General features: G+C 69.1%; 39 protein-coding genes. 22 read left to right on the top strand and 17 right to left on the bottom strand.

Going from position 1 to position 47,518, the window contains the following annotated elements:
• Positions 1-271 precede the first annotated feature (271 nt).
• The 3 genes from J7E88_RS33720 to thyX form a co-directional block, all read right to left on the bottom strand.
• A complete protein-coding gene (locus tag J7E88_RS33720; protein WP_215187283.1) occupies positions 272-1,957 on the bottom strand; it encodes a ribonuclease J in 1,686 nt (561 codons plus the stop codon).
• Between the two features lie 182 nt (positions 1,958-2,139).
• Positions 2,140-3,039 carry a 4-hydroxy-tetrahydrodipicolinate synthase gene (gene dapA / locus J7E88_RS33715; protein WP_215187282.1) on the bottom strand — a complete coding sequence of 300 codons (900 nt, stop codon included), beginning with the start codon at positions 3,037-3,039 and terminating at the stop codon, positions 2,140-2,142.
• 202 nt (positions 3,040-3,241) lie between these two features.
• Positions 3,242-3,982: an FAD-dependent thymidylate synthase gene (thyX, locus tag J7E88_RS33710; protein ID WP_215187281.1), complete on the bottom strand. Its 741-nt coding sequence runs from the start codon at positions 3,980-3,982 to the stop codon at positions 3,242-3,244.
• Between the two features lie 215 nt (positions 3,983-4,197).
• Between thyX and J7E88_RS33705 the strand changes: the two genes are divergently transcribed.
• Positions 4,198-4,464: a hypothetical protein gene (locus J7E88_RS33705; protein ID WP_215187279.1), complete on the top strand. Its 267-nt coding sequence runs from the start codon at positions 4,198-4,200 to the stop codon at positions 4,462-4,464.
• A 125-nt stretch (positions 4,465-4,589) separates the two neighbouring features.
• Positions 4,590-5,138, top strand: coding sequence for a hypothetical protein (locus J7E88_RS33700; protein ID WP_215187278.1), 549 nt, complete (start codon positions 4,590-4,592; stop codon positions 5,136-5,138).
• Between the two features lie 57 nt (positions 5,139-5,195).
• Here J7E88_RS33700 and J7E88_RS33695 read toward each other — a convergent pair whose 3' ends face one another.
• The 6 genes from J7E88_RS33695 to eccD form a co-directional block, all read right to left on the bottom strand.
• Positions 5,196-5,648 (bottom strand): tetratricopeptide repeat protein, encoded by a 453-nt coding sequence (locus tag J7E88_RS33695; protein WP_215187277.1) that lies wholly within the window; start codon positions 5,646-5,648, stop codon positions 5,196-5,198.
• A 12-nt stretch (positions 5,649-5,660) separates the two neighbouring features.
• The gene (gene dapB / locus J7E88_RS33690) at positions 5,661-6,413 is read right to left on the bottom strand and encodes a 4-hydroxy-tetrahydrodipicolinate reductase (RefSeq protein WP_215187276.1); all 753 of its coding nucleotides are present in this window, start codon (positions 6,411-6,413) and stop codon (positions 5,661-5,663) included.
• Between the two features lie 37 nt (positions 6,414-6,450).
• Positions 6,451-7,830: a pitrilysin family protein gene (locus J7E88_RS33685; RefSeq protein ID WP_215187275.1), complete on the bottom strand. Its 1,380-nt coding sequence runs from the start codon at positions 7,828-7,830 to the stop codon at positions 6,451-6,453.
• Positions 7,827-10,043, bottom strand: coding sequence for a polyribonucleotide nucleotidyltransferase (locus J7E88_RS33680; RefSeq protein WP_215187274.1), 2,217 nt, complete (start codon positions 10,041-10,043; stop codon positions 7,827-7,829). Before J7E88_RS33680 ends, J7E88_RS33685 begins: the two co-directional genes overlap by 4 nt.
• A gap of 298 nt (positions 10,044-10,341) precedes the next feature.
• A complete protein-coding gene (gene rpsO, locus J7E88_RS33675; RefSeq protein WP_030583699.1) occupies positions 10,342-10,629 on the bottom strand; it encodes a 30S ribosomal protein S15 in 288 nt (95 codons plus the stop codon).
• 164 nt (positions 10,630-10,793) lie between these two features.
• Entirely contained in the window at positions 10,794-12,293 is a 1,500-nt protein-coding gene (eccD, locus tag J7E88_RS33670; protein ID WP_215187273.1) for a type VII secretion integral membrane protein EccD, read from the bottom strand.
• 224 nt (positions 12,294-12,517) lie between these two features.
• On the opposite strand from eccD, the gene eccCa reads away from it, so the two are divergent.
• The 11 genes from eccCa (at position 12,518) to J7E88_RS33615 (ending at position 26,819) form a co-directional block, all read left to right on the top strand.
• On the top strand, positions 12,518-16,489 hold the full coding sequence (gene eccCa / locus J7E88_RS33665; RefSeq protein ID WP_215187272.1) for a type VII secretion protein EccCa: 3,972 nt from the start codon (positions 12,518-12,520) through the stop codon (positions 16,487-16,489).
• A gap of 35 nt (positions 16,490-16,524) precedes the next feature.
• Positions 16,525-16,854 carry a hypothetical protein gene (locus J7E88_RS33660; RefSeq protein ID WP_215187271.1) on the top strand — a complete coding sequence of 110 codons (330 nt, stop codon included), beginning with the start codon at positions 16,525-16,527 and terminating at the stop codon, positions 16,852-16,854.
• 346 nt (positions 16,855-17,200) lie between these two features.
• Positions 17,201-17,674 (top strand): hypothetical protein, encoded by a 474-nt coding sequence (locus tag J7E88_RS33655; RefSeq protein WP_215187270.1) that lies wholly within the window; start codon positions 17,201-17,203, stop codon positions 17,672-17,674.
• Positions 17,675-17,686: 12 nt separating this feature from the next.
• Complete coding sequence (locus J7E88_RS33650; RefSeq protein ID WP_215187269.1) at positions 17,687-18,742, top strand: hypothetical protein; 1,056 nt, start codon at positions 17,687-17,689, stop codon at positions 18,740-18,742.
• Positions 18,714-19,250 (top strand): hypothetical protein, encoded by a 537-nt coding sequence (locus tag J7E88_RS33645; protein ID WP_215187268.1) that lies wholly within the window; start codon positions 18,714-18,716, stop codon positions 19,248-19,250. The genes J7E88_RS33650 and J7E88_RS33645 overlap by 29 nt, the downstream gene beginning before the upstream one ends.
• 129 nt (positions 19,251-19,379) lie before the next feature.
• A complete protein-coding gene (locus tag J7E88_RS36600) occupies positions 19,380-20,003 on the top strand; it encodes a hypothetical protein (protein ID WP_251023600.1) in 624 nt (207 codons plus the stop codon).
• Between the two features lie 544 nt (positions 20,004-20,547).
• Positions 20,548-20,802, top strand: a complete 255-nt coding sequence (locus J7E88_RS33635) for a hypothetical protein (RefSeq protein WP_215187267.1) — start codon at positions 20,548-20,550, stop codon at positions 20,800-20,802.
• A gap of 97 nt (positions 20,803-20,899) precedes the next feature.
• Positions 20,900-21,409 carry a hypothetical protein gene (locus J7E88_RS33630; protein ID WP_215187266.1) on the top strand — a complete coding sequence of 170 codons (510 nt, stop codon included), beginning with the start codon at positions 20,900-20,902 and terminating at the stop codon, positions 21,407-21,409.
• 153 nt (positions 21,410-21,562) lie between these two features.
• Positions 21,563-22,486, top strand: a complete 924-nt coding sequence (locus J7E88_RS33625; protein WP_215187265.1) for a serine/threonine protein kinase — start codon at positions 21,563-21,565, stop codon at positions 22,484-22,486.
• A 5-nt stretch (positions 22,487-22,491) separates the two neighbouring features.
• Entirely contained in the window at positions 22,492-24,702 is a 2,211-nt protein-coding gene (locus tag J7E88_RS33620) for a protein kinase (protein WP_215187264.1), read from the top strand.
• 29 nt (positions 24,703-24,731) lie between these two features.
• A complete protein-coding gene (locus tag J7E88_RS33615) occupies positions 24,732-26,819 on the top strand; it encodes a serine/threonine-protein kinase (RefSeq protein ID WP_215187263.1) in 2,088 nt (695 codons plus the stop codon).
• A 375-nt stretch (positions 26,820-27,194) separates the two neighbouring features.
• Here J7E88_RS33615 and J7E88_RS36595 read toward each other — a convergent pair whose 3' ends face one another.
• The 8 genes from J7E88_RS36595 to eccB all read right to left on the bottom strand — a co-directional run bounded on the left by J7E88_RS36595 (position 27,195) and on the right by eccB (position 35,335).
• Positions 27,195-27,341 carry a hypothetical protein gene (locus tag J7E88_RS36595; RefSeq protein WP_251023599.1) on the bottom strand — a complete coding sequence of 49 codons (147 nt, stop codon included), beginning with the start codon at positions 27,339-27,341 and terminating at the stop codon, positions 27,195-27,197.
• 708 nt (positions 27,342-28,049) lie between these two features.
• Positions 28,050-28,349, bottom strand: coding sequence for a WXG100 family type VII secretion target (locus J7E88_RS33600; protein WP_215187262.1), 300 nt, complete (start codon positions 28,347-28,349; stop codon positions 28,050-28,052).
• A 68-nt stretch (positions 28,350-28,417) separates the two neighbouring features.
• Positions 28,418-28,765 (bottom strand): WXG100 family type VII secretion target, encoded by a 348-nt coding sequence (locus tag J7E88_RS33595; protein WP_215187261.1) that lies wholly within the window; start codon positions 28,763-28,765, stop codon positions 28,418-28,420.
• Between the two features lie 118 nt (positions 28,766-28,883).
• Positions 28,884-30,155: a S8 family serine peptidase gene (locus J7E88_RS33590; protein WP_215187260.1), complete on the bottom strand. Its 1,272-nt coding sequence runs from the start codon at positions 30,153-30,155 to the stop codon at positions 28,884-28,886.
• A gap of 25 nt (positions 30,156-30,180) precedes the next feature.
• A complete protein-coding gene (locus tag J7E88_RS33585; RefSeq protein ID WP_215187259.1) occupies positions 30,181-31,878 on the bottom strand; it encodes a hypothetical protein in 1,698 nt (565 codons plus the stop codon).
• Entirely contained in the window at positions 31,875-32,351 is a 477-nt protein-coding gene (locus J7E88_RS33580) for a hypothetical protein (RefSeq protein ID WP_215187258.1), read from the bottom strand. The genes J7E88_RS33585 and J7E88_RS33580 overlap by 4 nt, the downstream gene beginning before the upstream one ends.
• A 198-nt stretch (positions 32,352-32,549) precedes the next feature.
• The gene (gene mycP, locus J7E88_RS33575; RefSeq protein WP_215187257.1) at positions 32,550-33,794 is read right to left on the bottom strand and encodes a type VII secretion-associated serine protease mycosin; all 1,245 of its coding nucleotides are present in this window, start codon (positions 33,792-33,794) and stop codon (positions 32,550-32,552) included.
• 14 nt (positions 33,795-33,808) lie between these two features.
• Positions 33,809-35,335, bottom strand: coding sequence for a type VII secretion protein EccB (gene eccB, locus J7E88_RS33570; RefSeq protein WP_215187256.1), 1,527 nt, complete (start codon positions 35,333-35,335; stop codon positions 33,809-33,811).
• 179 nt (positions 35,336-35,514) lie between these two features.
• On the opposite strand from eccB, the gene eccE reads away from it, so the two are divergent.
• The 9 genes from eccE to J7E88_RS33525 all read left to right on the top strand — a co-directional run.
• A complete protein-coding gene (gene eccE, locus J7E88_RS33565; protein WP_215187255.1) occupies positions 35,515-36,849 on the top strand; it encodes a type VII secretion protein EccE in 1,335 nt (444 codons plus the stop codon).
• Complete coding sequence (locus tag J7E88_RS33560; protein WP_215187254.1) at positions 36,849-37,565, top strand: hypothetical protein; 717 nt, start codon at positions 36,849-36,851, stop codon at positions 37,563-37,565. The genes eccE and J7E88_RS33560 overlap by 1 nt, the downstream gene beginning before the upstream one ends.
• Before the next feature lie 245 nt (positions 37,566-37,810).
• Positions 37,811-38,044 (top strand): DUF397 domain-containing protein, encoded by a 234-nt coding sequence (locus J7E88_RS33555; RefSeq protein ID WP_215187253.1) that lies wholly within the window; start codon positions 37,811-37,813, stop codon positions 38,042-38,044.
• Between the two features lie 435 nt (positions 38,045-38,479).
• A complete protein-coding gene (locus J7E88_RS33550) occupies positions 38,480-41,428 on the top strand; it encodes an SCO5717 family growth-regulating ATPase (protein ID WP_215187252.1) in 2,949 nt (982 codons plus the stop codon).
• Positions 41,429-41,628: 200 nt separating this feature from the next.
• A complete protein-coding gene (locus J7E88_RS33545; RefSeq protein ID WP_215187251.1) occupies positions 41,629-43,521 on the top strand; it encodes an ABC transporter substrate-binding protein in 1,893 nt (630 codons plus the stop codon).
• Positions 43,522-43,524: 3 nt separating this feature from the next.
• The gene (locus J7E88_RS33540; protein ID WP_215187250.1) at positions 43,525-44,574 is read left to right on the top strand and encodes an ABC transporter permease; all 1,050 of its coding nucleotides are present in this window, start codon (positions 43,525-43,527) and stop codon (positions 44,572-44,574) included.
• Entirely contained in the window at positions 44,571-45,491 is a 921-nt protein-coding gene (locus J7E88_RS33535; protein WP_215187249.1) for an ABC transporter permease, read from the top strand. Before J7E88_RS33540 ends, J7E88_RS33535 begins: the two co-directional genes overlap by 4 nt.
• On the top strand, positions 45,488-46,465 hold the full coding sequence (locus tag J7E88_RS33530; RefSeq protein WP_251023598.1) for an ABC transporter ATP-binding protein: 978 nt from the start codon (positions 45,488-45,490) through the stop codon (positions 46,463-46,465). Before J7E88_RS33535 ends, J7E88_RS33530 begins: the two co-directional genes overlap by 4 nt.
• 82 nt (positions 46,466-46,547) lie before the next feature.
• Positions 46,548-47,518 (top strand): ABC transporter ATP-binding protein (locus J7E88_RS33525; RefSeq protein ID WP_215187247.1); only part of this gene is annotated, 971 nt, incomplete at its 3' end.

Genomic DNA, 47,518 nt, shown 5'->3' with positions numbered 1-47,518 from the left:
GGCGCTTCCCTTCGGTCTTGCTTTTCCGACTCTATCAGATCTTTCCGATCCGATTTCCTCGGTGCTTTCCAGTTCTTCGCTTTCGCGCTTCCCTTTCCAGCGGCTCCGACTTTATCAGAGGTTCTGAGTCGGAATTCCCGACCCGTTCGGGCACCGGTTCGCGCACATGACTGTGCGGGGTTCCCGTTCAGGCGGAGACGTAAACGTACTGGAGCGGGGCGCCCCGATGCAAATCGGGGGCCCCGCTCCGGTGTGACGATGTGTCGGGGCGTCAGACCTCGACGACGACGGGCAGGATCATCGGCCGTCGGCGGTAGGTGTCGGAGACCCACTTGCCCACCGTGCGCCGCACGAGCTGCTGCAGTTGGTGCGGCTCGGCGACACCGTCGGCAGCAGCCTTGGCGATCGCGTCCTCGATCTTCGGCATGACGGCCGCGAACGTCGAGTCCTCGATACCGGAACCCCTGGCATGGATGTTGGGCCCGCCGAGGACCTTGCCTGTCGTGCTGTCGACGACGAGGAAGACGGAGATGATGCCCTCTTCACCGAGGATGCGGCGGTCCTTCAGGGCCGGCTCCGTGACGTCGCCGACCGAGAGACCGTCCACGTAGACGTAACCGGCCTGGACCTTGCCGACGATCTTGGCCTTGCCGTCGACCAGGTCGACGACCACACCGTCCTCGGCGATGACGATGTGGTCCTTCGGGACACCGGTCAGGGCGCCCAGCTCGGCGTTGGCACGCAGGTGGCGCCATTCGCCGTGGACGGGCATCAGGTTCTTCGGCTTGCAGATGTTGTAGAAGTACAGCAGCTCGCCGGCCGAGGCGTGGCCCGAGACGTGGACCTTGGCGTTGCCCTTGTGGACCACGTTCGCGCCCCAGCGCGTCAGTCCGTTGATCACGCGGTAGACCGCGTTCTCGTTGCCCGGGATGAGCGACGAGGCCAGGATCACCGTGTCGCCCTGGACGATGCGGATCTGATGGTCGCGGTTGGCCATCCGGGACAGTGCGGCCATCGGCTCGCCCTGCGATCCCGTACAGACGAGGACCACCTCGTGGTCGGGCAGGTCGTCGAGGGTCTTGACGTCCACGACGAGTCCCGCGGGAACCCGGAGGTAGCCCAGGTCGCGGGCGATGCCCATGTTGCGGACCATCGAGCGGCCGACGAAGGCGACCCGGCGGCCGTACTCGTGCGCGGCATCGAGGATCTGCTGGATCCGGTGGACGTGGCTCGCGAAGCTGGCGACGATGATCCGCTTCTGGGCGTTCGCGAAGACAGTGCGCAGCACGTTCGAGATGTCGCGCTCCGGCGGGACGAAGCCGGGGACCTCGGCGTTCGTCGAGTCCGACAGGAGGAGGTCGATGCCCTCCTCGCTGAGGCGCGCGAAGGCGTGCAGGTCGGTGAGACGCCGGTCGAGCGGGAGCTGGTCCATCTTGAAGTCGCCGGTGTGCACCGCCATGCCTGCGGGGGTGCGGATGGCGACGGCCAGGGCGTCGGGGATGGAGTGGTTGACGGCGATGAATTCGCAGTCGAAGGGGCCGATGCGCTCTCGGTTGCCCTCGGCGACCTCCAGCGTGTACGGACGGATGCGGTGCTCCTGCAGCTTGGCCTCGATGAGCGCGAGGGTCAGCTTGGAGCCGATCAGCGGGATGTCCGGCTTCAGGCGGAGCAGATACGGGACACCGCCGATGTGGTCCTCGTGGCCGTGCGTGAGCACGATGCCGTCGACATCGTCGAGACGGTCCCGGATGGTGGTGAAGTCCGGAAGGATCAGGTCGATCCCGGGCTGCTCCTCCTCGGGGAAGAGGACCCCGCAGTCGACGATGAGCAGCCGGCCGTCGTACTCGAAGACCGTCATGTTGCGGCCGATCTCGCCGAGACCGCCGAGGGGCGTGACGCGCAGTCCGCCCTTGGGCAGCTTCGGGGGCGCGCCGAGTTCAGGATGCGGATGACTCAAAAGACTCTCCTCACCATGCACGCCACGCGCCGCTAGGCACGTGGCGTACATGACATTCATGCCACTTGCTGGTGTGTGTGGTTCCGGCCGGTCCGATCGGGGTCGCGGCTCACCGATTCCGCGGGTGTGCGACCTCTTCGATCACGTCGGCCGGTTCTGCTATTCAGTTGTGAAGTCTGTGTTCAGAGCTGTACCCCGCCGGCCGCCAGGTCGATCTTGAGCTGTGCGGTTTCCTCGGGGGAGAGCTCCACCAGCGGCAGGCGCAGCGGCCCGGCGGGCAGTCCCTGGAGGGCCAGTGCCGCCTTGGTGGTGATCACGCCCTGGGTCCGGAACATACCGGTGAAGACCGGGAGCAGCTTCTGGTGGATCTCGGTCGCCTTCTGGACGTCGCCGCCGCGGTGGGCGTCGAGGAGGGCGCGCAGTTCCGGGGTGACGACGTGGCCGACCACGGAGACGAACCCGACCGCGCCGACGGACAGCAGCGGCAGGTTGAGCATGTCGTCGCCGGAGTACCAGGCGAGGCCGCTGCGGGCGATGGCCCAGCTGGCGCGGCCGAGGTCACCCTTTGCGTCCTTGTTGGCGACGATCCGGGGGTGCGCGGCGAGGCGGACGATCGTCTCCGTGTCGATCGGGACGCCGCTGCGGCCGGGGATGTCGTAGAGCATGACGGGCAGCTCCGTCGCGTCGGCGATCGCCGAGAAGTGACGGAACAGGCCCTCCTGAGGGGGCTTGTTGTAGTACGGCGTGACCGCGAGCAGGCCGTGTGCGCCGGCACGTTCGGCGGCGCGGGCGAGCTCGATGCTGTGGTGGGTGTCGTTGGTGCCGATGCCGGCGACGACGTGGGCACGGTCTCCGACCGCCTCCAGGACGGCCCGTACGAGCTGGTCTTTCTCCGCGTCGCTGGTGGTGGGCGACTCGCCGGTGGTGCCGTTGACGACCAGGCCGTCGTTGCCTGCGTCCACCAGGTGGGCGGCCAGTCGCTGGGCGCCTGCGATGTCGAGTGCGCCGTCCGCCGTGAGGGGCGTGACCATGGCGGTGAGGACTCGCCCGAAGGGAGTCTGCGGAGTGGAGATCGGAGCCATGGGTAACACGCTACTCGCTGCTCAGGACCCTGGGTCCCTCCGGGGGACGTGACGTACGACGTGGCATGTGGAACCCGGCACTGCCTGCTCGGGGGTTCAAGCAGTGCCGGGTCCGTTTGATCAGCCTAGATGAACTTCACGAAACGCCGCAATACGGACACTTCGCCAGGCTGACCGCACATCTGTGCCCCGCGGCTGCGAATCAGGGGGCGACGCGCCCATTGGCATTGAAGGCCGCGTACGTGAGCGGCATCAGCTTGGCCCAGTGCTGCTCCATCTTCTCGCCGACCATTTCGATCTCACGCTGCGGGAAGGACGGGACCGTCGCGTCCTCGTGCTGGGTGCGCAGTCCGAGGAAGTGCATCAGCGAGCGGGCGTTGCAGGTGGCGTACATCGAGGAGTAGAGGCCGACCGGGAGGACGGCGCGGGCCACCTCGCGTGCGACACCGGCTTCGAGCATCTCGTGGTACGCCTCGTACGCGTGGAGGTACGCGTCCTCCATGACCCGGCCGGTGAGCTCCTGCTGCGCCCGGGTGCCCTCGACGAAGACGTACTTCCCGGGGCGGCCCTCCTGGACGAGCTTGCGCTCCTCGTCCGGGATGTAGAAGACGGGCTCCAGGCGGCGATAGCGGCCCGACTCCTCGTTGTACGACCAGCCGACGCGGTGGCGCATGAACTCGCGGAAGACGAAGATCGGTGCGCTGATGAAGAAGGTCATCGAGTTGTGCTCGAAGGGGCTGCCGTGGCGGTCCCTCATCAGGTAGTTGATCAGGCCCTTGGAGCGCTCGGGGTCCTTCGAGAGCTCGTCGAGGGACTGCTCTCCCGCGGTGGAGACCCGGGCGGCCCACAGCACATCGGAGTCACCGGCGGTGTGCTTCACCAGCTCGACCGTGACATCGCTGCGGAAGCTGGGCTTGACGTTCTCTGCGGGGGTGTCGCTCACCGGCGGGTCCTTCCAGTTGCATCGCTCGGGCGGCGCCCACTCTACGGCGCACCTGCGACAGCGGCGGAAACGGTGGCGGTGGGGGGCCTTCTTTGGTCAATTCGTGGAAATCCGGCACCGAATGACCGCGTTGCACGTCTGTATGAACAGCAGCTGTGTGAGCAGCGACTGCACGAACAGTGCAGCACATCACGAGTGTCGAGGAGAGTCCCAAGATGTCCCTCCCCCAGCTACCGCTGGGCGGTGCCTCCAGGCGAGAGGCCGTTCCGTTCTCGTTCGTCGCGGAGGCTGACGCCTTCCGCAGTAACGTCACTCCCCCGCCCCGGGAGCGGCCGAGCAGGTCGCAGCTGCTGGGGCGGGTGATGATCGGGCTGACCATCGCCGGCGGTCTGGTCGGTTCCCTGCTGCTCGGGATGCCCGCCCTGGAGTCGGGCCAGGCTCCCAGCCACTCCCAGAAGTCCGAGGCATCGCAGGGGCGCTGACCTCCCGGTGCCCGGCCGGCGTGGCGGCCACCCCCATGGCCCCCCGGGGGTGGTCGTCCCCCGGGCGCCTCGGTAGCCTCACCGGGCACAGCCCAATCGAGTGTGCTGGTGAGTGAGGATCAGTCGTGCCCCTGCCCTTCCTGACGGCCGACCGTGCTTTTGACACGCAAGCGGACGACGTCGCGCTGCCCTTCGACGACCACGACCGCTGGCGGCGTCCCTACCGTCCGGGTCCGTGGCGGGTCGGTGCCGCGGCACTGCTGCTGCTGTTCGCCTCGTTCGTGCTCATCGCCGGGATGATCACCGCGTTCGCGGGCGCGCTGTCCGGGGCCGCTGGGTGCATGGGCCTCGGCGCCGTCGTGATCGTCTCCGCGATGCGGCTGCTGCGCATGGGCACCTGGGTGAGCCGCCACGGCGTGCGCCGAGTGGCGTTCTTCTCGACCACCACGGTCCCGTGGCACCGCACGACCTCACTGCGGACCGTGCAGCAGCCGGTGCGCTGGCTCGTGATGCCCCGGACGGTGCAGGGCCAGGCGCTGCTCCTCGTACTGCAGGGTGGTGAGCAACTGCCGCTCCTCACCGACCACGACGGAGACTTCCTGTCCCGGCTCGAGGCGTTCGACCGGGCCACGGACAGCATCGAGGCGTGGGGCGCGGAGTACCGCGCCGGCTGACCGGCGACAGCGGACGGCCCGGGCCGCGCGCCCGGGCTGTCACTCGGTCATGGGCTGTCAGTCGGTCACGGGCTTGCCGTCGTGCAGGGCGATCGCTCGCTGCATCGCCTTGCGGGCACGTGGGGTGTCGCGCGCGTCGTGGTAGGCGACGGCGAGCCGGAACCAGCAGCGCCAGTCGTGAGGCGAGTCCTCCGTCTCGGCGCGGCGCCTGGCGAACACCGCGTCGGCGGAGTCGCGGTCGATACGGCCGCCGGGCGTACGGACCAGCTCGTCGACCGGCAGGCCGCCCTCGGCGTCCAACTCGGCCGCGAGCCGGTTGGCCCTGCTGACGAACTGGGTGTTCTTCCACAGGAACCACAGGCCGATCACCGGCAGGATCAGCACCGCCACTCCGAAGGTGACGGTGAGCGCGGTGCCGTGCCGTAGCAGCATCAGGCCACGGCTGCCGACCAGGACGAAGTAGACGACCAGGACGGCTGCCGTGACGAAGTACGTGATCTTTGCGCGCATGCGAGCCCCCGGTCAGCCCAGGTCGAGGAAGTTTTCCAGCCCGAAGGTGAGGCCGGGAGCGGACACGACACGGCGGACTCCGAGCAGGATGCCGGGCATGAAGCTGCTGTGGTGCAGGGAGTCGTGCCGGATGGTCAGCGTCTCGCCCTCGCTGCCGAGCAGGACCTCCTGGTGGGCGAGGAGGCCGCGCAGGCGGACCGCGTGCACCGGCACGCCGTCGACGTCGGCGCCGCGGGCGCCGTCGAGGGCGGTGACGGTGGCGTCGGGCTGCGGCGCACAGCCGGCCTCGGCGCGGGCGGCGGCGATGAGCTGGGCGGTGCGGGTGGCGGTGCCGGAGGGGGCGTCGGCCTTGTTCGGGTGGTGGAGCTCGACGACCTCGACGGACTCGAAGTACCGCGCCGCCTGCTGGGCGAACTTCATGGTGAGCACCGCGCCGATGGAGAAGTTCGGTGCGATGAGCACGCCGGTCTCCGGGGAGGCGGCGAGCGAGGTGTTCAGCTGCGCGAGGCGTTCGTCGGTCCAGCCGGTGGTGCCGACGACCGCGTGCATGCCGTGGCGTACACAGAAGTCGAGGTTGCCCATCACCGATGCCGGCGTCGTCAGCTCGACCACGACCTGTGTGCCGGCTTCCACGAGGTTGTCCAGCTTGTCGCCGCGGCCGAGGGCCGCGACCAGCTCCATGTCGTCGGCGGCCTCGACGGCTCGTACGGCCTCGGAGCCGATTCGGCCCTTGGCACCGAGAACAGCCACGCGCAGCTTGCTCATTGCACTCTTCCTTCAGGGGGTTACGAGACCCAGGGGGTTACGAGACCGCTTCGTGCAGGCGGTCCGCCTGCTTGTCCTTGAGCGGGCCGATGACCGACAGCGACGGGCGCTGCCCGAGGATGTCACCGGCCACCGCCCGCACCTCGTCGGGGGTGACGGCAGATATCCGGGCGAGCATCTCGTCGACCGACATCTGGGAACCCCAGCACAGCTCGCCCTTGCCGATGCGGTTCATCAGGGCGCCCGTGTCCTCCAGGCCGAGGACCGTGGAGCCGGCGAGCTGCCCGATCGCGCGGCCGATCTCCTCGTCGGACAGGCCCTCCTTCGCAACCCGGTCGAGCTCGTCCCGGCAGATACCCAGGACGTCATGAACCTGGCTGGGCCGACAGCCCGCGTAGACGCCGAAGAGGCCCGTGTCGGCAAAGCCCGAGGTGTACGAGTACACGCTGTAGGCCAGGCCCCGCTTCTCGCGGACCTCTTGGAAGAGGCGGGAGGACATGCCGCCGCCGAGCGCCGTGTTCAGCACGCCGAGGGCCCAGCGCCGGTCGTCGGTGCGGGCGAGGCCCGGCATGCCGAGAACGATGTGCGCCTGCTCGGTCCTGCGGTTCAGGTGCTCGACCCTGCCCGCGGTCCGCAGGACGCGGCTCCCGTCGCGAGGCGGTGTGGGGACCGCGTCCGTACGCGTGAGGGCGCCGGCCTTCTCGAAGGCGCTGCGGACCTGGCGTACGACGGTGGCGTGGTCGATGTTGCCCGCCGCGGCGACGATCAGGTGGGTGGGGTCGTAGTGCTTCTTGTAGAAGCGGCGGATGCGGTCCGCCGTGAGCGCGTTGACGGTGTCGACGGTGCCGAGGACCGGCCGGCCCAGCGGGGAGTCACCGAACATGGTGTGCGCGAACAGATCGTGCACGCAGTCGCCCGGGTCGTCCTCCGTCATCGCAATCTCTTCGAGGATCACGCCGCGCTCGGCGTCGACGTCCTCCTGGAGGATCAGCGAGTCCGTGAGCATGTCGCACACGACGTCGATGGCGAGCGGCAGGTCGGTGTCGAGCACCCGCGCGTAGTAGCAGGTGTACTCCTTGGCCGTGAAGGCGTTCATCTCCCCGCCGACCGCGTCGAGCGCGGAGGAGATGTCGAGGGCGGAGCGCCGGCTCGTGCCCTTGAACAGGAGGTGCTCGAGGTAGTGGGTGGCGCCGCCGAGCGACGGCGTCTCGTCACGGGAGCCGACGTTCACCCAGATCCCGAAGGTCGCGGAGCGGACGGACGGCAGCGTCTCGGTGACCACGCGGAGCCCGCCGGGCAGGGTGGTGCGCCGGACGGTGCCGATGCCGTCCTTGCCCTTGAGCAGTGTTTGGGTACGGGCGACGGCCCGCGCCTTTGAGGAGGCACGGGCCGTCGCCGAGGAACCACGGGACGTCACTTGTCGGTGTCGTCCTTGTTCTCATCGCTCTCTTCGCCCTCGACAACGGGGATGAGGGAGAGCTTGCCGCGCGAGTCGATCTCGGCGATCTCGACCTGGACCTTGGAGCCCACGGCGAGGACGTCCTCGACGTTCTCCACGCGCTTGCCACCGGCGAGCTTGCGGATCTGGGAGATGTGCAGCAGGCCGTCCTTGCCCGGGAGCAGGGACACGAACGCACCGAAGGTGGTCGTCTTCACGACCGTGCCCAGGTAGCGCTCGCCGACCTCCGGCATGGTCGGGTTGGCGATGCCGTTGATCGTGGCGCGGGCGGCCTCGGCGGCCGGTCCGTCGGCGGCACCGATGTAGATGGTGCCGTCGTCCTCGATCGTGATCTCGGCGCCGGTGTCCTCCTGGATCTGGTTGATCATCTTGCCCTTGGGGCCGATGACCTCGCCGATCTTGTCCACGGGGATCTTGACGGTGATGATCCGCGGGGCGTTCGGGGACATCTCGTCCGGCGTGTCGATCGCTTCGATCATCACGTCGAGGATGTGGAGGCGGGCGTCGCGGGCCTGCTTGAGGGCCGCGGCCAGAACGGAGGCCGGGATGCCGTCCAGCTTGGTGTCGAGCTGGAGGGCGGTGACGAACTCCTTGGTGCCGGCGACCTTGAAGTCCATGTCACCGAAGGCGTCCTCCGCACCGAGGATGTCGGTGAGGGTGACGTAGTGCGTCTCGCCGTCGATCTCCTGGGAGATCAGGCCCATGGCGATACCGGCGACGGGGGCCTTCAGCGGCACACCGGCGTTCAGCAGCGACATGGTGGAGGCGCAGACCGAGCCCATGGACGTCGAGCCGTTGGAGCCGAGGGCCTCGGACACCTGGCGGATCGCGTACGGGAACTCCTCGCGGGTCGGCAGGACCGGCACGAGGGCGCGCTCGGCGAGCGCGCCGTGGCCGATCTCGCGGCGCTTCGGCGAACCGACACGGCCGGTCTCACCGGTGGAGTACGGCGGGAAGTTGTAGTTGTGCATGTAGCGCTTGCGGGTCACCGGGGAGAGGGTGTCCAGCTGCTGCTCCATGCGGAGCATGTTCAGCGTGGTGACGCCCAGGATCTGGGTCTCGCCACGCTCGAACAGCGCCGAGCCGTGCACGCGCGGGATGGCCTCGACCTCGGCGGCGAGCGTACGGATGTCCGTGACGCCGCGGCCGTCGATGCGGACCTTGTCCCGGATGACGCGCTCGCGCACCAGGGCCTTGGTCAGCGAGCGGTACGCGGCGGAGATCTCCTTCTCGCGGCCTTCGAAGGCCGGGAGCAGCTTCTCGGCGGCGACGGCCTTCACGCGGTCCAGCTCGGTCTCGCGCTCCTGCTTGCCGGCGATGGTGAGGGCCTGGGCCAGCTCGTCCTTGACCGCGTCGGAGAGGGCGGCGTAGACGTCGTCCTCGTAGTCGAGGAAGATCGGGAACTCGCCCTCGGGCTTGGCGGCCTTGGCGGCGAGGTCCGACTGCGCCTTGCACAGGACCTTGATGAACGGCTTCGCGGCCTCGAGACCGGCGGCGACGATCTCCTCGGTCGGCGCCTCGGCGCCGCCCTTGACGAGCTGGATCGTGTTCTCGGTGGCCTCGGCCTCGACCATCATGATCGCGACGTCGCCGTCCTCCAGGACGCGGCCGGCGACCACCATGTCGAAGACGGCGTCCTCGAGCTCGGTGTGCGTCGGGAACGCGACCCACTGGCCCTTGATCAGCGCGACACGGGTGCCGCCGATGGGGCCGGAGAAGGGCAGGCCGGCCAGCTGCGTGGAGCAGGAGGCGGCGTTGATCGCGACCACGTCGTAGAGGTGATCGGGGTTGAGCGCCATGATCGTCTCGACGACCTGGATCTCGTTGCGCAGGCCCTTCTTGAAGGACGGGCGCAGCGGGCGGTCGATCAGACGGCAGGTGAGGATGGCGTCCTCGGAGGGCCGGCCCTCCCGGCGGAAGAAGGAGCCGGGGATCTTGCCGGCCGAGTACATCCGCTCCTCGACGTCCACCGTGAGGGGGAAGAAGTCGAGCTGGTCCTTGGGCTTCTTGGAAGCGGTGGTGGCCGACAGCACCATGGTGTCGTCGTCCAGGTACGCCACGGCGGAGCCGGCGGCCTGCTTGGCCAGGCGGCCCGTCTCGAAGCGGATGGTGCGGGTGCCGAAGGTGCCGTTGTCGATGACGGCCTCGGCGTAGTGGGTCTCGTTCTCCACTAGCGATTTCTCCTACGTGTTCGTCTTTTCGCCCCGGCACCCGTGTGGTGGCGGAACGGTGGCGGAGAAGCACGCCTTGTGTGCGGGCCGGTCTTCGATCGAAGCACCCGGGATGTGCCCGGGGGCCACTACCGAGGACCGGCGGCGAGGAGGCGTCTTCTCGCTCGATGAGTGTGGCGTTGTTGCAACCAGACTAATTGCCGTCCGGTACGTCGCGCACGTACAGCGCGACGACAGCCGCGCGTACGGCAAAGGGAGCGGCCCCCTGTCACGGGGAAACCGCTCCCTTCACGACGTCTTACTTGGCGCCGGCCGCACCGCGGCGGATGCCGAGCCGGTCGACCAGCGTACGGAAGCGCTGGATGTCCTTCTTGGCCAGGTACTGCAGCAGACGGCGGCGCTGGCCGACGAGGATGAGCAGACCACGACGGGAGTGGTGGTCGTGCTTGTGCGTCTTGAGGTGCTCGGTCAGGTCCGAGATACGGCGGGAGAGCATCGCGACCTGGACCTCGGGGGAACCGGTGTCGCCCTCCTTGGTGCCGAACTCGGCGATGATCTGCTTCTTCGTAGCGGCGTCGAGAGACACTCGGTACTCCTCTTGGTGTTCGATGCGCCCACGAGTGCCCCTGGTCTTGGTCTCAGGGGAGCTTCCGTGACTCGGAGGCGAAGGTCCGATGAGCGCTGTTCCAGAGCCTTGAGGGCTCCGGGGATCGCGTACACAAACGGCCGTCACACAGAGTACCAGGCTGTTCAGGACGTCAGCGCCCGGATGGAGTGGTAGACGTCGAAGACGGCCAGACACAGCGGGATGAGCGTCAGCAGCACGAAGGTCTCGGCGACCTCCAGGAAGCGGCCCCAGAACGGCGTGACGCCCTTGCGGGGCACGATCAGGCCGATGGCCGTGATCAGCGCGGCGACTCCGGCGATCGCGGCGGCGAGCCAGATCGTACGGATGTCCAGGGCGGTGCCCTCGCCCCTGAGCGCGTCACGGAAGAGGTCCGTGGGCGGGTTCAGGGACAGCCCGAGCCCGAGCAGCACGAGAGCGCCGAGACCGGCCGCGAGCGCGCAGCCGACCTGCGCGGTGTAACGGAAGAGGTGGGCCCGCATCAGCATGGCGACGCCCGTGGCGAGTGCCAGCAGCTGCCCCCACACGTTGTCCGAGAAGCCGAGCACAGCAGCGGCGCCGACGGCGACCAGCGCGCAGCCGCCGACGAGGCCGACGAGCAGTTCGTGGCCTCGGCGGACCTGGGCGGCGATGCGAACGGCGTCGACCGGCCCCTGGGGCTCAGGGTCGGCGTCGTAGCCCCCGACGCCGGACCTCGGCGGCTCGAAGCCGATCGGAAGCCGGGCGAACCGGGTGGAGAGTCCCGGCAGGAAGGCCAGCGCACCGACGGCGAGCGGCGCGCAGACGGCGGCGGTCTCTGCGGGCTTCAGCTTCGTCATGACGGCGACGAAGGTGACGAGGACGCCGACGGTCGCGGCGAAGACGAACGCGACGAACGGGCCGTCGCCGCCGGGGGCCACGATCGTGAGGATCACCGAACACACGAGGACGGCGGCACAGGCGAGCAGGAACTGAAGCTTGCCCACGCCCTCCCCCTGCGCGAGGGGCAGCAGTCCGGAACCGGCGACCGCGGCGTTCGCCATTGCACCGATGCCGAGGGCCACTGCTGAGCCGCGGTCGTCGTACACCCGGGCGCGGACGCCCGCGAGCGCCATGAGCAGAACGCCGGTGACACCGGCCAGGATGCCGGGCAGGCTGTGCATGTCGTGTCCGGGCTTGGCCGTCCACAGGGCGAAGGCGAGCAGGACGAGCAGGACCGAGCCACCGAAGAGCCCGGAGCCGCGCATCAGGTCGTCGCTCCACAGGGTGCGGTCGCGGGCGACGGCGGACGCCACCGCGTCCGATACGTCGTCGAAGACTGCCGGCGGCAGCGACTCGGCGAAGGGCCGCAGCGACAGCAGCTCGCCGTCGAGAATGCGTTGGGCGGCGAGGGAACGGCCGCCGTCGAGCACCGTGCCGTCGCGGCGCACCAAGTGGTATCCGACGGGGGCGCCCTGTGCCGGGCTCTGGCCCGACAGGCGGAGCACCTCCGGGTAGAGGTCGGCGACGGCGATGTCCTCGGGCAGGGCGACGTCGACGCGACCGTCCGGTGCCACGACCGTGACCCGGCAGAAGCCGGTGCCGCCGCTGGACACGGTCGTGGAGGCGGACTGACCGGCTCCGGTGGCCGTGGCTGGGGCCGTCATACTCACCTGCTGCTTCCCCTCGTGGTGATCCTGGCTAGCAAGCCTGACATTGCGCTCCGAATGACCCTTTTTTTGCGGTAGTTCATGGGGCGCGCAAACACGTCGCGCCACCCTACCGCCCACCTGTGACTCCCCACGCAAGTAGGATCCCTCCCCGCGGATGGAACCCGTCGCCACGGGGGCGCCGATAGGAAAATTCCGTCCGGCAAGGGAATTGGTGAGCTGTGAGTCAGATCGTCGTCAAGCGCCCACCACGGGCCCTGCCGTCCGAAGTGCCCGGAGAGCAGGTGCAGCTGCAACCCCCGCCCGAGCTGCCCCGCGGGCAGCAGGAGGGTGCGCTGATGCAACTCCTGCCCATGCTCGGCATGGGCGGTTCGGTCGTCTTCTTCTTCATGACCCCGAATCCGATCATGCGGATCATGGGCATGGTGATGATCGCCTCGACGGTGGCCATGGCCATCGCGATGCTCGTCCGCTACCGGCGCGGCACCCAGGGGCAGCTCGCGGACCTGCGGCGCGACTATCTCAAGTACCTCACACAGACACGGCGTACCGTGCTCAGAGCTGCGCATCTCCAGCGGGATGCCCAGTTCTATCTGCACCCGTCCCCCGAGCAGTTGTGGGCGCTCGTCGCCGAGGGCAGCCGGGTCTGGGAGCGCCGCGTCGCCGACGGCGATTTCGCGCAGGTGCGCATCGGGCTGGGCAGCCAGCAGCTCGCCACGCCGCTCATCGCTCCGGAGACCGCTCCCGTCGACGAGTTGGAGCCGCTCACCGCGGGAGCGATGCAGCAGTTCCTGAACGCGCACAGCACACTCGACGGCCTGCCCATGGCCGTTTCCCTGCGGGCCTTCTACCACTTGACGGTCAGCGGCGATCCCGACTCCGTGCGCTCTGCCGCACGCGCGATGGTGGGTTCCCTCGCGGCCCTCCACTCCCCCCAGGACCTGGTCATCGCCCTCGCCGCGGACTCCGCCGCGGCACCGCAGTGGGAATGGGCGAAGTGGCTTCCCCACGTGCAGGCTCCGGGTCCGGGTGACGGCGCGGGCAGCCGGCGTCTGATCACCACGGACGCGCGGGACTTGCAGGACATGCTCGCCGCACGTCTGGAAGGACGCCCCCGCTTCCAGGGCGGGAACCACCCCCTCCTGGACCAGCCGCACATCGTCGTCGTGCTCGACGGCCAGTCGGTTCCCCAGGCGTCGGCGCTCGCCGCCCCGGAGGGCCTTCAGGGCGTGACGATCATCGAGGTCGTACCGGGTGACATCACGGGAGCCCGCGGCGGCCTATCCGTGATCGTGCACCCCGACTCCCTGCAACTGGAGTCCGGTCACGGTCTGGTGTACGACGGAACCCCCGACCGTCTGAGCCTCGAGGCCGCCGAGGCCCTTGCCCGTCAACTCGCCCCGCTGCGTATCGCGTCGGGCTCGGACGACGACGAACCGCTGCTCGCCAACCTGGACTTCACCGACCTGCTGAATCTCGGCGACGCCGCGTCGGTCGACGTCAGCCGTACCTGGCGGCCGCGGTCCCAGTCGGAGCGGCTGCGCGTGCCGATCGGTGTCGGCGAGGACGGCACTCCGGTCATGCTCGACCTCAAGGAGGCGGCGCAGGAAGGCATGGGCCCCCACGGTCTGTGCGTCGGCGCGACCGGTTCCGGTAAGTCGGAGCTGCTGCGGACGCTCGTGCTCGGCCTGGCCGTCACGCACTCCTCGGAAACGCTGAACTTCGTCCTCGCGGACTTCAAGGGCGGCGCCACCTTCGCAGGCATGTCCCAGATGCCGCACGTGGCGGCGGTGATCACCAACCTCGCGGACGACCTCACCCTGGTGGACCGCATGGGCGACTCCATCCGCGGTGAACTCAACCGCCGCCAGGAGATGCTGCGCGACGCGGGCAACTACGCGAACATCCACGACTACGAGAAGGCCCGCGCGGCCGGTGCGCCGCTGCAGCCCATCCCGTCACTCGTCCTGGTGATCGACGAGTTCAGCGAACTCCTCACCGCCATGCCGGACTTCATCGAGATGTTCGTGCAGATCGGCCGTATCGGACGTTCGCTCGGTGTCCATCTGCTGCTGGCGTCGCAGCGCCTGGAGGAGGGGCGGCTGCGCGGCCTGGAGACCTATCTGTCGTACCGGATCGGTCTGCGGACCTTCTCCGCTGCAGAGTCCCGTGCGGCCATCGGTGTCCCCGACGCCTACACGCTGCCCAACGTCCCCGGCTCCGGCTACCTCAAGTACGGCACGGACGAGATGGTGCGCTTCAAGGCGGCCTACGTCTCCGGTGTGTACCGCTCCAACCAGCAGGCAGTCCTTCCCGGCGGGCCCCTGCCCGTCGACCGCCGGCCGGTGCCCTTCACGGCTGCGCCGGTCGCCGTCCGTTACGTCCAGCCGGCCAACCAGGCGCGCGTTCCCGACGCCCGGCCGGCGGAGGACGACGCACTGGCCGACTCCGTCCTCGACGTCATCGTGCGGCGTCTGGAGGGGCGCGGCGCCGAGGCGCACCAGGTGTGGCTGCCGCCCCTGGACAACCCGCCGCCGCTGGACGAGATCCTGCCCGGCCTCGCGGGGGTGGAGGGCCGCGGCCTGACGCAGCCGGGGTACGAGGGCGCGGGCCGGCTCGTGGTCCCGCTCGGCGTGGTCGACAAGCCCTTCGAGCAGCGCCGCGACACGCTGTACCGGGACTTCTCCGGAGCCGCGGGTCACATGCAGATCGTCGGTGGTCCGCAGTCGGGCAAGTCGACGCTGCTGCGGACGCTGATTTCGGCGTTCGCACTGACCCACACCCCGCAGGAAGTCCAGTTCTACGGGCTCGACTTCGGTGGTGGCGGTATGTCGTCCGTCGCCGGCCTGCCCCACGTGGGCGGCATCGCGTCCCGGCTCGACCCGGAGCGGGTGCGGCGGACGGTCGCCGAGGTCTACGGCATCCTGTCCCGCCGCGAGGAGTACTTCCGCAGCGCCGGCATCGACTCCATCGCCACGTACCGCAGGCTGCGGGCCCGCGGCGAGATCTCGGTGACCGACCAGCCCTGGGGCGACGTCTTCCTCGTCATCGACGGCTGGGGCAACTTCCGCAGCGACTACGAGGGCCTCGAATCCGCGGTCGTCGACATGGCGGCGCGCGGGCTCGGCTACGGCATCCACGTGGTCCTGACGGCGTCGCGCTCCATGGAGGTCCGCTCCAATCTCAAGGACCACCTGATGAACCGCCTGGAGCTGCGCCTCGGCGACACGATGGACTCCGAGGTGGACCGCAAGGTGGCCGCCAATGTCCCGGCAGGCGTTCCGGGGCGTGGTCTGACACCGGAGAAGCTGCACTTCATGGCCGCGGTGCCACGCATCGACAGCATCAACTCGGACAGCGACCTGTCCGAGGCGACCGCCGCCATGACGCAGGAGGTCACCCGGCACTGGACGGCGCCCGGAGCCCCGGCCGTCCGGCTGCTGCCGCGCGAACTGCCGGCCCAGAGCCTTCCGGCCGGCTTCGCGGAACCGACGCGTGGCGTCGCTTTCGCCATCGACGAGAACAACCTGGAACCGGTATTCGTGAACTTCGAGCGGGATCCGTTCTTCCTCGTGTTCGGTGAGAGCGAGTCCGGCAAGTCGAACCTGCTGCGGCTGATGATCAAGCAGCTGACGGAGAGGTACGACGGAGACTCCGCCAAGTTCTTCGTGATCGACAACCGGCGTGCGCTGCTGGACGTCACCCCGGCCAGCCATCTGGCCGAGTACGTCCCCATGTCCAACAACATGGACCACCACGTCGACGCGCTCGCCGACCTGATGCAGCGCCGAACTCCCTCGGCCGACGTCACCGCCCAGCAGCTGCGGGACCGCAGCTGGTGGCGCGGCCCGTCGGTGTACGTGGTCGTCGACGACTACGACCTGGTGTCCACGTCGAGCGGCAACCCGCTGGCGAAGCTGACGGAACTGCTGCCGTTCGCACGGGACGTCGGTGTCCGCTTCATCATCGCCCGCAGCGCGGCGGGTGCGAGTCGGGCGGGCTACGAGTCGTTCATGCAGCGGATGATGGAGCTGGGCGCCCAGGGTGTGCTGCTCTCGGGCGACCCGCAGGAAGGCGACGTGCTCGGAGGCGTCCGCATGCGCCCGATGCCGGCGGGGCGCGGCATCTTCGTCTCGCGCCAGCGGGGGAACCCGCTGGTGCAGACGGGTCTGATGACGTCAGAGCTGTCCTGACCATCGGTGCCGCCGTCTTCGCCGAGGTGTTCGCGGTGGCGTTCGTCGCCTTCGGCCTCTTCGTCGACCCGCGTAGGCACGTGGTGGCGCTTCCGGGCTCGTCACTTCGACAACCCGGAGGCGCACCAGCCGTCAACGGCGTCGTTCATGTGGCGCCGGGTGGCACTGGTGGGGTGGGGCTGTTCCTGGGGTGGCAGGTGATGAGGCTGTTGGGGCTGGCGGGCGTCTTCGAGACGGGGCCGGATCACGCGGATGTCCTCGATCGGGTGAAGTACGCGGCGCTGAACCTGGAGACGGAGGACGGCCAAGGGCACCACAAGTGGCCTGTCGGAGAGGGCTCGTGGGGCGGGTTCATCGACCCGTAGCTCAAGGGGCCCGAGCGTGACGACTCGGTCGCGTCGCTGGTGGAGGACGAGGACGACTTCGGCGGCAACTGGGACTCCGAGGCGGGCAGGGAAGGGACCGGGGCGGGGTCGGAGTCTGACAGTGAGTCGGGCACTTCCGGCCCGTTCGTGGAACGGTAGGAGGCCGACGGCAGCATCTGCCTGACGGTGCACGCGGTGCCGCTGCCGGGGCATTCGGAAATGGCCCATGCCGTCGACAACTTGATTTACGACATCGACACCGATGTCGTGGGCAGTGCTTGCTCTTCGTCGGAGTGCGTCAATAGGTTGGCACCACAGCGGTTTGCACGGGGGAAGGAGCCCACTGATGGCATGGGACGAGTGGGAGCAGCTCAAAGCCGAAGCTGCCGAGCAGGGATCGCCCCAAATGCAAATGAACAGGGTGCCTGATGCAGGAGGCGGCGGAGACGGTCAGGGCCTGGTCGTCCAGCAGGACGACTTAGGTGCTGTCGGCCACGCCGCTTTCGAACTGCATGGCGATCTCCTGAAACAGGCGGACATCGCCGGCATGGGGCTGAACAGGGCGGGTTCCGGTTCCACGATGCAGGCAGCGACCGAGTTTGCCAACTCGAAATTCGCCATGGGGGACAGCCTCTCGCTGACCGTCGAGGTCTGGACGAGCCAGGTGAAGACCCTGCTGGACTCCTGCGCTCACATCTCGAACCACCTCGATCTCTCCAAGAAGCTGCACGCGAACGACGACGCGGAGATCGAGTTGGCCATCAAAGGCAGGAACGGATCCGGCAGGTCGGTATCGGGGCTCGACAAGTACCTCAAGTAACGGGGAGCGGTTGTGTCCGGCATCACGATGACGAACCTGTCCGAGGTCAATCTGGGCAAGCTCCACGCCGCCGTCGCGGACTGGAAGAAGGTCGTCGACGACCTCAAGAAGCTTGCAGTGAGAGCCGAGCAGGGCATGCTCGCCAAATCGGAGAGTGCCCGATGGACGGGCGTGAACTCCGATGTCACACGGCCGTTCGTCAAGAAGACGGCCAATGAGTTCAGGGACGCCCATGCCGAGGCATCCAGCATCTACCAGGTCCTCGACGACGCCCACACCGAGCTCCTCGCGCTCCAGAAGAAGCTGAACACGACGATTCACAAGGAAGCCGCCGAACTGGGGCTCAGGGTGAGCGACGGGGGCGACGGGAGCGTGGACGTCTTCTACCCGCACGACCGCACCACCGACGACAGCCACACCGAAGCCGAACTGCACACGGCGCAGGAGCTCGCCGATCGGATCACCGGGATCATCTCGCACGCCCGGGAGATCGATGACTCCGTGAGTCGAGCCCTCCGCAAGAGCCATGGCAGCGACGGAAACAACTTCGGCCATGACGTGTACAAGTCGCTCGACAACGCCCAGGAGCAGCGAGCGGAGGAGCTGGCCAAGAAGAGCCTGCGGCTCTACAAGGAGGGCAAGGAACTCTCCACCGAAGAGCTGAGGGAACTCGAGACCCTGATGAAGTACAACGCGGACGACAAGGAGTTCGCGACCGATCTGTACCGCGGCCTCGGCCAGGAGGGATCACTGCGGTTCCAGGCCCAGCTTTCGCTCGACGGCACCGCGGAAGGTGGGGTGCAACTGCGCCTCGCCAGAAGCATCCAGTACAGCATGGGCACGGCGCTCGCCACGGCGGCTCCCGGTCTCGGGGAAGATCAATGCGACGTTGCGGCAGTCCAACGACTTCGACAACCTCTACGGCAATCCGACCCATTTCCCGGACGCACTGGCCACCGTCGAGTTCCTCGACACTGTCGGCAGGAACCCCGACGGGTACGCCGAGGCCACCCTGAGCGCCGAGAACTACTCGGCCGGCGTGATGCAGGATACCGTCGCACATCCTGACAAGTATTCAGGAAAACCCGAAGACAACCTGAAGAACATTGCCTTTGGCACCGGCACGGTGGAAGGCATCTTGACCGGCGCCCGGCACGACGAGATCGTCAGCGGGGGCCAGCAGAGCGACAAGGACTACAACGAGGCTCTGCAGAAGAAGGCGGATCTGTTCAACACAGCCTTCGGTTCAACGGTCGGCCTGGCCACCGAGCGTGTTCCCATCGCCGGGGAGATCGTCAACGGTGTCACGGAAGTGATCGTCGGCGAAGTGGTCGAAGGGGCGGAGCGGAACACCAATGCCGAGACGGCCCACACAGCAGGAGAAACCTCCTTCGACGGCCGCAAGAACGCCCTCGATCAGTCGGCGAACGGACTCCAGATCGCGGGAACGCCAAACGGTGTGGATCCAGAGAAGATGCGCCAGGACGTGAACAAGGAGACGAGCCTTGGATTCGACCACGGTGGCGTACTGCAGGCTCAGGTCAAGGACCACTACCAGCGCACCGAGCTGAAATGACAGTGCCTCCAGACGCAGTTGACGTAGCCCGTAGAGCAAAACGGATCGAGCAGGGAAGACATGGCCGCGCGAAAGCTGTCCGGCAGAGCAAAAGCGCTCTGCGTTGTGCTGGTACTGACGATCCTCGGAGTGAGCGTCTACATCTGGTCGGCCCGCTCCGACGGTGGCGAAGCGGATGCGCTCACCGCCCCGGCCAAACCCTGCTGGAACGGGACACCGAAACAGGCCACACTTCAGAAGCTACTGGGACCGGGCAAGAAGCTCCTGCACACCCAGGATGCCTTCCGGGTGGTCAAGGAACACTGGCTGAGCCATTGCGAGTACGAAGCTCAAGGCGACGACTCGCTTGACACTGTCCTCACTGTCAACCTCAGCTGGAGCGACGACCTGCCGAAGAAGCTCCGCACAGCCGACGCGCGGGGCGACGAGCCTCGCACGCGATTGGACGCGGGCGCTCTCGCGTATTACCTCAGGGCTTCGCAGGTGGTGTTCTTCGAGTGCACCCCGACGCTTCCCGCTGATGCGCCCACACACATGAAGGAAGACAAATACATCGAAGTTGGCGTCCTCGCACGGCCGATGAAGGGGAGCAACCTGTCCGCCCTCCAGGCCCGAAAGGTCGGCCTGGACATCATGTTCCAGCTCGCCAGAGATATCGCCAAGCAAGCCGGCTGCAAGAATGACACCAACCTCCCCGGCACCGTTCCCCCCGTGACCATGGCGAATTGGCCAGGGTACAAGAACATCACCTAGGTACCAGAAGCTCGGAAGTTCCCCGATAAACCTCCGCCGCATCACATCGCAATGAGCAGAATTGAGATGGAGTCCCCAGAATGGCTTGGGAGGAGTAGGAGCGTCTCCGGCGATGAGGTCTTGATCGAGCGGAAGCACGTGAGCAGTATCCAGACCCTCGACGCCGGGTTCGACGAGGACGTGCCAACCACCTTGCGATCAGGCGGTGGTTCCAGGCACGGCGGCATGCTGATCCGGCGGCCCACGAACCCTCGGACGCCGGCTTCCTCGTCCACCGGCTCTTGTGCTTCGCTGTCGCCGACAGAATCGACGACGAGCTCCGCGACCGGGTGCGGTCAGTGGCCCAGTCGCAGGACGGCTGGACGAATCTCCGCCCGGGCGAGGAGGACAGATCCTGGGACGACTACATCGACCCTGAACTGCGCGGGCCCGGAAAGCGACGACCCGACCGCCAGGTTGGCGTGACGGTCGGGCGCGCTGGAATCGCGCGGCAATGTGGAGCGCTACGAGGTAAGCGGGCGAGGAGGACACCATCTGCCTGACGGTGACGGCCAAGCCCTCCGCCGACCAGCCGGTTCCGGAGTACATGGGCCTGAGGCGCTCGCGTTCACCCCTCCGGACACGCCCCAGTTCCAGCAGCCCTGCCGGTGCCCTCGTCGCCGAGGTCGTCGACGGCCAAAGCCCCACACCCGTGCATTCCAACTACTTCAACCCGGACGCGGATCGCGTGTCGGCGGAGAACATTGCCGCGGTCGTCGCGGGCCAGCCTGACCTCGTCGTTCCGGAGAAGCATCGATGAAAAACCGCACTCTTGCCGTGGCGCTTGCCGTGCTGACCGTGTCCGGCTATGGCCTGATCGGCGGCGCCGGGAGCGGCCCCAGGGAAAGGGGCAGAACATGAACATGCAGCAGGCCGGTGACCTGGCGGAGAAGATCCGGGAAGACACCCGGGCTGCGATCAAGCCCGGGGTGGAGGCGCGGCGAGGGCCGTCCAATGACCCCATCTGCACCGACTTCAAGAACGACGCCACGGGGACCGACCAGGCCATCCGGGGGCGGTACGTCATGACGGTGATCTCGGCGGAACGGCGCGGCAGCTTCATGGGCGTGGTCAAGCGCTACTGGAAGAAGGAAGGCTACGAGATCACCACGGTGCGCCCCAACAACGAGAAGCCGGCGATCTTTGCCCGCACCCCAGAAGGCTTCCAGGTCACAGTCAAGATCGGCCGCGAGGGCCAGGCGTTCTTCACCGTCTCTTCGCCCTGCGTGACGGAGTCCGGGGTCACCGAGCCGCCGAGGGAGCCCATCGACCCGAACTCGCCAGGGCCAAGGGGCTGCCGTACATCAAGTCCCCATTCTGGTCCGCGGACACCCCGGTGCCGTCGGCCCTCCGCCGACGGCGGCTGACCGTCGGGCGGTCGCACGGTGGCCTCCACCCGGCGTGCGAGCGGCCCGCGCCAGCCGCGGCGGCACACGCCCGCACAGCCCCACGCGCGGAAGGGGCCCCGACGCCTCGATAGGATCTCCCGGTTGCCGTCCGGGGAAGAGGGGGATTCGCAGATGGAACGAGGGCGCACGGAACGGCCCTCCGGCAACGGCCCGCGCCGGATCGGCCCGTACCAGCTGATCACCCGGCTCGACCCGGCCAGCCCCGGCTTCCCGCCCGTGCCGGAGCACCGGTTCGTCGCGCGCAGCGCGGACGGTGACCGCACGGTGCTGGTCAGCGCGCCGCTGGAGGGCATCGACGCGGGGCGGTTCCTCGTAGAGGCGCAGGCGGCGCGTGGGTTCGGCGGGCCATGGGTGCTGCCGATAGCGGAGGTGTCGCCGACGCCGGCCGCGCCCTGGTACGCGACGCCCTATCTCCCCGTACTCCCCCTGCCCGTCGCCCTCGCCGTGCACGGCGGCCCATTGCCCGAGCACACCGTACGAGCCCTGGGCACGGCCCTCGCCGACACCCTCGCGGCCGCGCACGCAACGGGCATCACCCACGCGGGCCTCTCCCCCTCCTCGGTCCTGCTCGCCTGGGACGGGCCGCGTCTGACGTGCTACGGCTCCGTGCGCGCGGCCGCGCCGGACGGTGAACAGCGCAGCGGCCGTCCCGGGCTGGAGCCGGGCAGTCTCGCCCCCGAGGCGGCGGCCGGCGGACGCCCGCGCCCCGCGGGCGACATCCACGGACTCGGTGCTGTGCTCGCGTACGCCGCCACCGGCCACACGGTCCCGGAGCGCTCCGAACTCCCCGAGTCCCTGCGCCCCTTGATCTCCCACTGCCTGTCCCGCGACGCTGCGGACCGCCCCACGGCGGCGGAGCTGCTGCTCGCCCTCCCGCCGGCCTCATCAGCGCCGTCGTCGACAGTGCTGGACTCGTCGGCGTCATTGCTGTCACCCGGCTGGCTGCCGGGCCGTGTGATCGCGGCACTCGCCCGCCAGTCGGCCCAGCTCCTCGCGGCCGAGATCCGTGTCCCCCAAACCGCCCCCAGGACCTGATGACGATGCTTGCGCCTCTGACCCACGACGACCCGGGCGAGATCGGCGGCCACCGGCTCCTCGCCCGCCTCGGCCACGGCGGCATGGGCACCGTCTACCTCGCCCGCACAGCCGGCGGCCGCACCCTCGCCCTCAAGACCATGCACGCCCGCATCGCGACGGACCCCGCCGCGCGAACCCGCTTCCACCTCGAAACCGACGCCGCCCGCATCATCGGCGGCCACCACGGTGCCACCGTCGTCGACGCCGACCCCGCCGCCGAAACTCCCTGGCTCGCCACCGAATACGTCCTCGGCCCGCCCCTCGACGACGCCGTTGCTCTGTGCGGCCCCCTGCCCGAGGCGTCCGTTCGGGCTCTTGGCGCGGCCCTCGCCGGCGCGCTCGCCCAGCTCCACGCCTCGGACGTCGTCCACCGCGACCTCAAGCCCTCCAACGTCATGGTCACGGCCCACGGCCCCAAGATCATCGACTTCGGCATCGCCCGTGCGGCCGGCGACGACCGCCTCACCCGCACGGGCACTGCGGCGGGCACCCCGGCCTTCATGTCCCCGGAGCAGGCCACGGGCCAGGAACACACGTCTGCGGGCGACGTGTTCGCCCTCGCCGGCATCCTCGTCTACGCCGTCACCGGCCACGGCCCCTTCGGCACCGGCCAGGCGGCCGACCTCCTCTACCGCGTCCGCTATGCCGACCCCGACTTGTCAGGAGTCCCGGCGGCGCTCGTGCCGCTGCTCAGCCGCTGTCTCGCCAAGGACCCGGCTCAGCGCCCGACGACCCAGGAGGCGATCGGCCAACTCCACGACGGCCAAGGTCAATTCGCCGACCACCTCCCCGACGTGCTGCTCGCCGACATCGCCCGCCGCGCCACCACCGTCTGGCAGCAGCAGCCGCAGCGTCTCCCCGCGCCCGCTGACGACACCGCGCAGACCGCTGCCCCAGGCTGTCGGGCGTACAGCAGGCGTGCCCTGCTCACCGCCGGCGGTTCGGGCCTCGTCGGCGCCGCGGCGCTCGGCGGTGGCATCTTGACCTGGGCGACCTCGACGGGCGGAGGCACCGCCGCCTCGGGCTCCAAGAGGACCTCCCCCACGCCGGTGCCCAAGAGGGGGGATTGGCTGTGGGAGCTGCCGTTGCGCCTGGAGGGAGCCTCGCTGTCCCCGCCCGTGCCCCTCAAGTTCGGCGCGACGCTGGCCATCGCGGACGACGACGGCCTGCGGACCATCGACATCAACAAGGGCGGCTTCGACACCCCCTCACTACTGAAGGGCCCGGCCCACCGGTGCACTTGTGACGAGGACATCGACACGTCCAGGGTGTACGCCTCCGAAGCCCTGCCCTCCGGCAACCACCCGCTGACCATCGCATCAGTCAAGTGGGCCCGTGTTATGAAGCAGGACGTCGTCCAGTTGAAGGAATACAACGGGGCTCTCCCCGCGACACAACTCCTGAGTGCCTTTGCGGATGTCGTCTTTCTCGCGGCGGGGCAGGGCGAGCCCTCCGGCGCGGGCATCGGCTACGACAGTTCCCAGGAGTGGCACCTGCTCGCCGTCGATGTCCACACCGCCAAGGTGCGGTGGCGACAGCCGCTTCCCTCCCGACCGCGAACCTCGGACCGGTTGCACTTCCTGGCCGCGCGGGCCGTGAAGGACCATCTGGCCGTCCTCCAAGAAATGCCCGACGGCACGGTCACCTTGGCTGTCCACGACTCGCGTCGGGGAAAGGAACTGTGGCGGCAGACGCTCGACGCCCCGGACCCGGACGCCATCCGGGGGATGCTGGAGGTCGACGACTGGTACGTCTACCCACCGGTGGGCAGTCTGCGCGCCCTCGAACTGAAGGACGGCAAGGAGAAATGGTCGTTCGGACCGGGCCGCGCCAAGGCACGGACGGGACCACCCGCGTTGGGCGGAGATGGGGTGCTCGCCGTCGAAGAGGGTCTCGGCCTTGTCGCCGTCGACTGGAGCACTGGGGACCTGCTGTGGCGGGCGCCTGACCACAGCGGTGCCGACCTCGACGTGACGCTGCCACCTGCCCCCGGCGTCTCCGAGATTTACGCATACAGCAGTAAATCCGGGCTACTGCGGTCGTTCTCCCACGATACAGGCAAGGCGGTCACGACCCGCAAGGCCCGGGGAGATCGCTTCTACGCCCACGACGGCATCCCGGAGGCGATTGTCGCCATCGGCGAGGACTACTTCGCCGCCTATCCATACGCCTGACCCCGATCGCGCAGAAAGCAGCCGTACTCGTGAAACCCCTCGGCCCCGGCGACCCGCTCCGGCTCGGACCGTACCGACTCCTCGGCGTCCTCGGAGAGGGCGGTATGGGAAAGGTCTACTTCGGCCAGGACTCCTTCGGCAGGAAGGCCGCCGTGAAGGTCCTCCGGCCCGAACTGGCCCACGACCAGAACCTGGGGCAGCGCTTCGTCCGCGAGGCCCAGATGGCGCAGTCCGTCACCAGCACAGGCGTGGCACGGGTGCTCGGCGCGCACACCGATGGCGGGCGCCCGTGGATCGCCACTGAGTTCCTGACCGGTCCGACTCTGGACAATGCCGTCCGTGCGCACGGTCCGCTGGACGAGCCCACTCTGCGCGTCCTGGCCTCGTCCCTCGCCAGGACGCTGGCCGACATCCATGCCGCCGGGCTGATTCACCGCGACCTCAAGCCCGCCAACATCGTGCTGACCTCGGCCGGACCGCGCGTCATCGACTTCGGCATCGCCCGGCCGGAGCACGGGCTCACCCTCACGACCACCGGGCAGATCCCTGTCACTCCCGGCTTCGGCGCTCCCGAGCAGGTGTTGGGGCAGCGTGTCGGGCCCGCGGCGGACGTGTTCTCGCTGGGTGCCGTGCTGATCTACGCGGCCACGGGGAACCAGGCGTTCACCGGAACCCACGTCGCCGCGGTGCAGTACGAAGTCGTGCACGGAGCACCACGTATGGACCAGATCCCGGCGCATCTCGCCCCGCTCATCGGCCCCTGCCTCGCCAAGGACCCGGCGCACCGGCCGACGCCCGGTCAGTTGGCGGCGGCGTTCGCGCCTGCCCGTGGCGCGGAACGGGTCTGGCGCCAGGGACCGCTGGCGTCGGACATCAAGGAGCAGGAACGCACGATCCACCGTCTGACGACCGTGGTCGCCTCTTCGGCCTCTGGGGGGGTGTCGCGACGGCGCCTGCTCACATCGCTCGGGGTGGGCGGTGCGGTGCTCGCAGCCGGAGCCGGGGCAACGGCCTGGTGGCTGGGCAGCCGGGGTGACTCGGGGCCCTATGCACTGCCTTCGGCGGCCGACACCCCCATGGCCGACCCGGTCGCCGCGACGGCCGGGAAGCCCAAGCCGCTGTGGGGCCCCGTACAGCTGCTCGACAAGACGGGCGGCGGACTGGTGCCTGTACGTGATGTCGTGATCGCCGTCGGCGCGGCGGAGGGTGGGCTGACTGCCCATAGCGTCGTCGACGGCAAGCGCCGCTGGCACGCGCGCGGTGTAGACGCGGACGCCGGCATCGTCACCTTGTCGGACGCCCTCGTCGCGGCCGTGGACAAGAAGGGCGACGTGGTGACGTTCGTCGCCTCATCGGGTGAAGACCGGTGGTCGGTCCCCGCATCTGCGAAGTACGTCCTCGCAGCCGACGACTCGGCCGTGTACATCGTCACCAAGGACGACGAGCTCCGCAGCATCAGCCGCTCCGACGGCAGCATCCGCTGGACCGTCGCCCTGGAGAATCGGCTGGAGGCCGAAACCCGTCCGCGTAGCGTGGCCGGAGGCGGCCGACTGGTGGTCGCGACGAGCAAGGGCCGTATCCGCGCCGTCGACACGACCGACGGTCACCAAGTGTGGAGCAACGACGACCAGTCGTCCATCGCCGGCAATGTCAGCCTCTATCCTGCACTGCACAAGGACATGGTCCTGATCGACGGTGCCACGCTGACCGCCCGCAGCTTGTCGGATGGCACCGAACGGTGGACGAAGAGCATCACGCTCGGCGGCGACCTGCAGCCCTCGGGCCCTCCGCTCGTCCAGAACGGCCTCGTGTACAGCGCACAAGTCTCGTACGTATTGGCCCTCAACGCCACGGACGGCACCGAGGTCTGGAGATCGCCAGCGGGCTACTTCATGAACAGCCCGGTGGCGGTTCAGGGCGATGCAGTGTGCGCCATCAGCTCGACAGCAGGCGACGGGGACGGCTGGGCGCTCCATGCGATGTCGCGCAGCGACAACAAGCACGTCTGGAACCAGCCCCTGCCGAACGACGGCAGCACCTACTGGCTGGCCGGCGACGGCAACCGTCTCTTCCTGAGGGCGGGGGCGGAGGTGGTGGCGCTGCCGGTGTTCGAGTGAGGCGCGGTCCTGACGGCGCGGCATCTTGGCTGCCTCTTCCGCACTGACCGGATATGCGCTGGAAATACGGGCTGAGCAGTCACTTCGGCCAGCCCCTGCCCGAACGGTGCGCATGCGGTCGTCGAGAGATGCCGCAGTGCTGCGCCCGAGCCGAGCTTGAAAGCACGTCAGAGGACATCAGGGCGTCATGGGCTGTCGCCGTCTGCCATGACCGGAGCCGGAACGTGGCAGGGGCAGTCACCGACCAGATGACGCACCCCGGACACGGAGGTGCCGCAGGGCACATGATCACGGCAACGATCGTGGCGGTCGACGATACAGCGGGGCGACCGGAACTCGGGTTCGGCTGCCGGGTCGCCAGGCCCGCCTGGTCCGTCACTGGTCCCGCTCCGGCTGCACGAACGCGTCCGCCAGCACGCGAGCCAGCAAGGACACGCTCACCGCATCGGCGATCTCCGGAGTGACCCACCATGCGTCACTCGTGCGGTCGCGATGAGGACCGTCGTACTCCTGCGCCAGCACACAGACCGACCCGCCACACACCGGCCGAACCACGACCGCGACGGCGAATACGGACCGCCGCGCCCCGCAACAGGGATAGACATGCCCACTCATCGGACACCTGCGTGGATGTTCCGGCGGTCAACGTCCACACCGACCGTGGCCAGCCACAGCGCCCGCCGCCGCCTGCGCTGCACAGCCGGACAGGACAGGGCCGTGTTAAGGGCGAGCCAGCGGTGACCGGGCACCGTCGAGCGGCGCTGCCTGTTTCCGGGAGTACGGAGACCGCTGAGCGGGGACGCGAGGCATCCCGGGTGAAGGCCGGCTCACCTTGCGGGGTCGGGGGGTGCGGCGTTCTGCCTGATGGTGGACGGAGCCTCCCGGTGCCTGCCAGTAGCCGGGAGCGTCAGCATCAGCAGCCGGAGAAGGAAAGGGATCAAGACCCAGCCCGGTGCACGCGCGACGCCTGCTCGTCTCGCCGATGAGTACGGCATCGCCCAGACGACCGCCCGCCGGGCAATGCGCGAACTCCGCGAGCGCGGCCTGATCTTCACCGTGCCCGGCAAGGACTCCTACGCCACACCCGCCGCCTTGACTGGCTCCTCCCCTGAGGGGCAGGCGAGGCGTAAGCGAGCGGGGTCGAACTGGTCGCCTGTGGGCCGAGGCAGCAGAGAGGTGGGCACCCCTCGCGCGTGCCCACCCCAGATGCCTGCCTGCGCCATTCAGCGCCTAGAGGAAGTAGCTGGCGGCCTTCTTGTCGCCACCCATGTAGTCGCCGCCCGCCTGGCCAACGACCCGGGCGATCTCCTGGAGAGCCAGGTGGATGTCGTTGGCTTCCTTGTCCCACTTCTCCTGTTCCTGGACGTAGGCTGCGTGGGCCTCGCCCTCCCAGCCGGCGGCGACGCTGGCCATGGCCGTCTTGATGGACCGCAGGTCCTCTTCGAGCTTCTTCGCCTGGTTACCGAGCACCGTGGCCGTCGCGTCGAGAGCTCCGTACTTGACGACAAGCCCGTCGTAATTCGTGCTCATGATTCCCTCACTCACCTGTTGTTGTGATTCGGCTTTTGGCTTGCCGAGATCGGGTCTGCCCAGTGGTTCTAGAGCTTGCTGAGGTTCGACGGCGCAGTTGTACCGACACCGAGGTCGACGTTGATGCTCTGCACAGCGGCACGGAGTTCGTCCTCCGTGCCGTCCTTGATCTTCCTCGACATGCTCATCGCCTCGAGGAACTTTGCGAGGATGTTGCCGAGACGCACCATTGAGGTGTTGATCTCTTCTTGCTGCGCGTTGAAGGCCCCGGCAGCGATGCCCTTCCACTGGCCCTCAAGGCTGTCGACTGTGCCCTGAATCTGCTGGAGCTGGCCCTTGATCGAGTTGAACTTCTCGAAGAGGTGCTTCTCGAGCTGGATGACTTGCTGGTCTGAAAGCCGCTGTCCCTGTGACACGGTTGCGTTTCCCTTCTGAATTACTGTTGTGACCGGCTGGGTTTCGCTTCACCGAGTAGTGAGGTGAAGCATGACTTGAGGTGAAGGCCTTAACGGGCTTTCGAGCCCGACCTTTTGATCAGGCGCTGCGACGCTTCCGCGCGAAAGCGAAGGCGCCGCCCCCGATCACCACCACAGCGGCGGCGATGGCGCCGATTACCCATCCGGGCAGACCGCTGTTATCCGAGGACTCGGAACTGGAGCCTGCCACAACGGCGTTGGGGCCGGGCTTGTCTGCGGGGGCTTGTGACGAAGCTGGTGCAGAAGGAGCCGGAGCACCGTTGGCGGGGACGTCACCGCCCGTCTTCTCATCGGTGAGAGGGCTGACATCCGGTGCGCCGGGCTCACCCTTCTTGTCCAGAATGATCTGCCCGGGCCGGATGAGACCGTGGCCGAGATAGACACTCCGGGTGCCCTTCTTCCAGTCCCGGGCAGCTGTGTCGATCATCGCGCGAAGGACCTGGTTCGCAGTCCAGTCGGGGTGCTGGGACCAGATGAGAGCGGCGGACGCCGATGCGATGGCGGTAGCCGAACTGGTGCCACCGTCGCCGCCGCAGTACTTCGTGAACGTCTCGTCGCACCAGCCGGGGATGTCGTTGCCCGGGGCGGCGATGTCGACGTTGTCGCCGTGCTGCGAGTAGTCGGAGACCTTGCCCTTCTGGTCGGCGGAGGCGACGCCGACGACGTCCGGGTAGGCAGCCGGATATTGCGGCTTGTTGCCCTCCTCAGCGTTGTTGCCAGAGGCGGCGAAGAACAACTTGCCCTTCTTATGGGCGTACTCCACCGCTTCTCGCCCGTCCACGCTTGAGTAGTCGCTGCCCATGGACATGCTGATGATCTGGGCATCGCTGTCCGCCGCGGCGCGGATGGCATCCGGAATATCCTGGCCATTCACGACTCGCCCGTTCTGATATTCCGTATCGGAAACCCTGAACGGAATAATCTTCACGCTCGGAGCCAAACCGCGCAGGCCGCCGCCCTTCCCCGTGCCTGCGATCAGTTCGGCCATTGTGGTCCCGTGGCCTCTGTAGTCATCGGTCTCGTCACCCTCAGTCTCCGTGGTGTCGAGTCCCTTCAGGACCTGCCCCTTCAGCGACGGGGTAGAGGGGTTTACCCCACTGTCGATGACAGCGACCTTGATGCCTTCACCCTTTGCCGCCTCCCAGAGCTCGGGAGCAGCCATTGCCTTCAGGTACCACTGCCCCGCCTGAGCGTCCACAGTGGTTGCGGCGAAAGCACCTCCCGAGAGGCCCGTGGACCAGGCGCATGCCGCAGCAACCGTGCAGACAACCCCTGTTCGCAGCACACGAGACACACCGCGCTTTCGCGCCCGGCCCAACACTGACGCCATCCTGGCTTCCGAACCTTCCCTGTGCCTAGTCGATTACCGGGGGAACGGCGTTGCGGCGCCGTGCCTCCCAGGTCTCTTCGTCTTCCGTCAGGTAGTCAGGACGCGACGACTCCGTGCGCTCCTGCTCCTCGTTCTCGGCCTTCTCACGGTTCCTGGCTCCGCGAGCAAGACCCGAACCGCCTTGTGTGAAGCCACCAGCGCCAGGACGTGAGCCCGTTGCGCCGGCACGCGGTGTGCCCACGACTCCGTTCGGCCCGGCGACGGGCCGCGCACCGGTCCGCGCACCGGTGTTCGCGGGCGGTGATCCGACTACGCCATGCTGGCCGATCCGTCCCCCGCCGGTGCGCCCCGTCGGCGTCGCATCCACGCCGATGACCTTCCCGCCCGGAATACGAGAGGCGGATGAGGGGCCCGTAGGGCGCTGCGGCCTTCCCCCAATGATCCCGTCCGTCCGCCCAGTCCGTGACGCCCGTGTGGGCTGCTGATTGGCACCTCGTCCCACCGGTGCGTTCGGAGGACCACCGGCGCGGCCGACGCCAGGATTCTGGTTCGTCGCGTTGAGTGGACCAGGGCCGCCTGTGCGTCCCATAGGCGGCTGGCCGCCCTTGCCGTTCGACGGGCCCGGACGTCCTACGGCGGGGGTGGTTTCAGACCCACCTACTCGGCCCACGGGACCCTTGGCGGGTCCAGTGGTGCGCGGCAGTCCGGTGGATTGCAGGGGTCGGGGACCGCCCTTCGTCTGGTTGAGGAAGGGAGCCACTGGTGGCATGGGCGAGGTCGGAGATGGGTTCGGTCCGGTGGGGGGCGAAACCGGGGCCTGAGGAGCCGGCGTCGTCGGTGGAGTCTGGGTCAGGACACTGTCGATCTCCATTGACGTGTTGGTCTGTCGAGCCGGTGCGACTGTGCCAACGGGTTCCGTGCGCGTCGAGCCTTCCGAGCTCCTGGAGCCGGCATCCGACAGGTCGTCCCTTGATGCCCCGTCCGCCAGTCCAGCGTTTGCAGCGGCCTCACGCTGCGGCTGACTGTACGTCGCCGAGGGCGGCGGCACATTCGCCTTCAGTGTCCGTTTGAACTCGGGGGGTTCCTGCGCCGCCAGCGTCTGTTCAGACACCGCGTAGTAGGACGCCAACTTGTACATCTGGTTGATGGCTTCTTGGCGGTCCTTCTCGACCTGCACCGCCTTGTCGTACTCCGCCTTGTTGGCAGCACGCTCTTCCGGCGGGATGCTCTCGGGCTTCCGCTTCACCGCCCGGGTGTCGCGCGGGGGCATCTTCACGGAGGCGAGGCCTGTGCCCGCAACAGTGATCTGCGTACCCGCTACATCTGCGAACTTCGCGAGTTCTCCCGCATGTCCGGCCAGGGCGCGTCCGAAGGACTTGAACTCCTCGCCGGACTCACCCTTCCATTCGACCTTGTTCACGTACGACAGGAGCTCCCCAGCCGCGTCCCTGAGGGCGTCCCTGGCGCTCCACAGAGCATTGCCGGCGTTTTCGAGATCCGCCGGGTTGGTGTTTTCGACCAGGTCGATCAGGTCGTTGAGCTGCCTTCCTTCGAAGTCGCTCCTCGCGAACGGCCCAGGACCGTTGGAGTCGCCTCCGAAGATGCTGCCCATCACCGACGTGACCGTCCTGGTCATGTCGGTAACCCCGAGCTGGGCCTGGACTCGTGCCAGGTCCTGTTCGCGTTGCTCCTTGGGGCTCAGCTCCGGCGCGTTCTCGGTCATCGGTACGTCCCCCCATCAGAAGACTTGTCATTGTTGGTCGGCGCTTGCGGCTTGTCGCTCTTCCCCTCAGCCGCCGCACGCTCCCGATCGATACGCGCCTGGATCGCCGCGAATTCGCGCCTCTTATCCTCTTCGACGTTGTCGAAACCGACGTCCGCGGCATGCACACCGATACTCAGGACCGTGATCTGGTCTCCGAGCGACTTGGAAAGCCTGACAAGGGACTGATGGACCCGGTTGTACTGCGCGTAGAGCCCCTCTGCCTCCGGGAATTCAGCCATGCTTTGGCCGCTCAACGAAGCGCGGGAGATCGTCTGAGCCGACATCTTCGTCCCGCCGGCCGCGCTCTCCTCCAGCTCGCTCAGCAGCTTGTTCACCCGCGTCTGAAACCGCTTCAGCGCACCTACGCCGCGCTCGAGATCGCTCGTGCCACTCGAGCCGCCCCCACCCTCTGCCGGAAGCACGATGCCCATTCCTCCCCGTTTGCTACAGCCGTCCTGCATTGCGATCGTGGTGACTCGCCATCCACCGATTGCATCGGATACCACTCTAACCACCAGGTATGACAGTCCCAAGTGTCTTATCCGTCACGGGACTTCAACACTTCGACCCGGCCACGCCGTGTGCGGCTGCAATCGTCACCGCCCTGTCACGATCTTGGCACAACTGCCTCAGCCGGCCGCCTGCCGCGCGACCCTTCGGCTCCTGCGCCGGGAGTCGCGGAGAGCGACCGCCGCGCCCGTGATCGCCGCGACCAGCACACCCCCACCCACCATGACGTACGTCGCGAGGCGGGCGTTGCGTTCCTCCGGCGTCTCGCCCAGGTGCAGTTCGGCCGGGGTCGGGGCCTCCGCGCGGGTGACGCCTTCATGTGCCACCGGCTTCTCGATCGGCTTGTCGTCCTCGGTCAGGGCCCGGACGGGGTCGACCACTCCCCAGCCGACGAGGCGGTCATGGCCGGCGATCGAGCGTTCCGCGGTCTGCTGGATCTGGGCGACGATCTGCTCCTGGGTCCAGTCGCCGTGCTTGGCCTTGACCAGGGCGGCCAGGCCGGCGACGTAGGGAGCGGAGAAGCTCGTGCCGGTGTCGGCGCAGTGGCCGCCTCCCGGCACGGTGGAGATCATGTCGACGCCCGGGGCGGCCACGCCGACGAAGTCGCCGGACTGGGAGAACTGGGCCCGTTCGTTGTTGCGGTCCGACGACGCGACGGCCAGCACGCCGTCGTACGAGGCGGGGTAGGTCCGCTTGACGTTGCCACCCAGTCCGTCGTTGCCCGCCGACGCGACGACGACGATCTCCTTCGCCAGGGCGGCGTCCACGGCCTGCTTGAGCGCGGGTGCCGGTTCCACGGCATTGGCCGTGTCCTGCGAGATGTTGATGACGTCGGCCTCTTCGTCGATCGCGTGCCGGATCGCCCGGGCCAGGGTCTCGGCGGTGCCGTGGCCGTCCGCGTCGTTCTGCTGGATCGGGATGATCGTGGCGTCCCGCGCAAGACCGACGAAACCGGTGCCCTTGGCAGGGCGGGCGGCGATGATGCCGGCCACCTTGGTGCCGTGCCCCACCGTGTCCGTGGTGCCGTTCTCCTTGCCGCGCTCGATCTTGTTCCCGTTGTCGTCCTTGATGTTCTTCGGGATCAGGTTCACGCCGCTCTTGGTGTCCACGGCCTTCGTCAGCTGGGGGTTCTTGACGTCGACGCCGGTGTCGATGACGGCCACGCGAACCCCCTTGCCGGTCGACTGCTTCCACAACTCGTCCAGCAGGACGCGCTGGAGCGACCAGGGGCGGCCTTCGTACTTCTTCCCGGGAAAGGTGCACTGCGTGCTGTCATCCGCCGCCGCGGTGGTCATGGGCAGGCCGATGACCGTGAGCACGGTGGCGGCCGCGGCGGTGAGCAGGCGCCGGGTGGTGTTCGTCATCTTCGTACCGGCCCTCACGAGCCCTGGGGCTGCCGCGCGGCCCCGGTCGACAGACGCGGCCCGGTGGGCAGGAACGTCGACCATTCCGCGGGGATGGGCAGCGGGTCGACGCCCTTGTAACCGAGCCGGTTCTGGGCCTGCTGGGCCTCCGCCTGACGCGCCTGCTTGTCCGCAGCCGAACCGGAGGAGCCGATGCCGGAATCGTCGGTGGCGCTGTCGCCGTTGGACTGCATCGCGTAGCGCAGCCCGGTGTCGGTCACGAGGAAGAGGAAGCCGCTGCCGGTCGTGGAACCCTTGAACTGGCGGAACAGCTGGCCGGATCCGGGCGTGACGTAGGCGCTGCTGGAACCGGTCGGCATGGTGGCGGGGAAGTCGGTGCCCGCCCAGGTGCTGAGTGTGGTGGCTCCGCTGTCGGCGTCCACCGATCGCAGGACGTTGCACACCGTGTTGCGGCTGTCTTCGGCGGTGCTCGTGTCGTTGACGGGCACCGGTGCCGCCTGCGGCCACTTCTTGTCCTGGCCGAACGCCCGGCCCGGCTGGAAGGCGCCGCCGCTGACCGCGGTCGCCTGGCCGGCCTGGCCGAGGTCGACGAGCTGCCGGCTGTTGAGCAGCAGCTTGGCGGTGAAGTCCGACACGGGGGCGACCCGTCCCTGCAGGACCACGTACATCTGCTTCTTCGTGCCGCTCGTCGCGGACAGGACCATGCCGACCTTGTTGACCTGGGGGTCGAGCTCACCGGGGATGCCGGCAGGGGTGCCGACCTCCCCTTGGACGGTCGGGAACGTGATGGTGTCGCCCTGGTGAAGGGTGGCGAGCCAGGCCTCGGACACCCGCTGCGCGGCGCGGTCCTGGCCGACCAGCTGACGCAGCAGCAGTTCGTCCTTGTCCACGCGGTAGGCCGTGCCCGCCGCATCGACCACGTAGCGGGTCTTGTCCGGGCCTTCGACGTAGAGCAGTTCGCCGCCGCTCAGACGGTTCGCGCCTTCCGTCTTCTTCTCCTCGCGCTCGGCGAGGACGAAGGCCGCCTTCTGGATCGCCCGGCCGCCCTCGCCCGGCCGCTCGCACACGGCCCAGCGCTTGGCCGCGCCGGCTTCCTTGCTGTCGGGCAGACGGTCGGGGGCGTACGGGATGCCCAGCGTGGCGCCGTGCGGAATCTTGCCGCTGTCGAGGACCGACTCGTCGACGTTGATGACCTTGCCCTTGTCCGGGTTGAGCAGGAGCTTGGCCGACGACATGTTCAGGACCGGATGCAGCTGCGTCTTCTTCCCGGTGGTGAGCACGACGTAGCGAGTGGTGGACTTGCTGGCGATGATGACGTTCTCACCCGGCTTGTCCCAGTCCTTGGGGGCGACCGGCTTGAACATCCCCCAGGCGCCGAAAATCGCGAGAACCACCACACCGACGATCGCTCCGGGAGCCACCGCACGCAGCGGGCGCGGTGCACCTTCCTCCGAGCCGGTCGCATTCGGCTGCACGAACTGTGCAATCAGCCTCCGCTTCGCGAAGGTGTAGGCGTTCAGTTCGTCCCGTCGTGATGCCATCTGTTCGCTGTCCCTCTCCCCGCTGGGCGACCAGGTTCCCACACTCATCGGAACGGCCTGCCGTCCTGCCGCCCCTACTATGCCTGCTGGCGCTTGCGTCTCACTGCTCAGGTAGGGTGATCGCCCGGTCAACGCCCATAAGAATTTGGTTATTACGGACACGAGGGGGCAACGCGGCGATGGGTACGGCGACGCGTGCGCGGAACGGGCGGACCACCGGTCAGGCCCCTGGTACTTCCCGACGGCAACGCAGCAATGCGCCGACTACGCCTGCCGCGCAGGGCGTTCCGGCGGTGACAACACTGCGCCCTCTGTCGCGCACCAGCCGTCTCGGCCCGTTCCAGTTGCGACAACTGGTGCTGGTGGAGGCGGCGCTGGCCCTGGTCGCGGTCGGATTCGCACTGGGCGGTCTGTGGCTCGTGCCGACGTGTGTCGTCGCGGGGCTGCTGGTGCTGCTCGCGGTGATCCGCCGCCGTGGCCACGCCCTTCAGGACTGGCTGGCCACGGCCATGTCGTTGCGTACGCGCAGGCGGAGCACGGCTCCTGCGGCGCCCGACGCCGACCTCTCCCTGGCGCCTGTCACCGAGAGCGTTCCGGGCCTGCGCCCCTCTCCGTTCGTCGACCGGAACCGTCGCACCGTCGGAATGCTGGGTGACGGCACCTTCCTGACCGCCGTGGTGCGCGTCGAGGCCAGCGGGTCGGCGCTGCGGCCGGCGTTCGGCGCCCGTGCACTCCCCCTTTCCCTCCTGGGCGATGCCCTTGCGGTGGACGACATCGTGGTCGAGTCGGTGCAGTTGGTGCAGCAGGTTCGTCCGGCTCCGGCGCCCCACCTCCCCCAGCAGTCGGTGGCCCGGCTTTCGTACGCGCCGCTCCAGGACCGGACGGGCGCGCCCGCGCTGCGGATGACCTGGGTGGCCGTGAAGATCGATCCGGAACTCTGCCCGGAGGCCGTGGAGGCCCGTGGGGGCGGTTTCGAAGGGGCCCAGCGCTGTCTGGTGCGCGTCGCGGACCATGTCGCGAGCCGTGTCACCGGAGCGGGCTTCCAGGCCGTCGTCCTGGATCAGGAAGAGCTGAACTCCACTGTCGCGACCGCGGCATGCGCCAGTCCGCGCGCGGCGGCCCGCGCCGGGCGGCCCGACGCGGCACCCGCGCGCCGTACGGCGGAGACCTCACGGGTCTGGCGGTGCGACGACCGGTGGCACACCACGTACGCGGTCGGCCGGTGGCCCGAGCTCGGGCGGGGAGCGGCTCCCCTGCCGAAACTGGTGTCGCTGCTCACCGCGGTCCCCGCGTACGCGACCACGTTCAGCCTCACCGTGCGGCGCGGATCACGCCAGGGAGCGATGGACGTGGGCGGCCACGTACGGATCACGGGTGGCTCGGACACGGAACTGGTCGGAGTGCGGCGCGCGTTGGAGCAGGCTGCGCGCACCGCGAAGGTCGGTCTGCTGCGACTGGACCGCGAACAGCTGCCCGGCGTGCTCGCGACGATGCCTCTGGGAGGTGCTCGGTGATGGGTCGTGCCGGAATGTCGAAGGGTCTGCGGGGCCTGATCGGCCCGCGTCACGCGGGGCACACCATGGCCGCCGACCACCTCGGCGCCCTCTCCCTGCCGGTGGGCGACGACGGCGTGGTCATCGGCGACGACGCCGAGGGTCGTCCGCAGATGGTGGGCTTCCACCGCTCGACCCCGTACGACGTGCTGCTGATCGGCGGCCTGTGGACCGCGCAGGTACTGGCACTTCGGGCGGCGGGCACCGGCGCCAGGGTCGCGGTGGAGACCGGGCGCGCACGGGAGTGGAGCGTTCTGGCCCAGGCGGCCGGCGCGGGCCTGGAGTGCATCACGCTCCATGACGTGGGCCGTGTGCCTCCGATGGGTGCGACCGTCGGCAGTCCCGTCGTAGTGGTGCGCGACTGCGGTATGCGGCCCCCGCGCGGGCGCGTGGTGTCTTCGCCGTGGCAGTCCGTTCTGACGCTTCTGCCGTATCTGAGTCCGGTGGCGCCGCGGTTGTTGCGTTCCGCGACGCTGGTCGGTGTCCAGAGGGTCTCGCCGCAGGAAGCGCAGCAGATCGGACGCATCCTGGGGCTTGCCCAGGGCGAAATCGATGCTCTGCCGACGCTGGCGGACGGCGTCACGCTCTGGTGCGCCGGACGTGAGCGCCACTGGGTCATGACGAGCGCGACGGACGCGGAGTCCGGTCTGCTCGGTGTGGCCCGCCGGATGGACTGACCCTGCGTGTGAGGTCCGCGGACGCGATGCTCCGGCGGACGCCACGAAGGGGTGAACGGCCGCTCGCCGACGACCACGTCACCTCGCCGAGGGCGGTCCCCGAAGTCGCCCACCTGCCCGGCCCACTGGCCTAGGATGTTCCACGGTGACGGAGAGCGACGCCGAACTACGCGGCGCCACGAGGCACTTGGGCCGTTCACCCGGCTGCCGAATGTCGGCTGTCGGCTGTAGCGAAAGGAACCCTGATGGGGAGCGCGCAGGAGAAGGACGAGCTGTACGCCCTGGACATCTCCGACGTCGAGTGGCAGGGCCCTCCCGGCACCAGCCCGGACGAGGAACGGGTCGAGATCGCGCACCTCCCGGGCGGCGCCGTCGCCATGCGCTCCTCCCTGGATCCGGACACGGTGCTTCGGTACACGGAGGCGGAGTGGCGCGCGTTCGTGCTCGGCGCACGGGACGGCGAGTTCGATCTCCGCTGAGGCCTCCGTTCCACGCCGGGGCATCGGCCTCTTCACATCGAGCCGGCGGCTCGCGACGACCGGGCAGGGGTCGTGGGACCGCCGGTTCGTCATGACGCAGGCCACCGACGCCGAGACCGGATTGTTGGGCACTGCCCGGCAGATGGACTGAGCAGTCGCACATCTCGGCGCAGTTGTACCGGTTTGCCCACGGGATTCTTCACGCTCCGGCGTACCGGGGTCACCTGGGGGCAGGGCGTGACGTACGGGACAGGGGACGGGGACGGGCGGGCCTGACGCAGTGGCGTTGTTGGCGATTAGGGTGGGTCGGGGCGCGGCAGAAGAACCTCTGGGCATCTTCACCGCGTCTCCAGGGGGAGAGCCGGGCCGATCGGAAGTCAACGGTGGCCCCCACCCACGACGGCACAAGGGTGCTCGACCACACCAGGAGGCAAAGTGAACGGCGATCGGGACGACATCCACGGGGGCTGGAACCTTCCCGTCGACGAGTCCGACGCGGAGCCCGCCGAGCTGACGGGTGAGTTCACCATCGACTACACCCCACCTGCCTGGTACACGCAGAACGCGTCGGGCGACACCTCGGGCGGGAGCACCGGTCAGCACACCCCGCCTCCGCCGCAGGGCGCTCCGGTCGCCGTGCCGGGGCTGCCCGCGGGGAGCGGTTTCGAGCCGAACTGGGCACCGGCGCCGCCCGCGACTGCCGCGGCGCAGGAGCCCGCGACGCACATAGCACACGAGCCAGGCCCCGCCGCCCCGTCGCCCGCGCCCGCTCCCGTGGCGCACGAGCCGGGCCCCGCCGTGCCGCCGCCGGCTCCCGCCGCCTTCGCGCACGAGCCGGGCCCCGTCGCACCGACGCCCGCACCGGTGGCCGAGCAGGCGTCGCCGGCGGCTCCGGTCGCGCCCGTGGCGGACGAGGCGTCGTCGCAGTCCCTCGGGAGCGGCGATCTGGAGAGCGGCGCAACCATGCGCTTCTCCGCGGCGGCGCTGAAGCGGGAGATGGCCGAGCTCGCCGCCGCCCAGGACACCGCGGACTCCCAGGCCGCGGAAGGCGCCGAGGGCGCCGCAGGCACCGACGACGCCGATGCGGCGGAGCTCTCGGAGGGCACCGGTGCCACCCGGCAGGACGACGAATCGGGCGAGCCCGCGACGTCCCTCGCCGTTGCTGACGCAGACGCGGACGACGACCGGGGCGAGCCCGCGGACTCCTCAGAGATGGCCGCCGCCGCCGACGCCCCCCGCGACGCGGTTGCCGACGTCACGCCGGCGGAGGACGAGGCGGCTACCGACGACGTCCAGGACGCCGTGCCCGCCGCCGTCGCCGAGGTCCAGCCGTGGGCCCCTGCGCCCGCCCCTGTCGCGCCGCAGAGTGAGCTGCCGCCGCTGCCGGCCGCGTACCAGCCCGCCGCGCCGGCCCCCGCCCAGCAGTGGCCCGCACCCGCGCCCACCGCCGACCAGTCGGCTCAGCCGCAGTCGCCCCCGGCGCCGTGGCCCACGCCTGCGCCCGGCCAGCCCGGTGGTTACGGTTTCCCGCAGCAGCCGCAGCCGGGCCAGACGCCGCCGGCCCAGACGCCTCAGCCGCAGCACGGCCAGCCGCAGCCCAGCGCCCCCGCCCCGCAGGGGGGTTACGGCTTCCCCCAGACGCCACAGCAGCAGGGACAACAGCCCGGACAACCGGCACAGCCCGCACCCAACGCCCCCGCACCACAGGGCGGTTACGGCTTCCCTCAGCAGGGCCAGCACACCCCGCAGCCCGGTGGTTACGGCTTCCCACACCCCGGACAGCCGGGACAGCCCGCCCCTCAGGCTCCGCTCCCCGTTCCGCCCCAGGCCCAGCAGCCGTACCCCCAGCCCGGTCAGCCGCTCCCGCCGGCGGCCCACCCCGGACAGCTTCCGCCCCAGGCACCCGGTCCGCAGGTCCCCGGCGCACCCGGCGCGCAGGGCGAGGCCGTCGACCCCCGGACCGGTGGCGCGTGGCCCACGCCCGTCACGCACGACCAGCGCGAGCGGTCCGTCCCCGGCGCGCCCCTCGGGTACACGGCCGCCGTGGAGCTCTCCTCCGACCGGCTGCTGCGCAACAACAAGCAGAAGCCCAAGTCGAGCCGTAACCCCTCCAGCGCCGCCCGCTTCAAGCTCGGTGGCAAGAAGGAGGAGGCGGAGCGGCAGCGCAAGCTGGACCTGATCCGCACGCCGGTGCTCTCCTGCTACCGGATAGCGGTCATCAGCCTCAAGGGCGGTGTCGGCAAGACCACCACGACCACCGCACTCGGCTCGACCCTCGCCACCGAGCGCCAGGACAAGATCCTCGCGATCGACGCCAACCCCGACGCCGGCACGCTCGGGCGCCGGGTGCGCCGGGAGACCGGGGCCACCATCCGTGACCTCGTCCAGGCGATCCCGTACCTCAACTCGTACATGGACATCCGCCGCTTCACCTCGCAGGCGCCCTCCGGACTGGAGATCATCGCCAACGACGTGGACCCGGCCGTCTCCACGACGTTCAACGACGAGGACTACCGGCGCGCGATCGACGTGCTGGGCAGGCAGTACCCGATCATCCTCACGGACTCCGGCACGGGGCTGCTCTACAGCGCCATGCGCGGAGTGCTGGACCTGGCCGACCAGTTGATCATCATCTCGACGCCGTCCGTCGACGGTGCGAGCAGCGCGTCGACGACGCTGGACTGGCTGTCCGCGCACGGGTACGCGGACCTGGTGCAGCGTTCGGTGACGGTCATCTCCGGTGTGCGCGAGACCGGCAAGATGATCAAGGTGGACGACATCGTGCAGCACTTCCAGACGCGCTGCCGCGGTGTGGTCGTGGTGCCCTTCGACGAGCACCTCGCCGCAGGTGCCGAGGTCGACCTCGACATGATGCGCCCCAAGACGCGTGAGGCGTACTTCAATCTGTCGGCGCTGATCGCCGAGGACTTCGCACGTGCTCAGCAGCAGCAGGGGCTGTGGACGGCGAACGGCAATCCGCCGCCGCAGGCCGCGCCGCCGATGCCCGGCCCTCAGGGCCAGGGACAGCCGCAGTGGCAGGGCCAGCCGCACGCGCAGGGCCAGCCCGTCCCCGGTCAGCCGATGCCCGGTCAGCCGTACCCGCAACAGCCCCACCAAACGCAACAGCCGCAGCACCCGCAGCAGCCTTACGGCGGCCCGCAGCAGGGTTACCCGCCGCAGGGCTGGCAGCAGTCGCCGCCGTCGCAGGCGCAGTCCCCCGCGACGCCTGCCGGACCGCCGCCCGCCGCGGCCGGACACCCGGGCGCACCCGCCGTTCCGGGTCAGCCGGGCGCCATGGGGCAACCGGATTCGCAAGCACCCGCACTGCCGGCCGGATGGCCGCAGCAGCAGCCTCCTCAGGCACCGCCACCCCCTCAGCAGTAACGCGGCAGAGGTCTGAACCAATGAGGGCCCGCACCGGCTTCCCGGTGTGGGCCTTCGTCGTATTCCCCCAGTCCACGCGTGGTTTGACGGGCCGTTGACGCGGCATGACCACCCTGATAAACCTTCGCTTCACCAGCTGGCGAACCCGTGATCACCCATCTGTCTTCTCCGAGCGAGTCATGACGTGAGGTCACCGTCCCATGGTCCATAAGGCTCCATCCCGCTCCGTCCGGCAACGCCCCCGCTACCGACTGGTCCTCGCCGCCAGCGCAGCCGCCTCCGCGCTGCTGATGTCCGGCGCGATGGTCCCGCCGGCCCACGCCGGCGCCCATGAACGCGCGCTCTCCCCCGCCCTGGCGGCAGCCGGGGAGGAAGAAGAGAAGGACGGCAAGCAGGTCCTCACCGTCGCCGTCTCGCAGAGCGTGGACTCCCTGAGCCCGTTCCTCGCCGCACGGTTGGTGAGCACCTCGATCCACCGACTGGCGTACGAGTACCTGACGAACTACGACCCCCGGGACGGTCGGACGGTCCCGGGTTTCGCCACGGCCTGGAAGCCGTCCGATGACAAGCTCACGTGGACGTACACCATCCGCGACGACTCGAAGTGGTCGGACGGCAGGCAGGCCACCGCCGAGGACGCGGCGTGGACCTTCACCAAGATGATGACGGACCAGAACGCGGCCACCGCCAACGGCAGCTTCACCGCGAACTTCAAGAAGGTCACCGCGCCCGACCCGAGGACGCTCGTCATCGAGCTGAAGAAGCCCCAGGCCACGATGACGGCCCTGGACGTGCCGATCGTGCCGAAGCACATCTGGGAGAAGGTCGGCGACTTCTCGAAGTTCAACAACGACAAGCAGTTCCCGATCGTCGGCAACGGCCCGTTCGTCATCACGGACTTCAAGGTCGACCAGTATGTGAAGCTCCGTCCCAACAAGGACTTCTGGCGGGGCGCGCCGAAGTTCGACGAACTGGTCTTCAAGTACTACAAGGACGGTGACGCCGCCGTCGCCGCACTGCAGAAGGGCGAGGTGTCCTTCGTCCAGGGACTGACCCCGGCGCAGGCCGCCGCACTGAAGAACGCGGAGAACATCAAGGTCAACGACGCCCCCGGCCGCCGCTTCTTCGCGCTGGCGACGAACCCCGGCGCGCAGGCCAAGGACGGCAGCAGCTTCGGCAGCGGGCACAAGGCGCTGCTCGACCCGGCCGTGCGCAAGGCGCTGTTCCACGCTACGGACCGCAGGACGATCGTCGACAAGGTCTTCCAGGGCCATGCGGTCGAGGGCGAGGGCTACATCCCGCCGCGCTTCACCTCGTACTTCTGGAAGCCGGATGCCGATCGGAAGATCGGTTACGACCCGGCCGAGGCGGCCAGACTCCTCGACAGTGCCGGCTACCGGAAGACCGCAGCCGGCAAGCGCGTCGGCAAGGACGGCAAGGCACTGGACTTCCGCGTCCTGTGCCACGCCACCGACCCGAACGACAAGGCGATCGGCAAGTACCTGCAGGAGTGGTGGGGCGAACTCGGCATCGGGCTGAAGGTCGAGTGCCTCGACAACGTCTCGGATCCGTGGCTCAAGGGCGACTACGACCTGGCCTTCGACGGCTGGTCCGTCAACCCCGATCCCGACTTCGTCCTGTCGATCCACACCTGTGCGGCGCTGCCCGCCACGCCCAAGGACACCGGCGCCACCGACAACTTCATCTGCGACAAGCAGTTCGACGAGCTGTACGCGAAGCAGGCCGCGGAGTACGACCCCGCCAAGCGCGCCGAGCTGGTCAAGCAGATGCAGGCGCGGCTGTACGACACGGGCTACATGAATGTCCTCGCGTATCCGAACGCGGTCGAGGCGTACCGTACCGACCAGATCAAGTCCATCACGACGATGCCCGAGGCCGCCGGCAACATCTACGGCCAGGACGGCTACTGGAGTTGGTGGTCGGCCGAGCCCGCCGCGGGAGAGGGCAGCGGTTCCGGAGGCGGCTCCTCGACGGGTGCCGTGATCGGTATCGGCGCGGTCGTCGTGCTCGCCGCCGCTCTCGGGCTCTTCGTCGCGATGCGGCGCCGTTCCACCGCGGAAGACCGTGAATAGTCGATGAGCACCACGAGCACGACCGGCACGGCCGCTGTGGCGCGGGCCCCCGAGGCCCGCGCCGCGAGCGGCAATCTACGCGCCTATCTCCTTCATGCGGCGGGCAGGCTCGGCGGCGCGGCGATCTCGCTGTTCGCCGTGCTCGTCACCAGCTTCTTCCTCTTCCGGATCATCCCCGGTGACCCGGTGAAGGCCATGACCCATGGCATGCCGACGTCCGCGGAGCAACTGGCCGCGCTGCGCCGCCAGTTCGGACTCGACCAGCCGATGTGGCAGCAGTTCACCGACTACTGCGGCAATGCCCTGACGGGTGATCTGGGCATGTCGTACCAGTTCCACGCGCCCGTGGGCGATCTGATCGCCCAGAAGGTTCCGGCCACGCTGCTGCTCACCGGGGTCGCCGTGGTGATCTACTCGTCGATCGGGCTCTGGCTCGGCACCCGCTCGGCCTGGCGGCACGGCAGTCTCGGCGACAGACTCAACACGGGTGTGGCACTGACGCTGTGGTCGGTGCCCGCCTTCTGGCTGGGTCTGCTGCTGATCATCGTCTTCGCGGTGGGGCTCGGCCCCATTCCCGGAATGTTCCCGACCGGAGGAATGGAGTCCGGCAACGAGAGCGGTTTCGCGTACGTCGCCGATGTCGCGCACCACATGGTGCTTCCGGTGATCACACTGGTCGCCGTCGGCTATGCGCAGACGCTGCTGGTGATGCGCTCCTCGCTGCTCGACGAGATGGGCGGCGACTATCTGACGACGGCCCGTGCCAAAGGGCTCCGGGACGATGCGGTGCGCCGCAGGCACGCCGTTCCGAACGCGCTGCTGCCGACGGTGACGATGGTCTTCATCAACCTGGGGCATGTGGCGGCCGGTTCGATCCTGGTGGAGACGGTGTTCTCCTGGCCCGGCCTCGGCGGACTGTTCTACCAGGCGCTCAGCGTGCCCGATCTGCCCCTCGTGCAGGGCCTTTTCGTCGTGTTCGCCGGCGCGATGATCCTGATGAACCTCCTCGCCGACCTGCTGTATCCGCTGCTCGATCCCCGGGTGGGCCGATGACGACGACCCCGGTCGAGAAGACCGCACGTTCCGCAGCGTCACTGGCGTGGGCGCGCCGCCGGCATTCGGTGGCCCGCTTCTGGCGGGAGTACCGCAGGCACCGCGCCGGACTGTACGGGCTCGCCGGACTCGTGCTCATCGCCGCGCTGGCCCTCGCCGCACCACTGCTGGTCGGCCCGGACGTCCAGAGCGTGACGAACGCGCCCGGTACGGCACTGGAACGGCCGAGTGGCGCATTCCCGCTCGGGACCGACCAGTTCGGCCGTTCGCTGCTCGGGCTGCTGGTGTGGGGTGCGCGCATCTCGCTGACGGTGGGGCTGCTGGCGGCCGCGCTGTCGGTGGCCATCGGCACGCTCGTCGGCATCATCGCCGGCCACTACGGCGGCTGGTTCTCCACCGTTCTGATGCGGATCACGGACTGGTTCCTGGTCATGCCGACACTGGTGCTGGCGATCGTGCTCGCGACCGTGATGTCACGCAACATCTGGACCGTCGTCATCGCGATCGGCGTCACCAGCTGGCCGACGACGGCGCGACTGGTGCGGGCCCAGACCATCGCGGTGGAGTCCCGGCCCTACATCGAGCGTGCCAAGGCGCTCGGCGGCGGACACGGGCACATCATGAACCGGCATGTCCTGCCCAATGTGATGCCGCTGGTGCTCGCCCAGACCACGCTCGGCATCTCCAGCGCGATCCTCACCGAGGCGACGCTCGCGTTCCTCGGTCTCGGTGACCCGACCGTCGTCTCCTGGGGCGGCATGCTCCAGGACGCACGCGAGGCGGGCGCGGTGTCCTCCGGCCACTGGTGGTACCTCGCCCCGCCCGGGATCGCCATCGCACTCGTCGCACTCGCCTTCACCCTGTGCGGGCGTGCGATCGAGTCCGTACTCAACCCGAAGCTGGGAGTGGCGCGTTGAGCCTGCTAGAGGTCAGGAACCTCCATGTGACGTACGGTTCCGGAACACGCGCCGTTCCTGCCGTACGCGGCGTCGACCTCTCCCTCGCCGCCGGGCAGAAGCTCGGCGTCGCGGGCGAGTCGGGCTGTGGCAAGTCGACACTGGCCCTCGCCCTGCTGCGGCTGCTGCCCGCCTCCGCCCGGCTGACCGGCGAGATCCTGCTCGACGGCGAGGACGTGCTGACCATGAAGTGGGGGCGGCTGCGGGCCGTCCGCTGGGCCGGGGCGTCGATCGTCTTCCAGGGGGCGATGCACTCGCTGAACGCGGTGCACCGCATCGGCGACCAGATCGCCGAGCCGGTCCTGTTGCACCGCAAGGCCACCGCCGCCGAGGCCAGGACGCGCGTCGGAGAACTCCTGAAGCACGTGGGCCTGCCGGTGTCGCGCGCCGACGCCTATCCGCACGAGTTGTCCGGAGGACAGCGCCAGCGGGTGATGATCGCGATGGCGCTGGCCTGCGATCCCCGGCTGATCGTCGCCGACGAGCCCACCACCGCACTCGATGTGATGATCCAGGCGCAGATCCTGCGGCTGATCGAGCAGCTGGTCGCCGAGAAGGACATCGCGCTGCTGATGATCAGCCACGATCTGGGCGTCCTCGCCGACACCTGCGACGAACTGGCCGTGATGTACGCGGGCCGGATCGTCGAGGAGGGCCCCGCGCGGGCGGTGTACGGCGCGGCCCGGCACCCGTACGGGCAGGCCCTGTCCGCCGCGTTCCCGCGCATCGGGGACCCGGCGTCGCGCCGTGCCCCGCGCGGGCTTCCCGGCGACCCGCCCGACCCGGCGTCGCTGCCGGCCGGCTGCACCTTCCACCCGCGCTGCCCCGTCTCCGTGGACGCCTGCGCCACCGAGGACCAGGTGCTGGTGACGGCCGGTGAGGCGCATCGGGCGGCCTGTCTGCACGTGGGTCCGCAGGGGGCGGAGCAGCTGTGACCGCGTCCCTTCCCGGCCCGTGCCGGGCCCGCCCGTTCCGTCACCCGGTGCAGTGTGCCGGGGCCGCACCGAGGAGCCGCGCATGACCACCACTCCCCTGCTGTCGGCTGCCGGGCTGCACATCGCCTTTCCCGGGCGGCGCGGCCGGCCCTCCGCGCGGGCGGTCGACGGGGTCGATCTCGACATCGGTACGGGCGAGATCGTCGCCCTGGTCGGCGAATCGGGCTGCGGCAAGACCACCCTCGCGCGGTCGCTGCTCGGTCTGGTGCCGCCGACGTCGGGCCGCGTGACGTTCGGGGGAGAGCCGCTGGACTACGCCTCGCGCGCGCTGAAGCGGTACCGCAAGCGGGTGCAGCTCGTGCTGCAGGACCCGAGCGGTTCGCTCAACCCCCGGCACACCGTGTACGACGCGGTCGCCGAGGGCCTGCGCATCCACGGCTACAGGGGCGACGAACGGGCTGCGGTGGCCGAGGGCCTCTCGCGGGCCGGGCTGCGCCCGCCGGAGCGGTTCTTCCTGCGCTATCCGCACGAGTTGTCGGGCGGTCAGCGCCAGCGCGTGGTGATCGCCGGCGCGCTGGTCCTGGAGCCCGAACTGATCGTGGCCGACGAGCCGGTGGCGTCGCTGGACGCCTCCGTACGCGGCGAGATCCTCGCGCTGCTGCTGCGCCTGCGGGACGAGCTGGGCCTGTCCGCCCTGGTGGTGACGCACGACCTGGGCCTCGCGTGGAACATCGCGGACCGGGTGGCGGTGATGTACCTGGGCCGGATCGTGGAGTCGGGCCCGGTGGAGGAGGTGCTGACCGCGCCCCGGCACCCGTACACGAAAGCGCTGCTGTCGGTCCTCCCGGAGTCGCGGGACGAACCGGTGGTCCTGACGGGCGAGCCCCCGGACCCGTCCCGTATCCCGGCCGGCTGCCGCTTCCACGCCCGCTGCCAGGTCCTCTCCTCGGGCGAGGCGGCGCGGGCGGGGGTGGCGGAGCTGTGCCGTACGCGAGACCTCCCGGTGCTGGCCGCGCTGCCGAACGGCGGGGCGGGGGTGGCGTGCCACTGGGC

It is taken from the genome of Streptomyces sp. ISL-10, from assembly GCF_018614575.1.
GTDB lineage: Bacteria > Actinomycetota > Actinomycetes > Streptomycetales > Streptomycetaceae > Streptomyces.
The sequence above is the reverse complement of the archived record's forward strand: the minus strand, read 5'-3'. Positions and strand labels throughout refer to the sequence as shown.

Coding starts and splice junctions, on each gene's coding strand:
- dapA (WP_215187282.1), bottom strand. CDS start 3,039: ATGGCTCCGATCTCCACTCCGCAGACTCCCTTCGGGCGAGTCCTCACC.
- J7E88_RS33705 (WP_215187279.1), top strand. CDS start 4,198: ATGTCCCTCCCCCAGCTACCGCTGGGCGGTGCCTCCAGGCGAGAGGCC.
- J7E88_RS33695 (WP_215187277.1), bottom strand. CDS start 5,648: ATGCGCGCAAAGATCACGTACTTCGTCACGGCAGCCGTCCTGGTCGTC.
- dapB (WP_215187276.1), bottom strand. CDS start 6,413: ATGAGCAAGCTGCGCGTGGCTGTTCTCGGTGCCAAGGGCCGAATCGGC.
- eccD (WP_215187273.1), bottom strand. CDS start 12,293: ATGACGGCCCCAGCCACGGCCACCGGAGCCGGTCAGTCCGCCTCCACG.
- J7E88_RS33655 (WP_215187270.1), top strand. CDS start 17,201: ATGGCATGGGACGAGTGGGAGCAGCTCAAAGCCGAAGCTGCCGAGCAG.
- J7E88_RS33630 (WP_215187266.1), top strand. CDS start 20,900: ATGAACATGCAGCAGGCCGGTGACCTGGCGGAGAAGATCCGGGAAGAC.
- J7E88_RS33625 (WP_215187265.1), top strand. CDS start 21,563: ATGGAACGAGGGCGCACGGAACGGCCCTCCGGCAACGGCCCGCGCCGG.
- J7E88_RS33620 (WP_215187264.1), top strand. CDS start 22,492: ATGCTTGCGCCTCTGACCCACGACGACCCGGGCGAGATCGGCGGCCAC.
- J7E88_RS33600 (WP_215187262.1), bottom strand. CDS start 28,349: ATGAGCACGAATTACGACGGGCTTGTCGTCAAGTACGGAGCTCTCGAC.
- J7E88_RS33590 (WP_215187260.1), bottom strand. CDS start 30,155: ATGGCGTCAGTGTTGGGCCGGGCGCGAAAGCGCGGTGTGTCTCGTGTG.
- J7E88_RS33585 (WP_215187259.1), bottom strand. CDS start 31,878: ATGACCGAGAACGCGCCGGAGCTGAGCCCCAAGGAGCAACGCGAACAG.
- J7E88_RS33580 (WP_215187258.1), bottom strand. CDS start 32,351: ATGGGCATCGTGCTTCCGGCAGAGGGTGGGGGCGGCTCGAGTGGCACG.
- mycP (WP_215187257.1), bottom strand. CDS start 33,794: ATGACGAACACCACCCGGCGCCTGCTCACCGCCGCGGCCGCCACCGTG.
- eccB (WP_215187256.1), bottom strand. CDS start 35,335: ATGGCATCACGACGGGACGAACTGAACGCCTACACCTTCGCGAAGCGG.
- eccE (WP_215187255.1), top strand. CDS start 35,515: ATGGGTACGGCGACGCGTGCGCGGAACGGGCGGACCACCGGTCAGGCC.
- J7E88_RS33560 (WP_215187254.1), top strand. CDS start 36,849: ATGGGTCGTGCCGGAATGTCGAAGGGTCTGCGGGGCCTGATCGGCCCG.
- J7E88_RS33555 (WP_215187253.1), top strand. CDS start 37,811: ATGGGGAGCGCGCAGGAGAAGGACGAGCTGTACGCCCTGGACATCTCC.
- J7E88_RS33545 (WP_215187251.1), top strand. CDS start 41,629: ATGGTCCATAAGGCTCCATCCCGCTCCGTCCGGCAACGCCCCCGCTAC.
- J7E88_RS33540 (WP_215187250.1), top strand. CDS start 43,525: ATGAGCACCACGAGCACGACCGGCACGGCCGCTGTGGCGCGGGCCCCC.
- J7E88_RS33535 (WP_215187249.1), top strand. CDS start 44,571: ATGACGACGACCCCGGTCGAGAAGACCGCACGTTCCGCAGCGTCACTG.